The following is a 54,384-nucleotide window of genomic DNA, read 5'->3' as shown; positions in this document are numbered from 1 at the left end:
CTTTCAGATAATAAGTTAAAAACTACACCTTCCGAAGGAAAAAATAAATATAAAAAACCATTAAATAAATTTAATTAAATAAATAAAAACCAACCCAAAAACCACCATTTTACCCACTTTAAAAATCAACCAAAGACATAAAAAACATTAAAATATTAATTTTTATTACAGCATTGACCAACCAAAAAAGTCATTGTATATTTTAACCAATCTCCAACCCAAGGTGATTAAAAATAGTATAAAAGGAAAATTAACATGACATTAAAACTAAATAAAAAGAAAGTAAAAGAGCTTTCTCACGATAAAAGTCTCAACAAAAACCAAACTCATCGAATTGCTGGCGCTAGCTCAGGTGGCGAAACAGATCGTTTATATAGATGCGTACCACAATAAAATTACATAATTATCTGATAATTATAAAAGTTTAATTCAGAACTTTCTGTTAAAACCAAAAAATCAATTTACAAAAAAAGTCAACTTAAATTATAAAGTATGTATAGCCCTCTACTTAGAGTCAGTGCAGCTTATTTAAAATGAAAAACTGGAATTATAAACCAAAAAAAATCATTAAAAAAATTTAAGTAAAATAGGTTTTACAAAACAAATAGATAAAATTAATTTATTTAACAGCCGTATCTCATACTGAGTATCGGCTAAATATTTAAAAGGAAAATTAAAATGACATTAAAATTAACTAAAAGTAAAATCAAAGAACTTTCTAATAATAAAAGTCTAAGTAAAGAGCAAACTCACGCAGTTGCTGGTGCAAGCGGCACTATTGGCGAAACTCACCCTGAAACGCCTTGTAGACGCCACTAATTACTTAGTTCGTTTTTTAGTAGCTAGTTTTAAAATTAGCTACTTTTATTAATCCGAAATGGTATAAAATTAATAAAAATCAAACACCCTATTTATTGAACGTTATTTTTATCATATATATCTTAAATCTTATTTCCCCTTTAAGTTAATAAATATTATATACTAAATAATTACAGTACCGCCTTCTCGATCAATTCAACACCCACCATATTTACAATAATCTTTTTGACAGTTAATTTTTCCGTACGGCTATATGAATAAGCGTCTTGTTAATCAAATAACCCCCAGAGTTCCGTTAAAGCTCACATTGAATCAAACTTATGAACGTAGCAAATAACGAACAGCATAGTGAAGTTTGAGTATATTTCTTGCTTGCCTAAAGCAATAACGACACAAGAGTAAGGAAACAAGATGAAAATTGATGGTTCATACACTGCGTATACCCCAACGAACACCCATGTAAAGGGAAAAGCACAACACGGCAGCTCATTGCCGCAAAACACCACATCACAGTCAATCAATACAAAAGCCATCGATATGAGCAATATCGGCATGAATGAGCTCAATGCACTGATACAGGCAACAGGAGACGATAGACTGCTGTTCAGGCTCCCTCATGACATCTTTAAATTGGTTGATGGTGAACTCCAAGGTTCTAGCAGTAGTAACTTTTTAGCACAAATTGAAAACGAAATCGCCTTTGAGCAAAGCAGAGGGAGTGATACCGGTGAGCTAGAAAGTTTTTTAGCTGTCCTCAAGGAATATCAAGGTTATCCGCTGCAATCGAATGTCGCAGTGACTGCCTGAGCGTACAAAGGCTACTGAGCGTGATTATAAGTAGATTGGGATTCACTTTTCACAACGATACACCCGTGTAACAAACAAAAAACCCGACAATCGCCGGGTTTTTTCAATTCAATAAGAAGTATTAGTTACTTCTTTTTAACTGCTTTTTTGTTTGGCAGGTCAGTGATTGACCCTTCGAAGATTTCAGCAGCTAGACCGATTGACTCGTTCAGTGTTGGGTGAGCGTGGATAGTCAGTGCCACGTCTTCTGCGTCTGCACCCATCTCTACTGCTAGGCCGATCTCACCAAGCATTTCACCTGCGTTGATACCAACCATTGCGCCACCAATAACACGGCCAGACTCTTTATCAAAGATAAGCTTAGTTTGACCTTCAGTACGTGCTGAAGCAATTGCACGGCCAGATGCTGCCCACGGGAATACCGCAGTTTCAATTTTAAGACCTTGCTCTTTCGCTTCTTTCTCAGTTACACCAACCCATGCAATTTCTGGATCTGTGTAAGCGATTGAAGGGATACACTTAGGATCGAAGTAGTGCTTCTTACCAGAGATAACTTCTGCAGCAACGTGTGCTTCGTGTACCGCTTTGTGCGCAAGCATAGGCTGACCAACGATGTCACCAATCGCGAAGATGTGGTCAACGTTCGTTTTCATTTGCTTGTCTGTGTTGATGAAGCCACGCTCATCAACAGCAACGCCAGCTTTGTCAGCGTCAAGTAGCTTACCGTTTGGTGTACGACCAACAGCAACCAATACTTTGTCATAACGAACTTGGCCTTCAGGTGCTTGCTTGCCTTCGAATGAAACGTAGATACCGTCTTCTTTCGCTTCAACCGCAACTACTTTCGTAGAAAGCATCACGTTGAACTTGTTCTTAACGTACTTCTGGTAAACCTTGATGATGTCTTTGTCAGCAGCAGGTACTAGCTGATCAGCAAATTCAACAACGTCGATGTCTGAACCTAGTGCACGGTAAACCGTACCCATCTCAAGACCGATGATACCACCACCTAGTACAAGTAGTTTGCCAGGCACGTCTTTAAGCTCAAGTGCACCAGTTGAATCAATGATACGCTCATCTTGTGGGATGAACGGAAGGCTTACTGGTTGTGAACCTGCTGCAATGATTGCGTTATCAAACGTCACTGTCTTAGTGCCGTCAGCGCCTTCAACTGCGATGGTGTTAGAACCTGTGAATTTACCGTAACCGTTAACCACGTTAACTTTACGCATTTTAGACATACCAGCTAGGCCGCCAGTAAGTTGACCGATTACAGACTCTTTCCAAGTACGGATTTTATCTAAATCGATTTGTGGAGCACCGAAAGTTACACCGTGAGAAGCCATTTCAGCTGCATCGTCGATAACCTTAGCGACGTGAAGAAGTGCTTTTGAAGGAATACAACCTACGTTCAAGCAAACACCACCTAGGGTATCGCGAGATTCAATCAATGTAACATCTAAACCTAGGTCTGCTGCACGGAATGCTGCAGAGTAACCACCAGGACCACCGCCTAGTACAACAACTTGAGTTTTGATTTCGTTGCTCATGTTATTACCTTAACTATTATTCGAACGGGACTCTACTCAACTGAGTATCCGCACCCAATTTGCCTGCCAGCCGCCAAATTAGGACAAAACCAACAGAGAGAGTTTTTTGTGCGCGAAAGTGTATCATTCGCACTCACTAATGTCCCGTCCAATTATCAGACAGGACACTAAAAATACAACAAAACCGCACAACTTAGGCTGGGCGGTTTTGATTCACCTTACATCACTAGCTGACGAATATCGCTCAGGTAGTTTGCAAGTGTCACAGTAAAGCGTGCTGCAAGCGCCCCGTCAATTACACGGTGGTCGTATGAACAGCTTAGCGGCACCATTAAGCGCGGCTCAAACTCTTTACCATTCCATTTCGGCTTCATCTCAGACTTAGATACACCTAAGATTGCCACTTCTGGCGCATTCACGATTGGCGTGAATGACGTACCACCGATACCGCCAAGGCTCGAGATTGTGAAACACCCGCCTTGCATGTCAGCAGCAGTCAGCTTACCGTCACGTGCTTTCTTAGACACTTCCATCAGTTCACGAGAAAGTTCGATGATGCCTTTTTTGTTCACGTCTTTGAATACCGGAACAACCAAGCCATTTGGCGTATCAACCGCGACACCGATGTTCACGTATTTCTTCAGAATTAAGCTCTCACCGTCTTCTGATAGTGAAGAGTTAAACGTTGGGAACTCTTCAAGTGCTTTTGCAGCTGCTTTCATTACGAAGACCAATGGCGTGATTTTCACACCCATTTTCTTCTTCTCAGCCAGCACATTTTGCTCTTTACGGAACGCTTCTAGTGTCGTGATATCTGCTTCGTCAAACTGTGTAACATGAGGAATTTGTACCCAGTTACGGTGTAGGTTTGCACCAGAGATCTTTTGAATACGAGATAGCTTCTTCTCTTCAACTTCACCAAACTTGCTGAAGTCTACTTTCGGCCAAGGAATTAGACCAAGCTCGCCACCACCAGTGTTGCCACCTTTAGATAGCTGACCTGATTCAACTTGCTTCACTAGCTCTTTCACATAGTTCTGAACGTCTTCTTTAACAACACGGTTCTTACGACCAGTTGCTTTAACGCGCGCAAGGTTTACACCAAACTCACGTGCTAGACGACGTACAACTGGTGATGCGTGTGCGTACTGATCGTTGGCAACAAATTCATCTTTTTGTGCAGATGCAGGGGCTGCTGCCGGAGCAGGTTTTGCCGCAGGAGCCGCTACTGGTGCTGCGGTTGGTGCTGGCGCAGCTACAGGTGCTGCTGCCGCTGGTGCACTGCCTGCTGTTTCAAATACGAAGATTAAAGAGCCTGTCGATACTTTATCGCCAGCATTTACTTTGATTTCTTTCACAGTACCTGCAAATGGTGCTGGTACTTCCATAGAAGCCTTATCGCCTTCTACAGTGATTAGAGACTGCTCTTCTTCGATTGAATCACCGACTGATACCATGATTTCAGTCACTTCAACTTCATCACCGCCGATATCTGGTACGTGTACTTCTTTCGCTTCTGCTACCGCAGCTGGTGCCGCCGCAGGTGCAGGTGCTGCTTCAACAGGTGCCGCAGCTGGCGCACTGCCTGCAACTTCAAATACGAATACCAAAGAGCCTGTTGACACTTTACCGCCAACTTCCACTTTGATTTCTTTCACAGTACCTGCAAATGGTGCTGGTACTTCCATAGAAGCCTTATCGCCTTCTACGTTTAAGATTGACTGGTCAGCTTCAACTGCGTCGCCCACAGCAACCATGATCTCAGTCACTTCAACTTCGTCGCCACCGATATCTGGTACATGTACTTCTTTAAGCTCTGCCGCAGCGGGTGCCGCAGGTGCTGGCGCTGCAGCAGGAGCCGCTGGCGCTTCTGCCGCAGCAGGTGCTTCTGCACCGGCTGCGTCAAAAATCATAATCAAAGAGCCTGTTGAAACTTTATCACCTTCAACAACTTTGATTTCTTTAACAGTACCCGCAGCGGCTGCTGGTACTTCCATTGAAGCCTTATCGCCTTCAACTGTGATCAATGACTGATCCACTTCAACCGTGTCACCTACGCTTACTAGGAGCTCGGTTACTTCAACCTCATCGGCACCAATATCTGGAACATGAATTTCAATTGACATGTTTTTGCCTCTTATGCGTAAAGTGGGTTAGCTTTTGTTGTGTCGATATCAAATTTCTTGATAGCGTCAGCAACAACTGATTTTTCAACCTTGCCCTGTTGAGCAAGTTCGTTAAGTGCAGCAACAACCACATAACCTGCGTTCACTTCGAAGTGACGACGTAGGTTTTCACGGCTGTCTGAACGACCGTAACCGTCAGTACCTAGCACCTTGTATGAGCTGCTTGGCATGAATGCGCGTACTTGATCTGCATAGTTCTTCATGTAGTCAGTCGCGGCAATCGCTGGAGACTCACCAAGTACAGTTGAGATATAAGGTACTTTTGCATCCGCTTCTGGGTTAAGCATATTGAAACGTTCAGCGTCTTGACCGTCACGAGCAAGCTCGTTGAATGACGTCACAGAGAATACATCTGAACCAATGCCGTACTCTTCGCTTAGGATTGCACCTGCTTTACGTACTTCGTTCAAGATTGTGCCTGAACCCATAAGTTGTACGTGTGCTTTCTCACCTGCATTTGACTCAAGCTTGTAGATACCTTTACGGATACCTTCTTCAGCGCCTTCAGGCATTGCTGGCTGGTGATAGTTTTCGTTCATCAGCGTTAGGTAGTAGAACACGTTTTCTTGCTCTGGACCGTACATACGACGGATACCATCTTGCAAGATAACCGCCACTTCAAATACGAACGTTGGGTCGTAAGAAATACAGTTAGGGATCGTACCCGCTTGAATGTGCGAGTGACCATCTTCGTGCTGTAGACCTTCACCGTTTAGCGTTGTACGACCTGCTGTAGCACCTAATAGGAAACCACGAGCTTGTTGGTCACCTGCCATCCACGCCATGTCGCCAACACGTTGGAAACCGAACATAGAGTAGTAGATGTAGAATGGGATCATCGGTAGATCATTTGTGCTGTATGATGTTGCAGCAGCAACCCATGAAGACATTGCACCTAGCTCATTGATACCTTCTTGAAGTACCTGACCAGATGTTGCTTCTTTGTAGTAAGAAACGATGTCGCGGTCTTGAGGCGTATAGTTCTGACCGTGTGGGTTATAGATACCGATTTGACGGAATAGACCTTCCATACCGAAAGTACGCGCTTCATCCGCAATGATTGGTACGATGTTTTTGCCAACACCCTTGTCTTTTAACAAGATGTTTAGTGCACGTACATAACCCATTGTGGTTGAGATATCACGCTTTTGCTCTTCAAGTAGCGGCTTGAACTGCTCCAATTTTGGTAGCTCAAGTGCTTGTGTGAAGTTAGGTAGACGCTGTGGCGTGTAACCGTGTAGCGCTTTACGGCGTGCGTGTAAGTATTCGTACTCTGCAGAGCCTTCTTTAAGCGTTAGGTACGGTAAGTTTGCAATTTCTTCGTCAGAAACCAGATCTTCTAGACCTAGACGTGAACGCAAGTGCTCAACGCTAGACATGTCCATTTTCTTAACTTGGTGCGCAATGTTTTTACCTTCCGCAGCTTCACCCATGCCGTAACCTTTTACAGTCTTAGCTAGGATAACTGTTGGACGACCTTTCTCATCTTGCGCCGCTTTATAAGCTGCGTATAGTTTAGATGTATCATGACCACCACGCTTAAGTGCGAAGATTTCATCATCCGTCATATCAGCGACAAGTGCAGCTGTCTCTGGGTAACGACCAAAGAAGTGCTCACGTACATACGCGCCATCTTTCGCTTTGTATGTCTGGTAATCACCATCGATTGTTTCGTTCATTAGCTGAAGAAGCTTACCAGTTGTGTCTTTCGCTAGTAGCGTATCCCAACCTGAACCCCAAACAACTTTGATTACGTTCCAACCAGCACCTTTAAATAGGCCTTCAAGTTCTTGAATGATCTTACCGTTACCCATTACTGGGCCGTCAAGACGCTGTAGGTTACAGTTGATCAGGTAACATAGGTTATCTAGCTTCTCACGCGCTGCAAATGAGATTGCACCACGTGATTCTGGCTCATCCATCTCACCATCACCTAGGAACGCGTATACGCGCTGTTCGTTAGTCTCTTTAAGACCACGACCTTCTAGGTACTTAAGGAAACGTGCTTGATAGATTGATGCGATTGGACCAAGACCCATAGATACTGTTGGGAATTGCCAGAATTCAGGCATCAATTTAGGGTGAGGATATGAAGAAATCCCTTTACCGTCGACTTCTTGACGGAAGTTATCTAACTGCTCTTCAGTTAAACGACCCTCAAGGAAAGCACGTGCGTAGATACCTGGTGAAATATGACCTTGGTAATAGACTAAATCACCACCGTCCTTCTCGTTTGGCGCACGGAAGAAGTGGTTGAAACACATTTCATAAAATGCTGCTGAAGACTGGTAAGACGCCATGTGGCCGCCTAACTCTAGGTCTTTTTTAGACGCACGAAGTACGATCATGATCGCATTCCAACGTACGATAGAGCGGATACGGCGTTCAATCGTGGTATCACCAGGGTATGCTGGTTCTTGGCCTGCCGGAATGGTATTTACATAGTTTGTAGTAATACCTGTAGGCATGTCCACGCCATCTAGGCGGGCTTGCTCTAGCACTTGCTCAAGTAAGAATTGCGCGCGTTCTACGCCTTCTTCTTTCACAACTGACTCAAGCGCTTGTAACCACTCTTGGGTTTCTAACGCGTCAACGTCAAACTTATTGACTTCAGACATATGGAGTGTTCCTTATGTTTTAAATGCAAATTTATTCAATGCGTCAATGACGCAATCAAGCATAATTGCTCGATTTTGCTTAAAAGACCGAATTTACCTAACTTATTGCTGCTTAGTGCGACGTAAACTCCGCTCAATACGAGAGCGTTCTCTACCCGCTTCAAGTAATGCTTCTTCGATGAAGGCTAGGTGTGCGTTACTCGCAAGCCTCGCCTTTTCCGGATCTCCCTGGATCACGGCATCCATCAATACCGCTCGGTGCTGTGCAAGCTGTTCGCTCACATCTGACTTTTGCACCAACACGGTTAAATTCTGCAATACATTTTGCTCAAGTAACGTTTGCATTCCTCTCACTAGGTGCAGTAACACCACATTATGTGACGCTTCTGCTACAGTGAAATGAAACGCATTGATTGCTTTGGCTTTTAGGGCTAAATCATCCCCCACCTCAGCGATATTGTCATAGCTTTGCTTTACTTTATCCATGTCATTGTCTGTGCCTCGAAGCGCAGCATAATAAGCAGCGATACCTTCTAAGGCATGACGGAATTCAAGTAAGTCAAACTGAGACTCAGGGTGTTTACTGATCAAGTCAAAAAGTGGATCAGTTAATCCTTCTTCTAGCTGATTTTTAACGTACGTACCGCCACCTTGGCGACGCGTCACTAACCCTTTGGCTTCGAGTTTTTGAATCGCCTCTCTTAACGACGGGCGGGATACTTCAAACTGCTTAGCAAGTTCTCGTTCGGGAGGAAGCTTTTCACCAGGAAGCAATGATCCTTCTAAAATCATGTTTTCCAATTGCTCTAAAATCACATCCGAGAGTTTCGCAGCTTTAATCTTCAAAGACATTGATAACACGCCAGTTTGGGTTATATCCACCAGCTAAGTAAGAAGTCCCTACGTTACATCGTAAGTCTTTAAAACTTAGCAATATTTACTTAATCATTTAGTATATTGTGACCAGATAGGTAAATTGGTCATACCAAATTTGGACAATAAGTTATCAAAATCAAGCTCGGCTGTCAAAATTACACCTTTTCATCGCTTTTAATATCCTTTTTTTGACATCCATTCAGATTAAACTTTATACAATTAAAAATGATTGCAAAGAAAAATAAAAATGGTCAGACCAGAGAGGAGGGAGAAGTATAAATTAAAACCGGTTGGCACATTTAAATAGTATGGAAATAGACAGTGCTGTATAAAATGGATAACACAAAAGGGGAGGAGAAGCTGTCCTAAAATCAACGTCAGGGTGGACAACTTCTCGCAAGATTAACTCGTGCTCATCTCTCTTTCCTCTTCTTCGCTTGTGATCATTATGTATTCTTGGCCAAGTGCACCTTTTAGGTACAGCTTAACCCGTCAGATTATCAACTAAGAAGTTAAGGTAATGGAACTGTCAAAAAATACAGTAATTGTAATAAAGAGCCTTCACAAATTGCAGCATCAGCTTGCTCAACTACTTTGGGCTTACCATGAATAGCGACACCTAAGTCAGCAGCGGCCATCATGACAAGGTCGTTCGCTCCGTCACCAATCGCAAGTGTCTGCCCTGCACTTACTTCATAGCGTTCACGTAAGGCATTTAACACCTCAGCCTTTCTCTCAGCATCCACAATGTCTCCGACAACACGGCCAGTAAGACGTTGTCCATCGATTTCTAGCGTGTTGGCATATACATGGTCTAAATCCAATCTAGATTGCAGCGCCTCTGCAAACCAAGTAAATCCACCCGATGCAATTGCTAATCGCCATTGATGTGCTTTTAACACCTCACACAGGGGTTTAATACCCGACATTAAAGGTAAATCATCTTTAAGTGGTGAGATCAAACTCAACTCAATCCCTTGTAACTTTGCCACTCGCTTGTGCAGGCTTTCACTGAATGCTAATTTTCCGGCCATGGCCTCTGCGGTGACTGAAGCGACTTCATCATATACATCGGCTAAACGCGCAATCTCATCAATGCATTCTATTTCAATGGCTGTTGAGTCCATATCCATAACCAGTAGACCTGGAACATCCAATTTAGGGAAACAAGGCAGTACGGCGCCTTGGCAGCCAAGCCTGCCAGCAGCTTGACGAACATCTGATTTAGGCAACTCACCAGGTGGAAAGCATGCCATGATGGCGACACCCGCGGATAAATCCGCATGTGCTTGATACACACACACTTGCATAGGCACGATGTTTATCAATGCCAGAGCGTTTAAAAACTCGCTTAAAAGTGTTCCTGTAATAGCCTTACCAAATAACGAGATACAGTGTGCTGACTCCTCTGCTAATCCCCCCTCTTTCACAAATTGGGCATTTTCAAATTCATACCACTTTGATAAGGTAAGTTGATTTTCAACTGGGCGGACATCAAGTTGGTCGAGATCTAGCATATTTTGCATTGGCATTGAGCGCTCCTAATAACGATATAGGCTCTTTTTAACATCTAATGAAAATAATGTCAGCCAACAAGCTGTAACTATGAAAAATACACAAGCAAACACCTTTTTACAGTCATCAAAAAGTAAACGATTACTGAGACTTATTATCGCAGCGGGTTGTTTGATTGCGCTGTTATGGATTGCAACCAATACCAGTTTTCGCTCTCACCAGCTACTTCATACAAATGCCAACCATACAGGACAAAGCTTAATCAATCAGTTTGCATTAAATGCGATTGAACCCCTGACGAAGATGGATACGCCCAGACTCAGAACGCTCAGTAATCATCTCGCAAGTGATGAGTTCGTCTTGTCTGTGGCGGTTTATAATCACAAGGGAGAATTTGTCATTGGCAATGATGGCATTACTCAAGCACCCATGATTGCGGGCTTGCCTGATGGACTTGCTGGGATCAACCCGAGTAAAGATGCCATTGTCAGTACCATTGTCGATAACGAACGTACAATTGGCTTTGTCAGCATTGAATACCTGACTGATGCCGCAATGAATGAAAGCCACAAGCACTTTCACCAGCTTGGCCGTATCGTGCTCCTCATGCTCATTATTGTCGGGGTGTTTACTTGGCAAATCGGCAGAGCATTGACGCGACGTGATGTCAAAAAGCACATTAACAACAGCGCACAAGAGGATAAGACCGAAAAAGATATTAACGAATGATGGCGCGCTAGCAGACGTCACTTAATACGATGACGACATCAACACACTTGAATTCGTTAAAGCGAGAAAAGCTCCCGGGACGAAATATACAAAGCTTGCGCAATAACTTCTGGTGCTTCAGTTCGCAACTGACATACCTGTTCAAAAATATCCACCAAACGTATGGGCACATTTATCTGCCCTTGAAACCCACAAACCGGCATTGATGGCGCATCGGTTTCTAATACGAAATTAGATAATGGCAAGCTGCTAACGACATCACGGGTCTTTCTCGCACGTGCATAAGTTATCGTGCCACCAATACCCAGTTTAAATCCTAGCTTTATATAATACTCAGCTTGCTGCTGTGAACCAGAAAATGCATGGATCACACCACCAAATTGAGGGGCGACTTGCTTAAAAGCTTGTGCAATTAAGTGATGACTTTGACGATGATGAACAATGAGTGGTAAACCTAATTGATTAGCCAGCTTAATATGCTCTTTAAATAAGACTTGTTGCAGTGCTAAATCATCGCAATGACTATCGATACCACACTCCCCAATGGCGACCAGCTTTGCTTTATGTTGCTCTGCCAGCGCAATCAGCTGTGGCATGTCTTCTAGACTTCGTGCAGTCAAAAAGTACGGATGTAAGCCAAATGCAATATGACAACTTGGGTGCTGCTGTTGAAACACCAATAAACTTTCACTTTGTACAAGTGATATACCTGGCACCACAAACCGCTCAATGCCAGACGCTTTCGCATCTGACATATATTCAGTTAAGTTATTGGCAAGCTCGTCAAAGTCCAGGTGGCAATGACTGTCTATAAAACGCATTTACGGATTTAAACGCTCAATAGACCAACTGCCATCGGCTTGCTTCACATACATAAAGCGGTCATGAAGGCGGTGCTCACCACCTTGCCAAAACTCTATTTTATGTGGCACAACACAGTATCCGCCCCAAAAATCAGGTAAGGGAATATCGCCTTTAGCAAACTTACTTTTCATCCCTTCAAATGTTTGCATCAATGCCTGTCTCGATGACACTGGACGCGACTGCTGAGAAGCCCAAGCAGCTAGCTGGCTCTCTTTTGGGCGAGATAAAAAGTACTTTGCCACAGCCGCTGTGCTCAAAGGCTTGGCTTCACCATAAACAATCACTTGTCGCTCAATTGCATGCCAAGGGAAATGTAGAGAGATTTTATTATTCTCAGACAAATCTTGTGATTTTTTTGAGCCCGTATTAGTAAAAAATACGAAGCCATTTTTATCTAGATTTTTGAGTAATACGATACGCTGTGAAGGCTGACCATCTTTATCAACAGTAGCAACCACCATGGCTGTTGGATCGGCACTGAACTTGGCATCAACCGCTTGCTTCAACCAAGTCTCAAATTGCTCAATAGGATCATCTTGCAAAGTCTCTCGGCGCAGCCCACCTTGCACATATTCTCTGCGGATATCATCTAATTTCATCTTGGCGATTCCTTAGCATATTTCAACGACTTCTCTTTGCGCTCAAAGGAAGTATTACATAAACAAAAAGCCGCCTAGAGTGGCGGCTTTTTCAACATCACACATAGATAAAGCTTACATTTGCTCCATCACTTCAATGCCTAACAAATCTAGGCCTGTGTGTAGTGTCTTAGCCACTAAATTACATAGCATCAAGCGACTTTCTCTCGCTTGCTCTGTGACATCGTCTTTCAAAATAGGACACGCCTCGTAGAAAGACATATATAAACTCGCAAGCTCGTATAGGTAACCACATAATACGTGTGGCGTCGCTTCATTGATCATTAGATCAAGCACTTCTTCCAACTGCAACAGCTTAAGCGCAAGCGCTTTTTCTTGCGGCTCTGTGATAGCGATATTACCAGCCAAGGTTGCACTATCCACATTTGCTTTACGGAAGATACTCTTAACACGTGTATATGCATATTGAAGATATGGTGCTGTTGCGCCTTCAAAGCTCAACATCGTATCCCAGTTAAAGATATAATCACTGGTGCGATGCTTTGATAAATCGGCATATTTAACCGCGCCAATACCTACTTTACGGGCGATCTCCGCACGTGCTTCTTCTGACAGCTCAGAAGCACGCTCAGCCAGTTTATCTGACGCTCGGCCGACCGCTTCATCCAACAAATCTGCAAGCTTAATCGTACCACCTGTACGAGTTTTAAATGGCTTACCATCATCACCCATCATGGTACCAAACAAGCTTGGCTCATAACTGGTTTTTTCTTTTAGTAAACCTGCTTTACGCGCAGTGATCTCAACTTGATTGAAGTGAAGACCCTGACGTGCATCCACAAAAATCAAGATACGGTCAACATCAAGCTCATTTGAACGGTAATCACACGCCGCTAAATCTGTTGTCGAGTACAAGAAGCCGCCGCCTGATTTTTGTACGATAAATACTGATGGTTCACCATCTTTATTCGCTAATTCATCAAGAAAGACCACTTGTGCACCTTGGTCTTCTACCGCAATGCCTTTTTCTTTAAGCAGTTCGATCACACCATTAAGGCGCGCGTTATATGCACTTTCTGCTTTGATGTCTTCACGGCCAAGGGTTACATTCAGCTTTTGGTAGACTTCTTCAGAGTGTTTTACTGATGTATCGATGAATAATTGCCATAACTTTTCACAGTGCGCATCGCCACCTTGTAATTTCACAACATAGTCACGGGCTTTATCCGCAAAACCTTCTTCATCATCAAAGCGTTTTTTCGCATCACGGTAAAAGCTTTCTAAATCAGCCAGTGCCACCGCTTCTAGATCAATGCCTTGCTCAAGTAAATCTTCAAGGTGTGCGATCAGCATACCAAACTGAGTACCCCAGTCACCCATGTGGTTTTGACGGATAACATTATCACCACGGAATTCAAGGGCACGTACAACGGCATCACCAATGATGGTCGAACGCAAATGACCAACGTGCATTTCTTTTGCAAGGTTTGGCGATGAATAATCCACAACAACTTTATGTGGCGTAGTGTGTTCTGCTACACCAAGTTTTGCATCTTGGTTAGCTGATTCTAAGCTTAATGCTAAAAACTCAGGTTTTAGATGAATATTGATAAAGCCAGGGCCTGCAATTTCAGTTTTTGCAGCAACATCGTCGATATCTAAGTTATCAATGATCTTCTGTGCAACTTCACGCGGATTCGTTTTTAGTGCTTTTGCGGCGCCCATTGCGCCATTGATTTGGTAATCACCAAATTGCGGGCGAGTAGATTGTGTAACCGCTGGGTTTGTGCCTTCTGGAATGCCCGCAGCTTGCATTGCTGCATTGGCTTTTTCAATTAATAGAGTTTTGATATTCATTGTTTATCCTGTGTTCCTTGCCAGCCATCAAACCAGCAAGGTTAAATTCAATTTAAGCGCTTATTAGTGTTCACGTGTATGATGGAACTTAACATCAGGATAGCGTTCCATTGATAAGTTTAAATTGACACGGCTAGGTGCAATGTAAGTTAAGTTATCACCACCATCAAGGGCCAAGTTTGCTTCGCACTTGCGTTTGAACTCAGCCATCTTCTTATCGTCGTCACACGTCACCCAACGGGCTGTTTGTACCGCTACACTTTCGTAAATTGCATCTACGTTATATTCAGCTTTTAGGCGCGCTACAACCACATCAAACTGAAGCACACCGACCGCACCAACGATTAAGCTATTATTTTGTAGTGGTCTAAATACCTGTACCGCACCTTCTTCTGACAGCTGCACTAAGCCTTTTAACAACTGCTTTTGCTTAAGCGGATCTTTTAAACGAATGCTACGGAATAGTTCTGGCGCGAAATTTGGAATACCACTGAATTTCAGCTTCTCACCTTGCGTGAAGGTATCACCGATTTGGATTGTACCGTGATTATGTAAGCCAATGATGTCGCCAGCATATGCCTCTTGAGCACGCTCACGGTCACCTGCCATAAAGGTTACCGCGTCGGAGATACTGACCTTTTTGCCAATACGTACATGGTCCATCTTCATACCTTGCGTATATTTACCCGATACAATACGCATAAAGGCAATACGGTCACGGTGTTTGGGGTCCATATTCGCTTGAATTTTGAATACAAAGCCTGAGAACTTTTCTTCTTCAGCTTTTACTTCACGCTCTTCAGTTTGACGCGGCATTGGCGTAGGCGCCCACTCTGTTAAACCGTCAAGCATATGGTCAACACCAAAGTTACCCAATGCTGTACCAAAGTAAACGGGTGTTAGCTCACCCGATAAAAATAACTCATGGTCAAACTCATTGGATGCACCGATCACCAACTCTAGCTCTTCGCGAAGCTGCTCGGCTAACTCATCACCGATTTCAGCATCTAGATCTGGATTGTCTAAACCCTTAATGATGCGTTTCTCTTGGATGGTGTGGCCTTGACCCGTTGCGTATAAAATCGTTTCATCACGATGAATGTGGTACACGCCTTTAAATTCTTTACCGCAGCCGATTGGCCAGGTGATAGGTGCACACATGATATTCAATTCTGTTTCAACTTCGTCCATCACTTCCATTGGGTCACGGATATCACGGTCAAGTTTGTTCATGAAAGTCACGATAGGCGTGTCACGTAAGCGAGTAACTTCCATTAATTTACGTGTTCTATCCTCAACACCTTTTGCCGCATCGATCACCATTAGACATGAGTCAACAGCAGTCAGCGTACGATAAGTATCTTCAGAGAAATCTTCGTGTCCCGGAGTATCGAGTAGGTTTACCAATGCATCATTATACGGGAACTGCATCACCGAGGTTGTTACCGAGATACCACGCTCTTTTTCCATTTCCATCCAGTCAGATTTTGCGTGCTGGTTTGAACCACGACCTTTTACCGTACCGGCTTTTTGTAACGCCTTTCCGAATAAAAGTACTTTCTCTGTGATGGTGGTTTTACCCGCATCCGGGTGAGAAATAATGGCAAAAGTACGGCGAAGCGATACTTCTTGCTGGATACTGTTGTTTGACATTGAAAACTCTACTTTTGGCTTATCTGAGTGTGACTATTCGCTGATAACACTCGGCTGTGAACACATATCCGCGTATTGTCTCTGATCCTGACTATTTTAACAACTTATCAGCGTATAAATTGCCGATAATCTGCGTTACTTTTACACTAACAAAATCGATATGCTCGATATTAAGTGAAATACGGCTATTTTTGACAGCAGAATATCAGCTAACAGCCAGTGTCATATTTAAATTATCAATTCATCACAAGCGCCCCACTATACAAATGTGCTCAAATTGCTAGGATAAGCGCCATCAACACATAATAAAAAACGACCAATGACAAAACTCTTTTTAATTCCTAAGCCTAAGCCGTATGCAACCCTAAGACTATTTTGTTTTCCATATGCTGGCGGGGCGCCCAATATCTTTATGCCGTGGCTTAATAAATTGCCTGATAATGTTGAGCTTATATTAGTACAACTACCAGGGCGCGGAGCACGGTTAATGGAAACGCCCCACAATAAAATGAGTTCAATTATTGATGAGTTAATGCAGCATCATAGTTTTATCACTCAAAAGCCCTATGCCTTCTTCGGCCATAGTTTGGGCAGTAGAGTTGCCTATGAACTCGCGCTAACATTACATAAAAATAACCAAACACTGCCTTTAAAAATAATCGCTTCAGGCAGTCGCGCACCGCATTTAGAAAGTCACAAAACCCCCATCTATCATTTATCTGAGCCTGACTTTATCGCTGAGCTGCGCGAACTCAACGGCACGCCAAAGGAAGTCCTAGATAATGTGGAGCTCATGGAATTATTTTTGCCTCTACTGCGTGCTGATTTCGAAATTGCCGATTGTTACCGAGCCGAAGAGCAGCCACTACCAGTACCTATAAGTGTCTTTTTCGGCCATGAAGATGTCGATGTTACACCACCTATGATTGATGCATGGCAGGCACTATCAGCGCTACCAATAACCAAACATGCCTTCAATGGTGGACATTTCTTCATCAATTCACACAGTGATCTAGTCGCTAAATCTGTTTCGCAGTTAATAAACACACTCTAATCAAAATTGTTTAACCGTCTTTACCTGGCCCGCTAGCGCAAGTTTCAATCGAAATGAGCGCTCACAGTGAGCATCAGTAATAGACATGGGTACAAATTAACATTTACTATATAATAGTAAGTTAACATTCAACCTATAATTGTAATCGTAATTAGACCGAAATTAAGACTGATTACTAAATAGGGAAACTTATTTAAGTATGTAACAGTTTAAGCCATCTCATTGATAAAAAAGGAAGGCAAAAGTGAGAAACGCATTTGTTTTATCTGTGCTGATATTAACACTAAGTGGTTGTAAGAGTTTAGTTGAGAAAGGAAACAATCTCTTTCAAGCTGGTATGTATACACAATCGGCAGAATACTATGAGCAAGCGCTGCAAGAGGATCCACATGATATTGAGGCACAAAAAGGCCTGCGCCAAGCACGTCACAAAATTTTAGATAAAGGCTTAATTGATGTGCGAATGTTACGCTTAGGGAGCAACCCAACAGGCGCAGCAATGAAGTTAGAGTCTCTATTACGCAACCAAATAGCATGGCACATCGAGCCATTTGGCCCTATTGCCAACACGCAAAATGAAGAAATAGGTTATGCCACACTTTGGTTAAAGCAGCGTGCGGCACAACTAGGTCAATCTAGATTCCCCGACCAATTTCGCTTTTTTGAACACAGTTATGCTTTTCTGATAAGTAATGCTCAGTTACAAAGCCAATTTTCAACTTACAGGGCCGCACTACAAAATAAAGCACACGCTCAGTGCACTCGCATGTCAACTAAAACAACGAATGAACGCTTTTACTTACGCCAGTTTACTGAAAAATATTGTATGGCATGGGACTTACCGCAAGAGCTAACCACCATTACACAAGATCCTACGCGTTATTCAAGTATTCAGCTGACACCTCGCTTCAAAGTGAATTTGCACCGTACCAGCAGACAGGCAAATGCGCTCAAAACCGCCTCGTCAGAGTTAAAGCAAATATTTCGAGAAAGCCTATGGTATAACCCTGTGGGGCAAAACACATTCAAACTCAAGTTTGACGCAAATCTAGAACACACAAGAAAAGCAAAGCTTGTAAATAGACATACTCACTTCACACTCGTTGAAGAAAAGCAAAGCAAAACTAACCCTTCTGATACATTAGACGTTGAAGTAAAAAAAGCATTTCGCTATCCCGTTACCGAATTCACAGAGCAGTTTAGTGTCAATGCAAAATATGAAGGTGTCATTGCTCAACAACATATAGAGTTTAGTGTCGATGACAGTCAAACACACTATACACAGAGTCATCAGGCTGATTTTCCTCAACTCAATATCAAGCCAATGAAAGCAACCTTTTTAGATGTAGACAGTAAACTTGATAAGCAACTAAGCACACTACAACAAGATTTTAAATCTCAGTTAGAGCGAGTGTGGATTGACACCCATTGTAATGGCTTAATTGGTGCACAATACGGTGAATATATCTTACGTTGCGGCAAAAGCTCACCCGACAATGAATTTGTAAACAGCTGGTTTAAAAAACAATTTGGTTTGACTTACCAAGAAATGGCGACCCTATACGCGCTATAACTTTAGTCTTTTTTATCGACAAGGCAATACGGCTTCACCAATGGCTCACCTTGTCGATAAAAAGGCGATGGCGTGTTTTTTCTCAACAGTCGCCAAAGCACCAATTTCAATACCAAATTAGCCACCACCCGCTTATGTGACCAAGGTCCTTTGATTTCTGTCGGGATCGCTGCACTTGCAAATTTACAAAATACGCTGCCTGAGGGCGGACCCACAACATCATCTAAATTTTCTTCAATGCAACTGTGTAATAACCCAACCAGTGGCCAACGTGCGTTCATCGTATTTCCAAGTGGACTATTACAACAGTTTGCAAACCATCGATGCACGCCTTTTCGCGTGACGGTAAGACAGGCAATTTCTTCTTGCCCATGCGTAAATGTAAGCTGTGATGCGCTCACTTGAAACACATCTGAACCGCCATATTCATTGAGGACATTTTGCTGTGCTAAGTGTTTCGCAAAAGCTTGGCAATCATCACAATAACAAACCACACGATTATGAAAAAGCCGATTGCCACATGACACAACACCGCGCACTTTGCCACATTGGCACTTCACATTCACATACTTATCCATCGTATTCTCCATCAGGATTAGGTTTGTTCATATTGCTGTTTTGCATGTACCATAACAGTGCTTTACAACACAATAAAATGCAAGTGGCGCTTGGCCTAGAGCCGGCTTCATGCTAGTTTGCTGCAAAACAAAATAAATTTGGAAATTACTATGCCAAAGGCCAGTGAAATAAAAAAACATGCGGCAATTGAATACAATGGTCGCGTCATGATTGTACGTGATATTGAGCGCTCTGTACCACAGGGTCGCGCAGGTGGTAGCCTGTACCGTATGCGCATGTACGATGTTGTCAACAATGGTAAAGTGGACGAGACGTTTAAAGCAGAAGAAATGCTTAAACTAGCAGATTTAACGCGTCGCCCTGCGATGTTTTCATATATCGATGGTGAAGAGTATGTCTTTATGGATGAGGAAGACTACACCCCTTACCACCTCAATAAAGAAGCGATTTCAGAGCAGGTTTTATTTATCAATGAAGATACTAAAGGTCTATCTGTTGTGGTTGTTGAAGGCAGCCCAGTATCGGTTGACTTACCTTCCAGCGTAGAGCTTGTGATTGAAGAAACGGCACCATCAATTAAAGGTGCATCTGCCAGTGCGCGTACAAAGCCGGCAACACTTACGACAGGCTTAATTGTCCAAGTGCCTGAGCACATTTCAACAGGCGATAAAATCAAGATCAACACGACTGAAGTTAAATTCATGAGTCGTGCAGATAGCTAATTTCATCTATCAAAATAAACAAGCCGGTTATTCCGGCTTTTTTATTGTCTTTGCAACTTAACCCCATCCTTTTTTCTGCTTTATTTCTATTTTAGTGCAATTAATACTTTGAATTGTTGTTATTTTGTGCCAATAATAAATGGAACGTTCCAAACAATAACAATCAAGAGAATGGGAGTTAATCATGAAAAGGTTTGCACTTTGTGCTTTAGCACTTGCTATCCAATCTGTCTCTATACACGCGCATACAGGCCATACACATTCGCCGTCACACACAAATGAAATCAACGAATGGCAAGATAAAAACAACTACAAAAAAGGCCAGCGAGTCACGCATCAAGGTGCAATTTATCAAGCAAAATGGTGGTCTGAAGGCGACTCACCTGCCATTAATACTTCAGGGGCATGGCAGTTTGTACAATTCATCAATCATGAAAATAATACCCCAACCCCTTGGTTGCATGCTCAGGTATATACCAAAGGTCAAATCGTTGCTTATAAGGGAGAGTTGTTTGAAGCTAAGTGGTGGACATTGAATGAAACCCCAGATGCAAGCCAAGTCTGGACTAAAGTTGCCCATGATAAAAAGAACGATCCAATTTCACAAATGAGCCTAATTAGCAATGACGTTGTGCTCAGTGAACAAAAAGCGGAGTCACCTGCAGGTGAGGCTATAGATAATGCCTTTGATGGCGATCCCCGCACTAAATATGTCACACTCAAACCACAGGGGTGGTTGCAAGTCTCTTTAGCACAGCCACAGAGTCTGGCGAAATATCAACTCACATCAGCAAACGACGCACCGGGTAGGGATCCACACACATGGACGCTGCAAGGATCTAACGATGGCGAAAACTGGCATGTCATCGATACACAGTCCGAGCAAATTTTCACTAAGCGTTTCGAGCAAAAAACCTATCATTTAAATGCGGTCAAGCCTTATCAACATTATCGCTTTGAGATGACTCACAAAGGCACGGATGATTGGGGTTATGATTTACTACAAATTGCTGAAATTGATTTATTTACTAACACGCAACTACCTATTGCCGGTATTGCCAGCGATGCAAGCACCGTATTTATTGGTGATGCATTAACGCTGAAAGACACCAGCCTCAATCAACCAAATAGCTTTGAATGGCGATTTGAACAAGGCACACCAGCGACTAGTTTGGCCAAGGATCCACAAGTCACCTTTAATACACCCGGTGTAAAAACAGTAGAATTGGTCACACATAATTGGCATGGCCAAAGTGACACGGCTAGTCACAAAGTAAAAGTGGTTGACCCTGCAAACCCTTGGCACGGATTTGCTTACCCTGAAATCAAATTTGCCCACGAAGATACGCAAAGCGAAGGCTATAAGCGCATTCACAGGCTATTTCCTAATTTAGAAAAAACCATCAATGACGTTACATTACAAGTAAACCAATATTTATATAAGCACTATGGTGAATCACCTGAGTTTGACTCTGTCACATTTAGTCTTAAGTGGATGGATACCCTAGCCTATCGAGCTGGCTCTGGCCGAAATATGGAAATTGCGTTCAGTACCAAATATATTACGGAATCTTTAGCCAACGCTAGCGATGAAGAAGTTATTTACGAATTGCTCGGTGTATTTTGGCATGAGCTTGTTCACGGTTATCAACACTTTCCAACCGGCGCAATGGCCGATGGTAATGAAACTCACGCCATTGTTGAAGGCATTGCCGACCTTGTTCGGATCCGAGCTGGTTTCCACGCCACACGCAGCCCCTCACCATCTAAAAACTGGCTAGGTGGTTACACCAATACCGGGTTCTTTTTATCATGGATCCAAGACAATTATGATGATGATTTTACCTATAAGATCAATCAGATGGTGCTAACGAGTCAACGTGAAGCTTGGGAGTGGACATTAGAAGAAGCACTTAAACGCATCTTAAATCAAGATATCAATACCCTATGGCAGAAGTACCAAGTAACACTCGGCGCTGCACCTGAAGCCCCCGCAATCCCTGAAGATCAAATTAGCTTGGTGAGTTTAGGCACAGATATAAGTGCCTCAGTACAGCCTGCAGATCCTATCTATGACATTGCAAAAGCAATCGATGGCGACCGTTATACTAAATACCTGACGATAAATAGTCAGTCTGAGGTAACCTTTTCTACCCATGGCGCAGGAAAACTTAAATCCTATAGACTCACTGTCGGCGATAACCAACCAAGCAGAGATCCAAGTGCATGGACCTTATTAGGGTCTCAAGATGGTGTCACATGGCATGAGGTGGATAGTCAATCTAGTCAAGTATTTAGCCAACGGTTAGAAACGCGAGAATTCCTAGTCGACCAAGTACCTAGTTATCAATACTTTCAATTCAACTTCACTAATAGCGGACAGCAAAGCAATGGTGAGTCAGTATTTCAAATCGCCGAAATCGACTTATTAGCTGATAAAGCCACAGTAACTTTACCCGTCGTATTAGAAAACTTTGTTTTGCTTGGCGGTGAGCTCAGCGCTGAGCATGAAGGGTTTAGCCAGTGGGGCGAGGGCTATCAAAGTGCATTTGATGGCAATTATGAAAACAAGTATGTTGCGCTCACGGACAAGGGCTGGCTGCAATTTAATGCCAGTCAACCTCGTATCCTCAGTGCATACAGCATAACAAGTGGTAACGATGCGCCAGAACGAGACCCGTCAAGCTGGACGTTACATGGTTCAAATGACGGCGTGCATTGGCATATTATGGATACACGTCAATCTGAACAATTTACTGAACGCAATCAAACACGTACTTTTCGTATTGAAAACACCACTGCGTTTACCCATTACCGTATTGACTTAACGCATACTGCGACTGACAGTAATGGCAATAACTTACTTCAGCTATCAGAAATAGGCTTTTTTAGCGCTAAATAGGCAATTAGTGAAGGCAGGGTTTTTACCTTGCCTTTACTCTTGGTAAAACCTTACACAGTGACAGTGCCTTTTATTTAATCCCAAACATCATCCGACACAGCGCAAAAACTTGAGAAATCAGGCAAGCCATCATATGATCCAATATTGCACAGTGAATGGATCGTTTGACGGATTTTTAAAGCTAATATGGATATCGGGAAAGATGAAAACCAGTAAGCTCAGTATCAGGTTACTTTGGTATATAACACCACTGGTGATTTTGCCTTTGTTGTTTTTAGGTGGCTTTACGCTCACCAATGTTACGAGCTCTACTCAAAAACAAGCAAAACTGATAGTTGGCCGTTTTGTTGAACAGCAGCAACAAAAAATGTTCAACTACATGGAAATATATCAATCGACCACAAAACTGCTTTCCACATCCCCTGTGCTCAGTGATTATCTACTCTCTCCACCTGATAAAGAGCCACTGCAAAAAAAGCATTTAGGCGCACTGCTTACATCATCTGATGAACAGAAACTTAAAACAAAGCGTTTGGGTGCGCTTATGGATGTCTTTGCAAGTTACAGTGAAGCCTATCCAGATATTCTCAGTATCAATTTGGTCGATGCAGATGGTAAAAGCCATGCTTTCTATTCGAGTAATTTAAGTTTTGCACCCGATGATTACCCGTTTTTTGACCAAGTGCTCAAAAGCAACTTAAGACAGCAACAGTATATGCTGCCCGCTAAAGAAGGCGGAACGCAACTCTATTTTGTGCAACAAATTTATAGCGTTAACTTTCATCTGAAAAGGCCGCAACGCCAAGGCTATATTATTGTCCGTGTCGCTCCTTCAATTATCAGCAGCAGTATACTAGAGGCACCTTACGACAATACCTTAAACCTGCTAGTTTCTACTCAAGGAGAGGTACTGTTCTCCTCTGATGGGCAGTTCACATCGACTTATCTGTCTGACGAGGAAATGGCCCAGATAAGCTCCTTGGCAGATAGAGGCAAATTAGACTCCGTTGTACTGCCCTCGGTAGATGGATTAAAGCGCATGACCTACAGCGCGCAACTCAGCGGCGGCTATTATTACATTTCCACGATTCCCAAGAGTATTCTCTACCAATCTGGGAAAGCCATCAGCTTAATCACCGCTTTAATCGTCATTCTCTCTGTAGTGACCTTGCCAGTGCTCATCTTTATTGTGGTTCGGAACCTGCTGCTTACACCGATTGAATTACTTGGCGAGGCAAGCCATCGTGTCGGTGACGGGGACTTGTCTGTCTCGCTACCAGCCCATGACGACGACGAAGTAGGCATCTTGTTTGATGATTTCAACCACATGGTAAAGCAGATCCGTGATTTCCAAGGAGAGTTAGAAGATTATAAACTCCATCTGGAAGAAAAGGTGGAAAGCCGAACCCGAGCGCTGGAAGAAATGAATAGTCAGCTTGAAGTCGCCATCACCGAAGCTGAGCAAGCCAACCAGCTTAAAAGCCGCTTTTTAGCCAATATGAGTCACGAGATCCGCACCCCTTTAACTGCAATCATGGGCTTTACTGAACAGCTGCTGCACAACCCTGGCGCTAAAAATTCAGATTTACACTTAGACACCATTTTACGAAATTCAAAGCATTTATTAGAACTTATCAACAATATTCTAGATTTGTCTAAGATCGAAGCTGAAAAGCTCGCGGTTGAAAAAAATCGTATTGAGTTCCTGCCTTTATTAAAAGACATTGAATCCATTATTCTGCCACTCGCAGAAGAAAAACAGCTTGAGTTCAATCTCAATTACGCCTTCCCACTGCCAAAAGTGCTCCACAGTGATGAGACACGCTTAAAACAGATCTTACTTAACATTGCCAGTAACGCCGTCAAATTTACTGAACAAGGGTTTATATCAATTAACATTGATTTTAATACTCAACATGACCAGTTTATCTTTGTTATCAAGGACACAGGTATTGGCATGTCAAAAAGTGAGATGGAACGTGTATTTAAACCTTTTGAGCAGGCGGATACCACCACCACAAGACGGTTTGGCGGCACAGGGCTTGGTTTGTGTATCTCCAAAAACCTTGCCCAATTACTTGGTGGCGATGTACAGGTCAGCAGTGAGCAAGGCAATGGCAGTACATTTACTATTAGCATCTCGGCGAATCATGCAAACCAAGACATTGAGTGGATTGAATGTGACACCCACACTCACAGCCAAACCAGCAGCTCGCAAAAACTCGCAGAGACTCAGCTCGAAGCAACAATACTTTTAGCAGAAGATAACAAAGATAACCAAGAGCTGATCTCCTTATTATTAAGCTCTTGGGGGCTCAAACCCGATATTGCCAATAACGGCGCAGAAGCAGTAGAGATGTCTCTCATCAATGATTATGATTTAATCCTGATGGATATGCAGATGCCAGTGATGGGGGGCTTAGAAGCGACTGAGATGCTTAGGCATGCCGCTTATGATGGTCCGATTGTCGCCCTGACAGCGAACATCATGAAGCACGATATTGATACCTACTTAGCAGCAGGGTGCAATGCCACACTGGGTAAGCCCATTGATAGGGAAAAGTTAGGCGCGGTATTACTCGAGTTTTTAGAGCTCGCCAGCGAAAATGCCTCTAAGTGGAATAACCTGCTTAAAAGTGAAAAGTTCCTGCAGATAAGCCAAAATTATCTAGAGAAGCTACCTGAGCAACTAGACCTTGTAGAAGCACTTTATGAAAACCAAGAATGGGAATCGCTGCGCGCCCTGGCGCACAGCTTGAAAGGCAGTGCTGGCTGCTTTGGTTTTAGCAACATTCACAGTGCTGCCGGAGATTTAGAAAATAGCTTGCAAGGTAATAACAAAGCACAGTGGCAATACACCACACTGCAGCTTACTCAAGCTATTCAATACACGTTAGACAATGAGAATGTGCAGCTGCAGGCTGTTCGCTAAGCGCTTTATTCACTCTGTGAACTGTAGCCCCATTAAAATAGCATCTTCTTTACCAGTTTGTGTCGGGTAGTAGTTTTTTCTTCTACCCATCACATTCAGACCCACCTTTTCATACAAAGCAATCGCTGGTGCATTCGATGCTCTAACTTCAAGGAATAGATTTTCCGCCTGCTCATCTCGACACCAAGTGATTAAGGCCTGCATTAACTCCGTTGCAATCCCTTGGCCTTGGCTATTTGGATGCACACAGATATTCATCAAAGTATAATCAGGTCCCGCTCGCTCAGCGATAAAGTACCCGACCAGTCCCAGCTCACTATCGCGACACATATTAAAGTAACGTCCACCAATACATGAGACGAGTGTTTTTTCGCTCCAAGGATGACTGTGGCACGCGTTTTCAATCTCCATGACTTCGTCTATCGGAAATTGCCCGAGCGCGTCTTTATGTAGATATTGCATGAGATATCACCTGCCATAAGTGTTGCTTTTGCTGGGTATTTAATGTGTCACTAGGCAGTGTCAGTATACTGCCGTTTAAGGCGATTGAATCCCCTGACACCACCACTAAGTCAGTACAATTTAAAGCAAGGGAAATATCTGCTGTCAATTGCGCTGGCAGCTGCAAATGGATTGGGGCATTTTCCCCATCTTCCGAAGTCGCTTGTGTGTCATAGCGCGCTTTGAGTTTGAGTGGTGTTAAGCCAAGTAATTGAGCATGTATCGGATGCATGATAAAAACACTTTTTATACTGAGTCTAAATGGTAGTAGTAAAAGATTCAATTACGTGGGAAAAGTAAGAAGTGGCAGGGGCGGCAGGACTCGAACCCGCAACCATCGGTTTTGGAGACCGCTGTTCTACCAATTGGAACTACGCCCCTGCAATGTCGACGCATTATAAAGAGCTTTTAGAAAAGGTAAAGAGGAAAAGTGCATTTTTTTGTTTGTTTGCGCTTTTTATAAACAAAAAGGCGAATATTTATTATATTCGCCTTTATTTCATTCAATTAGCTTGTGCTAATTATCATTATTCCCACTCGATAGTCGCAGGCGGTTTACCTGAGATATCGTAAACGACGCGAGAAATACCATCGATTTCATTAATGATACGGTTTGATACCAGACCTAAGAAGTCATATGGTAAATGTGACCAACGCGCCGTCATGAAATCAATTGTTTCTACACAGCGTAATGACACAACCCAGTCGTACTTACGCGCATCACCCATTACGCCTACCGATTTAACCGGAAGGAATACAGTGAATGCTTGAGATACTTTGTGGTAAATGTCTGCTTTATGAAGCTCTTCGATGAAGATAGCATCTGCACGACGAAGTAAATCACAGTATTCTTTCTTAATTTCACCAAGTACACGTACACCTAGACCTGGACCTGGGAATGGGTGACGGTAAAGCATGTCGTAAGGTAAACCTAACTCAAGGCCAATCTTACGTACTTCATCTTTAAACAACTCGCGAAGTGGTTCTACTAGACCCATTTCCATATCGTCAGGCAGACCACCTACGTTATGGTGAGACTTAATCACGTGCGCCTTACCTGTTTTAGATGCCGCTGACTCAATGACGTCTGGGTAAATCGTACCTTGCGCTAACCATTTAGCATTTTTCAACTTTTTAGATTCAGCATCGAATACGTCAATGAACGTATGACCAATTGCTTTACGCTTATCTTCAGGATCAGAAAGACCAGCTAGGTCATTTAGGAACTGCTCTTCAGCATCTACTTTGATGATATTCAGGCCGAACTTATCACCAAACATCTCCATCACTTGCTGACCTTCGTTTAAACGAAGTAAACCGTTATCAACAAATACACACGTTAGCTTCTTACCAATCGCACGGTGGATAAGCATAGCCACAACCGATGAATCAACACCGCCTGAAAGACCTAAGATAACTTCGTCATCACCGACTTTCTCTTTGATACGCTCAACCGCATCTTCAATGATCTGCGATGGTGTCCAAAGCTTCTCACAGCCACAGATATCAATCGCAAAACGCTCTAACAAACGAGTACCTTGCTGCGTGTGTGTCACTTCTGGGTGGAATTGCACACCATAGAAACGTTTTTCTTCCCAAGACATTGCCGCGTGTGGACACGTATCCGTTTTCGCACTTGTTACAAATGTGTCAGGGATTTCAACTACTTTATCGCCGTGGCTCATCCATACGTCAAGTTGACCAATGCCATCTTCAATGTGATCTTCAATCGCTTCGAATAAGGCACAGTTTCCAACTTTTTCAACTTTTGCGTAACCAAACTCTTTCTTATCAGAGCTATGTACTTTACCACCTAGCTGCATCGCCATTGTTTGCATGCCGTAACATACACCAAGTACAGGTACACCTGCTTCAAACACATACTCTGGTGCTCTTGGGCTATTTTCTTCTGTGGTTGACTCTGGACCACCAGACAGGATGATACCCTGAGGGTTGAATTCACGGATCTGCTCTTCCGTTACATCCCACGCCCAAAGTTCACAGTAAACGCCAATCTCACGTACACGACGTGCAATTAACTGCGTGTATTGAGAACCGAAGTCTAAGATCAAAATACGGGAATCATGGATGTCTTTGCTCATTGATAATCTCGTTAGTTAGGAAACGATAAAATTAGTAAAGCACAGCTAACCTGCTTTACCAGAATTAAAAAGGGCTAGCAGCTGCTAGCCCTGACAATTTTGCGGGCTCAACGCACGTTGGCCGGCTTAACCTAAGCGATAGTTAGGCGCTTCTTTGGTGATTTGTACGTCGTGTACGTGAGACTCACCCATACCTGCTGATGTAACACGTACAAACTCAGGCTTGATGTTCAGTTCAGCGATCGTAGCACAACCTGTTAAGCCCATTGCACTGCGAATACCACCAATTTGCTGGTGAATGATCGCAGCAATTGGGCCCTTGTATGCAACGCGGCCTTCAATGCCTTCTGGCACAAGCTTGTCTGCTTGGTTGCTCTTCTGGAAGTAACGGTCTGAAGAACCTTCTTTTTGGTTCATCGCACCTAGAGAACCCATACCACGGTAAGACTTGTAGTAACGGCCTTGATACAGTTCAACTTCACCCGGTGACTCTTCAGTACCAGCAAGCATTGAACCAACCATGACGCACGCTGCACCAGCAACAAGCGCTTTAACAATGTCACCTGAATAGCGAATACCGCCATCAGCAATGACTGGAATATCACGATCTTTTAGCGCTTCAACAGCATCTGAAATAGCTGTGATTTGTGGTACACCGCACCCTGTAACAATACGTGTTGTACAAATTGAGCCAGGGCCAATACCTACTTTAACGGCATCTGCACCAGCATCGGCAAGGGCAAGGGCACCTGCGCCTGTTGCAACGTTACCCGCAACAATTTGTAGCTCAGGGTACGCTGCACGCGTTGCTTTAACGCGGTCAATTACACCTTGAGAGTGACCATGAGAGGTGTCAATCAATAAAATGTCCACACCTGCTTCAACCAATGCAGCGATACGCTCGTCAGTACCAGCACCAACACCTACAGCAGCACCAACACGTAAACGACCTTGTGCGTCTTTACATGCGTTCGGCTTTTCTTGTGCTTTTTGGTAATCTTTAACAGTGATCATGCCTTTCAGTGCGAAAGCATCGTCAACCACTAAGATTTTCTCAATGCGGTGCTCGTGCATAAGACCAAGGATCTCTTCACGACCTGCGCCTTCTTTCACAGTTACCAAGTCTGCTTGTTTTGTCATCACTGACGACACAGGCTTGTCTAGCTGAGTTTCAAAACGCATATCACGGCTTGTCACAATACCTTCTAACTGGTTATCAGCACCCACTACAGGGAAGCCTGAAAACCCTTTTTCTTCAGCAAGGGCAATTGTTTCAGCAATGGTTTTGTCAGCTGTCACAGTGACCGGGAAAGTAACAATACCCGCTTCGTAAGTTTTCACTTTACGAACATTGTCGGCTTGCTCTTCGATGGTCATGTTTTTGTGAATAAAGCCAATGCCGCCTTCTTGCGCTAAGGCAATCGCTAAGCGTGCTTCAGTTACTGTGTCCATTGACGCAGAAACAAGTGGCAGATTAAGCTCGATATCGCGTGTCAGACGAGTTTTAAGACTCGCTGTGTGCGGTAGAACAGTTGAATGAGCGGGTACTAATAGTACGTCGTCAAAAGTAAGGGCTTCTTTTGCAATTCTTAGCATGTGTGCGGCTTCTCTCAAGTGAATTCTGAGTATAAGGAATTGCGTGCGCATTTTATCAGCGTTCCTTATGTGAGTAAACAAAATTTAGCAAAAAATGTGCTAAAGTGTCTGTGAATTTTTTATGGAGCTCGGTATGTCGTTGCCACAAAACAACAAAGTTTATACAGTTTCGCGTCTAAATCGCGAAATTCGCGGTTTATTAGAACAAGGTTTCGCTTCTCTTGAGTTGACGGGTGAAATTTCAAACTTTGTCGCCCCCGCTTCTGGCCATTGGTACTTTTCACTTAAAGATGAAAAAGCGCAAATTAAAGCGGCAATGTGGCGAGGCAATAACCGATATTGTAAATATCGCCCAGAAAATGGTGCACAAGTACAAGTCAAAGCCCGAGTCTCTGTGTATGAACCCCGTGGAGATTATCAGCTTATCGTCGAGCAGATGGCACCTGCCGGAGAAGGCTTACTGAAGCAACAGTTTGAAGCGCTACAGATGCAGCTCGCCGCTGAAGGGCTCTTTAATAGTTTCCATAAAAAACCTCTTCCGCAACAAATCAATCGCGTTGGTGTTGTCACCTCCGCAACCGGCGCTGCCATCAAAGATATTTTGTCTGTGCTAAAACGCCGAGCGCCTCAACTAGAAGTCACCATCTACCCCACCCTAGTACAGGGAAAAGGTGCAGGTGCGCAAATCGCAGAAAAGATTGCACTAGCAGACAAGCGCAGTGAAGTCGATATATTGATAGTAGGTCGTGGAGGTGGCTCGCTGGAGGACCTGTGGTGCTTTAACGAAGAAATCGTCGCCCGAGCTATTTTTGCCTGTAGTCTCCCTGTGATAAGTGCTGTAGGCCACGAAATAGACACCACCATCAGTGATTATGTCGCTGATTTACGTGCCCCTACTCCCTCAGCAGCCGCAGAGTTAGTGAGCCCCGATAGTAGTGAGCTGATAAGTTATGTAAAGGATAGAAAGCAGCGCCTAACAACTGCATTAAAACGCAAGCTATATGATGAGCAACAACATATTGCACGGCTGCAACAGCGATTAAGCCTGCAGCATCCTCAGAACCAATTGATGCAACAAGTGCAGCGCGTCGATGAATTGCAGCAACGTTTGATCCGAGCATGGCAATATCTGCAACAAAAACACCATCACAAAGTGAATGTACTTGACCATACGCTACTAAAATTCCACCCTGAAAAGCGCTTGAATGAAGCCAAAGCAAAGCTACAGAGATTGGAATCAGCCTTGCACAATACCATGAAACAACAGCAAAGCCGCCAGCAAAACCAGTTGGCGCTACTTGCTGCCAGATTAGACAGCGTTAGCCCTCTGACTGTGTTATCTCGCGGTTATAGTATTACTCAAAAAGGCAAACATGTGCTTAGTTCGGTATCAGAGGTCAAAGTCGGCGATGCGCTTATTACACAGCTCGCTGATGGGCAATTACATACTAAAGTCACTGCAATTAAAGAGAAAGGCGAGTAAGTTAGTATTCGCTTTTTAATTGCTCACTGGTTTTTAGACTCAGGTGTATTTGCATAACGCCTTGGTTTTGTACGGCTGTCACCGTTTTAAACTGCTTCATCCAAGGCATGTTAAGTAAAGCATTGTGGAGCTGCTGCCACCTTGATGAAGTAGTATGTGATTGCGCGGCAAAGTTGAGCTGACAAATATGCAGCTTACATTCTACAGATAGCATCTCTACATCATCATGCAGACTTGCCTCATATAAAAAATCTTCTGCAAATAGCTCCACTTCCGAGGCCCACACGTCATCGCGCCGCTGGTGTGCGAATATATTTTTCAATTGATTTGTGACGTTATAACTTGAAGGTGAGGACTCTCTGGAGTGCGATAACTGCGCTTCCAAACGCATATTTTCTTGCTCTAACTGTTGATTGCGTTGAACCAGCTGTTCAAGTTCTGTGGTGTGAGTTAAAACAGGCAGCGCATTACTGTGCGTTTCTCTTTTTGGAACAGAAGGAATAGCTTGTTTCAGTAGAGGTTCTGTAGCCACTTCTCGTGTGGCTTCATTCAAATGAAGTACTTTCTCTGACGGAGCATCTCGAACGCCCAGCTCAGTATGGTGTATTTCATAAAACCCACAGGTTAGTAAAACACCCGTGGCAAACGCATACACCAAAGAGCTCTTCGAGCGCATCAGACAAAGCGCAACTTAAAGCATGGCGCTGGTATGAGAGTCGTTAATTCGACTAATCGCATCATCTAAGAAGTTTTGATCCATGCTCTCTGCAGGGCATGGACAATTTGGTTTGCCGACCACTTTGGCAGGGACCCCCACTACCGTGGTATGCGGTGCAACGGCTTTTAATACTACCGAGCCTGCGCCAATGCGCGCCCCTTCACCGACTTCAATGTTACCAAGTACTTTTACGCCAGCACCAATCAAAACACCGGCACGGATCTTAGGGTGACGATCACCTTGCTCATTACCCGTACCACCGAGCGTGACCGACTGCAATATCGATACATTGTCTTCAATTACCGCGGTTTCACCAATGACTATACCAGTCGCATGGTCAAGCATAATACCATGGCCGACTTTACAAGCAGGATGGATGTCAACGCCAAAAACTTCAGAGGTGCGACTTTGAATAAAGCGGGCGAGCTCTTTGCGTTGTTGTCGCCACAGACAGTATGCGAGACGGTGTGCTTGTAATGCATGGAAACCCTTCAAGTTTAATATCACGTTAAGATAACTATCGGCAGCGGGGTCTCGATCTTTAACAGCTTTTATATCATGAGCCACATGAGTCAGCATTCGGTCGCAATCAACAAACGCTTGATCAAACAATTCTCGAATCGTAAATGCAGACACAACGGCGTCTGAGAGCTTATTTGCCACAATAAAACTCAACGCTGCTCCCAAACATTCGTGATTGAGCACACTAGAATAAACGTGACTGGCGAGTAGGGGCTCTCTTTGTACAAGCTCCTGGGCTTCTTCTCTCAATTGTTGCCAAATTTCGTGTCTCATAATTTCCACATGTCTGTCATTTACTGTCGTTTCTTATCTTAGCGTGCATCACCCTTTGATAGCACTAGCCAGCCTCGAATTTCTAGTTATTAATTATAACTTAAGGTTCCTATAATGGTGCTTTTTTTACGCGTATGCAACTTAATGCCAATCAATAAAAACGCCCCGCATAAGCGAGGCGTTTGCACTGTCATACAGCTTAAAGGTTTATTTAAATAAATCCTGTGCTTGTATGACTTCAATGTTGCTTGCAGGCACAGACAGCTTATAACTCTCTACTATCTTGTCTTCATCAAGCAAAGCCTGCGGCTTGCTGACATTGTACTTCAGCGGTGACACCTGCTCGCTAGCAAGACGCTGCTTCATGTCTTTACCGTCACCTGTCACAAACACATAGTGCATATTGTCAGTTTGTAGATTTTCACGGATCACACGGTTGACGTCATCTAAGCTCAAGCTCGCAAGCTGTGAACGCACTAGGTTTACAAACTCATCGGTATTATAGAATTGGCTATCCAATGCATAACCAAGTTGTCTGTCCTGACTCGCCACCAGCTGAGGCACATAGTTGTTTAAGAAATTACGCGTTGCTTCAAAGTCTTTTTCACTCATCCCTTGCTTAATCATCTTATCAAGCTCATACACCGCGACACGAGTGGCAAAATGCGCGTCGTTATTTGAACGCAGTGGACGTAACCAAACTTGGAAGATCTGCTCAGAGCGACCTAAGTTCGCATCAGGCATAGTTTGGTACATACCGCGTGGGAAGTATTCTATGTAAGCATAATCGCCATAGTTCATACCACGAGTTTGACGAATTCGGTCAAATAGGAAAGCGCCTGAATTACGATGCTCACCAAAGTATGAACGTACTAACCATAACGCAGTCCAATCTTTGCTACTACGTACAGTATCAATTGGGAAACCAAATGATACCGCCGTTGATTTAGCGCTTTTCTCGACTACGGTCGCATGGATCCCTTCTAGTGCAGGCGCATCAGCAACATTTAAACGCTTTTCTTCACCTTTTGGTAAACGCGTTAAGTCTTGTATCAATTGCGCCTTCAAATCGTCATTTAACGCACCTGTTAACCCTAGATTTAACTTCGCCTGAGTGAACTGACTGTGATAGAAATCCTTCACATCTTGCAATGTTAGGGCTTCTAAATCTGACAAGTCACCTAAATTGAGACTTTCATAGGCATGACCTTGATATAACTTATGATAAAGCACCTCTTTACCCAGCTCTTCATCATTGGACGACTTTAAGTCTGAATTAATGTTATCAATCAGCTCTTTTTTCAGGCGGCTAAAGTCATCTTCTCTAAAGCCTGGATTGAGCAGTTGCTCACCAACTAATGCATACCACTGCTGTGCATTATCTTTATGCACACGACCACGCAATGCAATCATCTCTTTATCTACTTGATGAGCAAAGCTACCCGCTAGCGGGTACATGGCTTTTTGAATTTCTTTATATGACTTAGTTGCACTGCCACCTTTGGCCAGCATTGCTGCGGTCAAAGCAGCAACCCCTTTTTTCCCTACCGGATCGGCCGCCGCGCCCGTGTAAAATAACCAATTCACATCAACTAATGGTGAATTTGACGTTTTATCTAGTACAGTAAAGTGTTGCTCTGTAGGCTGATTTAGCTCAGTCGTCAGTGCGTCAAGCGCTACCTCTTTATCAAAACCAGTGATGTCCGCTTTTGCTGACATGGTGACGGTATTACGTCCAGAATCAACAAAGTATTTGTTTGCGATGCGGCGAATATCTTCTGGGGTGACTGTGTCTGCAGTTGCATACATTTGGTTGATCACTTCGGGATCACGCTCAAAGTGCACATAGCTTGCTAACATCGATGCAATTGCTTTTGATGAGTCTAAATCATTGGCAAAGCTATAACGCTTATTTGATTTAAGTGCCGCCAGCTTACCTTCATCTACCAATTCCGTACGTGCCGTCGCATAAGTACGGTTAATTGCATCTCGCACGGTCACAAGGTCTTTTTCGTCTTCAACTTTAACGAACACATGTAAAAGGCCAGGATCTTTTGTTTCTGCATTATAGGTAATCAATTGTGTCGCAATTTGCTTATCCACGACCAACTCTTGATATAACTTAGAGTTTTCAGAGAAATATAACTCGGAAATTAAGTCTACTGCCGCGCGATCTTTTTCCGTTGGCTGCCAAGCAGGTCCTTTGTACGATACTAACAACCAGTGACCCGGTTGGCCCTCATTGACGACATGCTGGTATTTTGCTGCTTGCTGCTTTGGCTCGACTGGGATCTCTGCTTGATATTCACCACGCTGCCACTCACCCCAGTGCTTTTTCACCATATTTACCGTGGCTTGTGGCTCTACATCACCTACGATGATGATGGTCGCATATTCAGGCTTATAAAAGCGCTCGAAGAATAAATCCGCATAGGCCATTTGATCTGGCATTGCCTCTATATCTTCAAAAAAGCCCATCGTAGTATGTTTATAGGTGTGCTCATCAAACGCTTTTTCACGTACAGCACCTAATAATTTACGAAGCGGATTGGCATTATTTTTAAGGTATTCACCTTTTACGGTCAACGCCTCTGTACGGAATTGCTCTTCGCTAAAATGTAGGTTTTGGAAAATATCAGACTGGATCTCTAATACTTTTTCTAAATGTTCTTTAGAGAAGCTTAAATAATAATTAGTGTAGTCGTTGGTTGTATAGGCGCGGTTATCAACCCCTGAATTTTTGATGATGTCTTTGTAGATTGCTTCAGGATATTTTTTAGATCCTTTAAACATCATATGTTCAAAGAAGTGTGCAAACCCTGTTTTACCATCTTCGATTTCATTGCGCGAACCAACTGATACCGGGATCTGTAAAGATACGACATCAGGATAATCAGTCTTAACCACCATCACACGTAGCCCATTATCGAGCTCTTCCAAGACATAATCTTGAGAAAACACTTTGTTTTCAGCATTGTTAACCGCAGCTACGGCATTGTTTTGTAGACTATTGGTCTTGTTTGCGTTATTTGCAGCGCAGCCACTCAGTGCCAAGGTAACAGCAAGGCTGGTTGCCAAAAGCTTAAATTTCATATGCGTCCCTAAATTTATCATTTTGTCTCTGTATGCCAGTGCAAAGCACAGGTTTATTTCCTGATTATGCCTTAAAGAAAGCAAAAATCTCATATATCTCGATAAATGGTGAAAAAACTTACCTCGGATTGCATTAAAAATTTGCATCATAATGTTCTTTAATTTCAGTCCTTATGAAAAAAAATCATATTTAATGAAGTAAATTCAATAAAAAAATCTATCTAGACGTCTAAATGGCTGCTATATTTACCCTGTAATGATGAATGAGCGGGAATGAGGACATGGCTTTAACGCTGCAAGAGAAAATATTAGACCCTAATCAAGGCGTCTATTTAATTGGTACAACTCCACCTAAGCTAGGCACAGACAACGAACAGCTTCAAACAATTGCCACTAAGCTGTTAAATCGATTGCATGAAATCGAGTATGATGGGGTGGTTATTTACGACATACAAGATGAAAGCAGTCGTACACAGGTACCAAGGCCTTTTCCTTTTAAGCAAACGGTCGACCCTTGTGAATACAGTAAATTAGTCCGTGATTTATCTAATCTAGACGTGATCACCTATAAAAGTGTTGCACAACGAGACAAAGAAGAGTTCACCCAATGGTTGCAGAAAACAAAACAAGATTTTGGCTTGAACAACCTTGTGTTAGTGGGCAGTCCATCTTCAAAAGGCGACATAAAATTAGGTTTGCCTGAGGCTTATCAAACTTTACGTGAGCATACACAAGACTTTTTCTTGGGTGGTGTCACTATTGCTGAGCGCCATGCAAACAAACGCAATGAACATGAGAGACTCATCGACAAAACCACCAAAGGCTGCGAGTATTTCATATCTCAAGCCGTTTATGATGCGCAAGCAACGATTGATTTATTAACCAGTTATGCACGTACTTGTCGTCAGCAAGGCAATGAACCAAAGCGCATTATTTTGACCTTCACCCCTTGTGGTGGGCAAAAGACACTCGAGTTTATGCAGTGGTTGGGTATCTCAGTGCCAGAAGCAACTAAATGGCGCATGTTAGATGCCGACAATACACTCAATGAATCAATAAAAATTTGCCGTGAGAATTTAGATTTAATTTTACGAAGTTGCGCGCACTTAGATATTCCACTTGGCCTAAACATTGAGAGCTTAACCAACCGCAAAGAAGAAATTGATGCCTCTATCAATTTGTATCGCCTACTCAAAGCCACCATGGAATTACAACTGGCAGAGAAACAAATCGCTTAATCATTTCAGTACACCATTCATCTCGTAAAAAGCCCCAAAATGGGGCTTTTTTTCATGGCGATTCAGCGCTTAAATCGGAGACCCAGGTGGCATGGCCAAAGGCGCATAGTTTGCAGGCCACTTACCTTCTTTTAAGAAATACTGAATATGCTCGCCTAAATAGAGCGAAAACGCATCGGCTTTGCTTGGGCTTGAAAACAACGACTGTTCTGTCGTGTTCTGCGCGACTTGTCGCAAATAATAGCGAAGCTGTGCTTGCACCTCTGGTGCAACCTTATCGCTCAGACTTAGATCCGCCATGCGATAAGCCGTTAAATACTGCACGCGTTGGTTTAACTTTTTCGCCATAGTCGATTTTGCATTGGCTTCAAATACATGTGCATGGACCTTTGCCAATACTTCATCACTGCCTAAATAGCGGTCATTGCGCGCATACTGCTGAGCAACGCGATTTAAACGCTCGGTATTCAGTAATAACTTGAGTGTGTGTTGGGTTGCCATTTCTGGTAATGCCATAGCATCTAACGTCAAACCAGTTCTGCCGTGAACACTTTCGCGATTTCTCGACTCACCGTAAGCCTTGGGTGGGATCACCGCCAGTACAGACTCAGGAATACTCAGTGACTCAGAAGATAATGTCTCCAATAGTGCCTGCAATGCATCCACTTGCTGTGCTTTTGCCACAACATGTGCACCTTTTACTTTGTCTTCACCGCGTACTTCATAGTCGTAATCAACACCGCCTATCAACTTCACAGCAGACTCAACTTGATACCTATGGAATAAATACAGTGGCACCAACTTTTCTTCTAACTGTGATAAAGCCACGCCTTTTTTGATGTTATTAGGACCAAATTGAGCCAGAGCTTGTTGGCGAATGCCCATCACACGGCGCAGTTCAGCTGTTGGGTCTTCACCGTTATCCCACAAGTGCGCCGCAGGATGAGCACCACCTTGCGGTCTTGCGTCTGCATCAGAGATATACGCCAACCCCATGTCGTTGGTCTGCTTAATCACCTGTGCCAGCGCTTGCGCTTCATCTGTTGCGCGATAGTCACCATAACCATATTTTACAGCTTGAATATCCCATGCGCCCATGCCAGAGGCATAACCTTTGCTCACATCAAGCTGTCCATCATTGGTAAATTGCACCAGAGGGTGCGGATAATCCATAACGGATGCGCGGCCATCTGCTGATGCAGCAAAGTTATGAGCAATACCTAAAGTATGGCCAATTTCATGTGCACTGAGTTGGCGAATGCGATCCAGCGCCATATCATGTAGTTTTTTGGTCACTTCATCGCCTTTGATAAAAGGCGCAGCAAGCGCTTCTGCAATGAGAATATCTTGACGCACTCTCAATGATCCCAGTGTCACATGTCCTTTGATGATTTCACCGCTTAACGGGTTGATAATAGATGCGCCATACGACCAGCCACGCGTCGCTCTGTGAACCCATTGGATCACGTTATAGCGCACATCCATCGGATCTGCATGCTCGGGTAACATTTTCACTTCAAATGCGCCTTTGTAACCTGCGGCTTCAAATGCATCATCCCACCAGCGAGCACCATCAAGCAATGCGGTTTTTACCGGCTCTGGCACACCGGGATCTAAATAGTAAACAATCGGTTTCACTGGCTCAGATACTTTTGCCGTAGGATCTTTTTTCTCTAGGCGATGACGCGGAATATAGCGCACATACATCGAGCTTCCTAAAGGTGCCGAGTAATCTTTGTGCTCAATGCTCCAAAACCCTGACTGAGGGTGGAACTGACGTGGTTGATAGTTTTCATCAGGCAACTCAATAAGTGAATGGCGTTGATGTACCGTGATGGCATAAGGATCTGCCACAGCTTGGCGCACATATTTACCGGGGTTGCCGCCTTTAAACGTCAGCACAGCCTCTAACTCGGTGTTTTTTACAAAAGCCTTTGAGCGCTCAGAATAAACCGCACTGCGACTTGCATCTAGACTGTAACTACCTTGCTCAGTGGCTTTTAAGCGACGCGATACACCATGTACATCAGATAGCAGGTAAGGCGTGTAATCAATTAAAACACTGTCACTGTCCTCGGCAACGACTTTAAAACCATGCAAAATACTTGATGCAAATGCCTCTTTAACACTTTGCTGCTCGGCATGATTATCTGCACTGGCTCGATAATACGTATTGTTAGCACGCAACATGACTTTATTGCCAAAGCGCTCAAACTGTACCAAATGTGTACCACCCAGCTGGCCTCTATCCAGCCCGATATCATTGGACCCAACACCATAAGGCAAACTATGCTGTAGTAAAAAAGGCTGTGCAAACTTATCTACATCTAGGTAAATTTTACCGCTGCTTTGATCTGCATAAAATGAGTAAAACCCAGGGAAATGGTTAAACTTATCAGTAAATTCGTCAATAGACTTAATTGCTGCCTGCGCATGCGTTATCATAGGCAGCAACAAAGCCGAAACGAGATAAGGGGTAAAACGTCTCTTAATCATAATTTTGTCTTTGTTATTTTCATGTTTTGTGATTGTTTTTTGGCTAGTATATAAAATTGTATACAAAAAACAGTGATTCAAGACGAAATTCAGCGCAGTTCGCAGTGCCTCTCTCACATTAAAACCACTGCGACCCGACAAACGTTATCAGGATTTAAAATATGCGTAGATTACCGCCGGTGTTATTTGAAGATGGATGTTCTAGAGAGTTAGTTTCTCTTATCCGTACTCTTTTGGCCGCTTGTAAAGAGATCTCCTTCCGTGTAGGACAAGGTGCACTATCAGGTGTATTAGGTTCTACCCTAGATGAAAACATCCAAGGTGAGACCCAGAAAAAATTAGATGTTTTATCAAATCAGCTAATTAAAGACATCTTGTTAGAATCTGGCTACGTAAAAGCAATTGCGTCTGAGGAAGAAGACTATACTGTTGCAGGCGATCCAAACGCCAAATACATAGTGTCTTTTGACCCACTAGATGGCTCTTCAAACACAGATATCAACTCATTAGTTGGCACCATTTTCTCGATTATGGAAGCACCAGAAGGCTCAGATGCAGCTGATCCGGCTATTTTTATGCAACCAGGTAAAAACCAAGTTGCGGCTGGCTATGTACTTTATGGTCCTTCAACAACACTCGCTTTGACTACAGGTAAAGGCACACGTATCTTCACGCTAGACAAAACACACGGCAGCTTCTTATTAACCGAAGACTTTGCAAAAATCCCTGAAGATACGCAAGAGTTTGCAATTAACGCCTCTAATCAGCGCCATTGGCAACCTGCGATGAAAAATTACATGGCCGATTTATTAGCTGGCACAGAAGGCCCTAGAGGCAAGAACTTTAACATGCGTTGGATAGCTGCCATGGTTGGCGATGTGCATCGTGTATTGTGTCGCGGTGGCCTATTTACTTACCCTGCGGATACTAAAAACCCTGAAAAACCTTACAAGCTAAGATTACTATACGAAGCAAACCCAATGGCAATGCTTGTAGAACAAGCTGGCGGCCTAGCACACACAGGTGAGCAACGCATTCTAGACATTGAACCAAACGCAATCCACCAGCGAGTGGCGGTTATTCTAGGTTCAAAAAATGAAGTTGAAACTTGCTTAAACTATCACAAGTAACTTCATCGTATGAGGTCATTCTAACAGTGTTAATAAACGTGTGAGTTTGGCCTCGTCTATTCCGCCCATGACATCTGGATCTGACAGAGCATAAAGACTCCCTTCCAGTTCACCAACTACATACTCCTCACGCTGCAATAAAACACTCGCCCATAGCTCTAAATCTGCAATACAGATCTCTCCATCAATAGTGTGCTGCAGCACTTGTTTAAATGTGGCTACCGACAAACTGTACATACCCACTTGCTGTTTGGCACCCAACATAATGGAGATTGCATCGTCACGATGCTCGCCAAATTCTGCAAAACAGCTAACCGCCTCTGAATAATTCACTCTGTCCTCATTGATTAACTCGCTTGAGCTATGTCTAGTTCAATACCATTCATATAACCCAGTAATTGTGCCTGACTGACCTCATCTATCGCAACATCAGCAACACTTTGCCCTTGAAATAAAATAACGGCACGGTCACACAAGGTATCAACTTGTTGTAAATTATGACTGATCAGAATTATGGCTATCCCCTGTGAGCTAAGCAAGCGGATCAATGTCACCAAGCGCGCACATTGCTCTGCCCCCAAAGCCGCCGTTGGCTCGTCCATGACAATGATTTCAGCACCAGCATACACGGCCCTTATAATCGCAACCGCCTGTTTTTGACCACCAGATAGCGTATTTAACGGCGCGTTGATATTGTTCAGCGGCATACCAAGTCGCTGCAATAATTTTTTTGCTTTTCTTGCCATGGCTTTTTTATCTAACCAACCTAGCAGCCTTAACACGCTATGTTGATGCAATATTTCGCGATTTAAAAATAAATTTTCAACCACACTGAGCCCTTGTACCAGCGCCAAATCTTGATGGACGACGGCTATTCCTGCCTGATAAGACGCACTTGGTGTGCATAAAGTACGCTCAATTTGACCAACTTGGATCTTGCCCTGATCAGGCTGAGTTAACCCAGCCAAACACTGCACAAGGGTCGATTTACCCGCCCCATTGTCTCCAAGCAAGGCAACCACTTCACCACGATTAACCGTAAAGTTAACCCCGCTAAGCACATTAATACCTTCAAAGCTCTTATATAACCCACTGACTTTTAGGGCCATTTGGTCTAACGCAGTACGCTTCATGATTTTTGTGCCCTTGATGTGATAGCTACAGCCATAATTAAAATACCACCTTTTACCATCATCTGCTCATTACTAGAAAAGCCGCTGAATATAAGCGCATTATTAATAGACCCAAGCAGCCAGACCCCCAGTACAACAGCGAAGATATTAACCTTGCCACCAAGCAAACTGCAGCCACCAATGATCACAGCGGCGATAGCGACCATCAAATCAGACTCGCCAATTGTGTATTTGGCACTTTGCATTCTTGCCGCATATAACAAACCAGAAAACGCACAAAACCCACCACACAGTGACATGGCAATAATACGGACTCGAGATACATTTAATCCCATCCGGTGTGCTATCGATGCGTCTACTCCAACGGCAAATAAATGACGCCCAAAACGAGTTTGAGTCAAAATTAACGCAGCAATCATCACTAGCCCTGCAAGCCACAATAAAAAACTAGGCATACCCAATACTCTGCCATGGCTAAATAGAATAATAAACTGGGTATCAATAATTGGAATAGACTGAAGATCTGAAAGCTGCCTTGCAAACCCAGTCAAAACCCCCAGCGTGCCCAAAGTGACTATTAACGGTGGCAAAGCGAAACGTTCACACAAATAGCCGTTTATTGCCCCAACACATACGCCCAAAGACAAGGCAAATACAACGGCCACCGGTAGGCCATAAAGCGGTAACAACAAAGCAGCAGCCATACCACAAAGGGCTACAATTGCACCTATTGATAAATCAATATAGCCAACAGATAAAGCGAAGCTTAAGCCGATTGCCATAACCGCAATCGGCGCGGTTTGGAGTAAAATGTTCAATAGGTTTGTCGTGGTAAAAAAAGCAGAACCGGACAGCGACAACATGAAAACCAGCATCGCGCTCGTAAACGCATAATATATGAATGTCTGTCTATTGAGCTTACTGAGCATCGCTCCCCCTATCTTGCGTCAGAGTATCCGTTTGAGATTGCTTTAATACTGTTTGTAATATTTGTGGTAGTGGAGTCTGAAAAGCAAGTTGCCAAGAAGCAGCAATATTATTGGCAGTCACCGCATGATAACTCACTTGTGTGTATAAGGGTGTCGTAACGCCAGTAGCAGCGCCTGCCCCAATTCTTGCCATTAAGGTTCCGATCTCGAACGGACGATCAGAGACTGTGCCATACATGTTGCCATGCAAGGCCATATCAATAAGGTTGTTCGTGCCCAAATCATGGGTGATCACTTTAATGTCTTTACGATTTGCAATCCTAAGTGCCTCAATCACCCCTTCAGCAGCAGCATCCCACGATACATAGATGGCGGAAATATTTGGGTTCTGGATGAGCATGGCTGAAGTGAGCTGCGCTGTTTGATTCTTTCTCACAAATCCTTTTTGTACGCTCAGTTCGATATCATCGTATTGCGCAAGTGCATTTACAAAAGCAGCATCGCGTTGGTTGGTAATATAATAGTCGGCCTCGTGATAGATCATCCCTACTCGACCATGATGTGAGATAGCTTCTGCAACTAACTTAGCTGAGGCTTGTCCCATTCCCTCAACATTATCACCCACTAACCCAGCATAATCTTCACCATGCATAAAACCAGCTATTGGATTACTGAGCAACACCAATTGCGTACCGCTTCTACTTAATCGCAAATAACTGGGTTTAGAACTAAAACTATCAATACTCAGCGATAACAAAATATCCGGCTCTAAAACAGCCAATGTCTCCAAGTCCGTTATTTGCTTTGCAGGATCATAGTGTGCCTCTGTCACAGCCAATACCTCGATCCCCAAGCGCTCAAACTCTTGTTGGGCACCCAATGTCACCGCATTTACCCATGGACTAGAACCATGCCAAGCCATCGCTGCAGTCAGTTTTGCAGTTTTAACATCGGCTTCTTGCTTAGTTGATAGGACGTAACTAGTATTGCTATGTGCATACTGAGCTGACATCACAAGAAACAAACAAGCCCATGCGCTTATTCGCAGTTTTGCGCAGTAATGAAGATAATATTTATACTTGGAAAAACAGCGCTTCACTCAATAGTTCCTTTAATGAAAACCTGAATAGTACATTTGATCAGCACTCCTATGTTTGTCAAATGATTTTACTTAACCCTGAATGGACTATCTGAGGAGCTAAAGCATTTAAAGTATTCGAAAATAGTGCCATGTGTAATAAGATAGAGTGTCTTGAATATGATTTAGATACGTGTCGACGAAAAAGGATACAAAGTGAAAGGGTCAAATGCTAAACAGAATAAAGCCGTTAATTTACGTTTAGTATTGACGCAAATTGTCACGCTAGGTCCAATCTCTCGCGCTGATATTGCACGAAATACCCTACTGACTAAGCAAACCATCACGAATATGGTTGAAGCCTTATTGGCAGTCAGTCTCGTTGAGGAAATCGGCGTCAAGAGAACTGAGAGCGCAGGTAAACCCTCTAAAATGCTGTGTTTAAATAAACATGCGGCATTTACCTGCGCAATTAGAGTGAGTCCCAATTTATTAGAGTTAGGCTTGTATTACCTCAATGGTGAGTGTCATAGCAAAACAGCCAAAGACCTAGTAACTCAACCTAACGCACAAGACATCAAACAAGAGTTAGAAAAGTTCATAGCGACAAGTGGTATTAGCTTTGAAGCGATATTCGCTGGCGGCTTATCTATTCAGACAGACCAAACTGACGCAGTATCTCAGCATCAAGTTAATCAACATCTGCAATCACAATTAAGTGAATTACTTAATCTACCTATCGCATTAGAAAATACCGCTTCAGCATGCGCAGCTTACCAAATGCTATTTGGCGAAGCCAAAACATTACATAATTTTGTGTATCTGCATTTGGGCAATAAAGTAGAAGCTGCGGTCGTATATGATAGGCTGATCATGCTTGGACAAAACGGGCTGACTGGGGCTATCGGCGATATATTTGTCACCCCCGATCAAGATGAAGGCACCGCGGAGCTTGGGACCTTAAATAAGTACGCGTCGATTAACGCACTAAAAACCTTTCTCGACGGCTGTGATGAGGACACGATCCCCATTGAGCAATTAGATCCATTAAGTCACCCAATGTGTAAAAAGTGGATAACGCAAGCCGCTGAGCCGCTGCGAATTGCGATTCACACTTTAGAGTCATTGCTGAATACTCAGACTATCATCATCGGCAGTGATATCAGTGAAGCATGCCTTGATGCACTTATTTCTTCACTTAGGCCTTTTATTCCGTCTATCGCTCAACTTGGTAAACGGGACATAGTCAGACTCATCAAAGTGCCAAATATCGATAGCATCGCACTGACAGGTATTGCAACATTGCCTCTACATGCCGCGCTTAATAATAAAAACATGCAAACACTTTATATCCCCCCTTTTTGGTCAGGTAATACATTGCAAAGCACGGTTTTTTCACAGTGATATTTGCACAACAAACTTAATTATGAAGGGCCTATCTCAATCGGTGCGCCTTCTAACTTACTCCATTCACTCCACGAACCATCATATACCTGTAAGCGGGTATAACCGCATTCTGTCGCAACTAATGCCAAAATACATGCTGTGACTCCCGAACCACAGCTAAATTGGAGCATTGTCTTGTTTGACTCTGCGCCCAGAGAAGCTAAGCACTCAGCTATTTCAGAGATGGGTTTTAACAACCCCTCTTCAGTCAACAAACTACTATAGGGCAAATTAACACTATTGGGGATATGACCTTGACGCCCTTGACGAGGTTCACTTCCTGAACCCTCAAACCGTTTTGCACCTCTGGCGTCAAACAGTAAAGTATCTTGACAGTTTATTCCGGTTAGGACCGTTTTATGGTTGATAAAAAAGTGCGGCTTTGGCCTTGCTGTAAAATTACCAAGACTTTGAGCACTAGCATAGCCAGAGGCCGTATCAAAGCCACACGCTTGCCATTGCTTTAACCCTCCATCTAACACATACACATGCTCAAACCCCATTGATTTAAACATCCACCACGCACGTGCAGCACTAAACAATCCTTTATCGTCATATACAACAAGCGTATCCGAGTTATTTATCCCCAGTTGCCTGGCCTCAGCTTGAAAAACTCTGCTTGAACACATCATGTTAGGCAATGCAGATGCATGGTCGCTAAAGGTATGACTTATATCGAATCGAAGTGCACCAGGAATAATCGCTGCTGGCTGATAGTCTCCTGACTCGCCGGGCTTCACAATGCCTGAGTCAAGAATAGTCACATCTTCTCTATTTTCGTACAACCACTGACTACTTTTTAAGTTTTTTACCATTTCGAACACTTATTTAATTAGTTTCAGTTAAATTCCAGCACCGCAAGCGCTATACTAGGGGGCTTTAATGCATATCTCAAATAATGTTTATGGGTAATCAGATCATTGATTCAAATCAAGTAGATGGCGCTATCTTAGTTGTATTGCCAAAGTTCATCGGCGATGCGATCAATACCCTACCAGCTTTAGAGCTTTTGAAAAAACTATATCCCACGCAACGTGTGTACGTACTGGGCAGGCCATTTATGTCACACTTATTCACTCGCGCAGCGCACTACGGTGCCGAGTTTATTAGTGATAAACGATACTGTGAAGAAGAGAAGCATAGTCTATTCAAAATGGCCAAAGAGCTAAAGCAGCTTGATATTTCCATCGCGGTATTATTGCGCGGCTCACTTCGAGAAGCGCTACTACTCAAGCTTGCTGGTGTTAAAAACATTATCGGCTATGCACAAAATGCAAGAAGCCCACTACTGAGCCACGCATTAAAACTTAATCAATCTGAACACTATATTTACCGTTATTGCCAGCTTATCAATATTCCTCATGGCCGACCATTCCAGCAATTTAGCGCCCCAAAGTTAATACCTAAAAAAACAACATGCGCTTTAAGTAAAAAACGCAACGTCGCACTCTATCTTGGTGGTTCTGTTAAAGGGGACCGTCATTATCCCCATGACTTGTCGCTAGAGTTACTCAACAATTTAACCATGCGTGATGATATACACTTATATTTATTAGGTGATAAAGCGGAACGAGAGGAAATGGAAACACTCCGATTCAAGGCGGGTGAAAATGGCGAAAAAATCACAAACCTTGCAGGCTCAATGTCACTGGATATATTAGTTGATACCATCGGCGCTATGGACGCGATGATTTCTATTGACTCTGGCCCAATGCACATTGCCTCAGCCTGCGGGACGCCGTGTGTCGCCGTTATTGGTCAAGGCACGTCTCCTTGGTCTAATGTCGCACCAAAGAGAAGTAATTTAATCGCACTGCACCATAATTCAATGTCTTTATCTAAATCACTAATGATCAGAGACATTACCCCCAAAGCGATTACTGACGCGCTCACAACAGTAATCTGAGCATACTTAAACAGCCTTGTGATGTTGCCCTAACCACAGAGTAAAATCATCTGCCTTTAATGGGCGGCTTAAGTAATAACCTTGCGCATAGTCACACTTCATGTCTTCTAGGAGTTTTAACGACTCTACATCCTCAACACCTTCTGCAACCACAGAAAAACCAAGTTGATGTCCTAAGCTAATAGTAGAGCGGACAATGCATTGATCCTGATGCGATCCAGCTAGCTTTAAAATAAATACTTTATCGAGTTTCAACTCGTCAATTGGTAACATTTTGAGACGGCCTAAAGATGTTTGCCCAACACCATAATCATCTAGAGAAATGTGTACACCAATCTCTTTAAGCGCGATCAAAGCAGCAATCCCTTTTTCTTCATTTTCGATCATATCACGCTCAGTTAGCTCAATAGTGATAAGGTTGGCAGGCACTGAATATGTTTTTAACATAGCGACGAGGTGAGGAATAAACTCAGCATCCGCAATATCTTGCGCTGATACATTAATAGCGGCTTTCATTGTGAGACCTTGCGCTGACCACGCAGAAATTTGTGATATAACGGTCCGTAACACCCATTGTGTTAAATCAACGATTAAACCTGATTGCTCCGCAAGATCGATAAACAATTCAGGTGAAACCCAATCTCCATTGCTACGCTTCCAGCGTATCAAAGACTCTACTTTATCAACTACGCCTGTACGCATATTCAACTTTGGCTGAAATGTCATAAAAAGCTGCCCATCATCAGCGACCAGAGCTTGCTTAAGCTCATCGACAATTTCTAACCTTTCTAAATATGCCTCATCTTCTCCTGTTTGATAAAAATAGACATCCTCCACGCCATGAGAAGCATTGTCGGCAGCGATTAAAGCGCGCCGGATACTATCATCCGCGTTATCGGCTTGCTCTGGGATATGCACCACACCAACGCTAAAGCGTAAATTTATATCAAAGTTATGCACTGTATAACTGGGGTTGAGTTTATTCAAAAAGCTGTCAACGCATTGCTCCATCGTTGAGTTAGCTTTGGCTAAAAGTACCGTTAAAAACTCATCTCCTCCGAGCCTTACATTAAGCCCCTCAAAGTCAGCGGTGACCTGCTCGATTCGCTCTGCGACAGCTTGAATACAACTATCTCCAATACGTGGGCCTAATTTATCGTTAATATGCCTAAGTCCTTTGATATCAATTACCAATAGATAGTAAACCTGCTCAGTTGAGAATAAAGCATCTAATATCGGCAATGCCGAAGTCCGATTATAAAAGCCCGTCAAAGCATCATGACTTGCTTGATAGCGGATTTTCTTTTCCCGTGCTTGAATATCATCGCCCATCTCATGAAAAGCATTGACCAGCTGACATATCTCTTTGGTAGGGCGCGTTTCGTGAATTTGCGCGTGATAATCACCTTTTGCAAAGCGCCTCGCCATAACAGTAAGCTGCTGAAGCGGAGTCGCCAAATTACGCGCTAAAAACCCACTGGCGACAAAGCCAAATAACATCGTAATACAAGAAAGAAACACAATCGTCAGAACAAGTTGGTCAAACTCTTCATATTCATCCCGCAAATCAGCGCTGAGTACCAAACTAACAGGCACAGCAGTTAAGGAGGGCAAAGCGACTTCTGCATTGACATAAATAGGATACTCACCAAACCACCGGCTAATTTTTTGATCGTGCAAATAAGTAAACAAATCTCTATCTTCAGGCAATTGAATAGAGCTTGCTTTCATCCGCTCGCCTTGGCTAATGAAACTCATCTCCATCCCCGTTAGCCCCTTTAACTGCTCTGCAATGGGTTCATCAACGACAAAACCAACAATCGTAAATGCAATGGTTCTGGGCGCTTTAACTGGTAAAATGATAGCCTGATACAATTTTTTATCTAACACCACAAATGCAGAACGTTTCTCATATGCGAGAAGCTCTTTCACTAAGGGTCGCATATCTTGCGGTAACTCAAGCTGATTTTGATTGGTAGAAATAAGCTTACCGCGTACATCCAATAGCAGCATCAGCTCTGCATTAATTCGCTGACTGTGGTTATACAGCACGCTACTTATCGTAGAGGCATCTCTAGTTGCGACGGCTTGTTTGAAGCCAAAGTCCTGAGTCAAAACAGATGCAGCCGTCACCAATAATCGTTCTCTGGCAACTAAATACTGTTGATAGACGCTCTGCGCTTTTTGAATATCCTGTTGCACTTGGCGCTCTTTGAACTCACTAGTCGACCACCAGAAGCCCGCAAGGCTGGCTATCGCGGTTATTAATACGAGGCCAACGCACAAAATAATTATTCGGTTTTTAAAACTTGTGCCCATAATGTTCCTTTCAGATATCAACGAGTAGAGATTGCAGACGGTGATATACAGACCCAATTATTGGACCTATATTATGCCTTCATTGATACACAGTTATGGCTAATCCAATTTATAGACCGTTATTTTTAGTAATATATTTCATTTATTTCAACACTCGTCACGTTGCTACTATTACTTGCCAAAAATAAATCGATGCTTGCCTTTAAAAATATAGCTGAAAGCCATCAAATCGTGTGCTCTAGTTGATAAAAAACGAATATTTAATACTTCAAAACGCTCTTGGAACAGTAAGGAACTTTCTACCCGGTTATGTTGTATTGCTCAGTACAGTTGATTGGCAATGAAAATCTAAGAAGGGAGCACAGGTACCTAGCAATCATTTAAGTCATTGACTGCTAGGCATCTTAAAACACTAGTCTATAAGAGCATATTGCTCATCAAGAATAGCGATGACCTCTGCACGAGGGTCTTGAGGAATGACAAGATCTTTGCCAACAATTTTACTCGCAATGCCAACATATGTGTCTGATACAGACATCATCACATCTTGTGGTAATTTATAAGACTGAGCCAAAGATTCTCTTTCAAGCATACGGTCTTTATTTAGCAATACGTCACTGTCTGGTACATTGTTAATTAATAACTGGCGGAAGCCTTCTTTCGAGTTTTCCACAATCTTGCCATCGCGATAAGCTGGGCCATCCCAAATTCGAGAAGAGTCTGGCGTACCAACTTCGTCGATGTAAATTAAGCGAGTTTTACCATCTGAGTCTTCAACATAGCCAAACTCAAACTTGGTATCAACGAAGATTTGATCAAGTTTATTTAACTCTTTAGAAATCAGATTAAAGCCTTCACTGAGTAACTGCTCATAACGTGTAACATCATCAGCTGATTTAAAATTGAATGCATCTAGGTTGTCAGTGATATTAGCACGCGTAATATTTACATCATCAACTTCTGGCACACCTTCAACACCCGAAATAATGCCTTTAGTCGAAGGTGTAATAAGTACTTCTTCTAATTTCTGGTGAGCTTGTAGGCCTTCTGGCAGTTGAATACCGCAGAAATCTCGAATGCCTTTGCTGTAGTCACGCCACATGCTGCCTGTAATGTATTGTCTGGCAATTGCCTCAACGCGAACGGTACTCGCTTTGCGAACAATCCACACGTATGGGTGAGGAACATCAACAATATGATTACCGGCAAGACCTGCTTCATCAAATAGTTTAAACCAGTGGGCTGCAACGCTGTTTAGTGCAATACCTTTACCTGGTACACCATTTAAGCCATTTTCACCTTGCCAGATGCAATCGAACGCAGAAATACGATCTGAAATAACCATGATCGCAAGCTCAGTACCTTTAGGAACATCATAGCCTTTTTCTTCGATTAATCTGGCGCTGTCTTGATCGGTTAACCAATAAACCGAGCGAACTTTACCACTGTGAACTGCACCTTTAGTGCGAATTGGTAGATCGTCATTGACGTCTAGAACTTTGTAGCTACTCATTGTATCTCCATAGAGAACGGTTGCATCTTGCTAAAGGACGCATAATACAGAGGGGGTTAGAGGGGGGTATGATAATCGAGCACAACCAAAATCACAATTGTTTAACGCAATACTAGACCAACCTAGCGAAACTTAGTTTAGTCCTGCGTTGTTCTACGCTAACATGAACAAAACTCGGTACTAAGAGATGGTTACATGATCCAAATATCAGATCTCACGTTCAGTTGGCCGGGGCAATCCAACCCGACACTACAAATCAAAGACCTACAAATAAAAACCGGCGAGCGACTGTTTTTGCATGGCCCCAGTGGCAGTGGCAAATCGACATTACTCAGCTTGCTTGCAGGCATTCAGTGCGCCCAGCAAGGCAATATAAAAATATTGAATGAAGATCTTAGCGCACTCAATGACGCTAAAAGAGACAAGTTTAGAGCCGATCACATTGGCACTATTTTTCAAAACTTTAACTTGCTGCCTTATTTAAGCCCCATAGATAACGTTGTCTTAGGCTGTAATTTTTCTAAGCGTAGGCAAGCAAACTTAAAAACTGAGGGCGCCACTGCAACATCGCAAGCAACACGATTACTCGATGAATTAGGGTTAGATGAGAATACTCAGCACCGGGCTGTAAATGAACTGAGTATTGGTCAACAACAGCGCGTTGCTGCAGCGCGTGCCTTCATAGGACGACCTGAGCTCATTATCGCCGATGAGCCCACTTCTGCATTAGACGCAGATAACAGAGATATTTTTATTAGACAGCTTTTTGAACAAGCACAACAGTATCAGGCGACGATATTGTTCGTCAGCCATGACGCAAGTCTTGCACCTTTATTTGATCGAAAAGTCAGCCTAGCAGACATAAATGGAGCGAGCCTGTGACATTAATCAACCTCGCATTTAAAAGCATCATAAATCGAAAAGCCAGTGTGCTTCTTACCCTCTTTACCATTGCAATTAGTGTCATGCTACTGCTGTCAATCGAAAGAGTAAGACAAGAAGCCAAGCAAAGCTTTAGCAATACAATTTCAGGTACCGATTTGATTGTGGGTGCACGCACAGGAGATATTCAACTCCTGCTATCCAGTGTTTTTCGCATTGGTCATGCAAATAATGGTCTGTCTTGGCAAAGCTATGAATATATCAAAGCACAAAAAGGCGTGGCATGGACAATTCCAATCAGCTTGGGAGACAGCCATAAAGGCTTCTCAGTACTTGGCAGTGACGATAACTACTTCAAACACTATCGTTATGGCAGTAAACAAACGCTGCAATTCGAGCATGGTAGGCCTTATCACAACGCACAAGAAGTGGTTATCGGCAGTGAGGTTGCAAAGCAGCTCCACTACTACCTAGGGCAAGAGATTGTGGTTGCGCATGGCATGGGTAATACTAGCTTTCATCATCATAATGACAACCCTTTGGTGATTGTTGGTATTTTAGAACCGACAGGGACACCGGTAGATAAAACACTGCACGTCCCACTCAAAGCCATTGAGTTAATGCATGGTCCAAAGCACAGTACTGAACACACCACCGGGCGCAAAGATAGCTCTGAGGGTCACGACCACGACCACGACCACGACCACGACCACGACCACGACCACGACCACGACCACGACCACGACCACCAAAGTCATAATTATGAGAACCTGAACAGTCAACCAGGAGATTTAATCGGTCAACCTAAGCAAATTACCGCTTTCTTGATGGGGTTTGACTCTCCTTTCTACACATTACAAATACGCCGAAATATCAATATATACAAACCTGAGGCACTTTCTGCCATTATGCCTGGCGTTACTCTAAGAGAGCTTTGGAGCATGCTAGATATCGTGGAAAAAATCTTACTCCTTTTTTCCGGTGTGGTTGTATTGATAAGCTTACTCGGTATGCTAACAACTTTATTATCGTCACTTAACCAACGCCGCAGAGAGCTCGCAATACTCAGATCTGTAGGAGCCAGACCTAGACATATATTTGCTTTAATGACCAGTGAAGCAGTCCTCATCACCGCACTTGGATGTATGTTAGGCGTTGCACTGTTCTACTTTCTCATAGTAGTCGGCAAAGGTGTATTACAAGCACAATTCGGTATTTCTATCACAATATCCATGCTCAGCAGCTATGAACTACTCTTGCTAGGCGTTATTATGGTCTCAGGTACAATTATCGGTGCAATTCCTGCTATTCGTGCGTATTTTTACTCACTCAATGATGGCATGAGTATCAAAGTTTAAGAGGATTTTTATGTATTCAACTCGATTAGCATCTTGGTTTGTCTCACTCACTGTGATGCTTATGTCTTTATCCGTAATAGCGGCACCACCTAAAGAGATCTTTTGGGACGATTTAATTCCTGAGGGCCACGAGCAGATCAGCAATCAGGAAGCCGCTAGCCATGATGGCGATGATAAAAACTGGGTGCAACCTGATTTAGACGCGCCTGTAGTAAAAGCACTCGATGGTAAAAGCGTTAGCTTACCAGGCTTCGTGGTGCCTCTTGAAGGTAATAGTGAAGTCATTACTGAGTTTTTACTCGTGCCATATTTTGGAGCCTGTATCCATGTGCCACCGCCACCGCCCAACCAAATCGTGCATGTAAAAATCAAAAATGGTGTCCCAATTGACAGCTTGTATGATGCGATAACCGTGACAGGTACCATCAAGGTAGAAAGTCATAAAAGCGACCTAGCGCAAACAGGCTATACAATGAAAGCTGTTGGTGTTGCACCTTTCGAACTTTAATCTTTATCGAGGAAGTAGTTATACTTCCTCGTTCCCCTCCTCCGCAATCATTCTCATCCAATCTCTCCTTCACAAAATAAACTTATTTCTCACTCAACACCTTTAATATGCCGCATCTTGTAAGTTAGATACGCGAAGCTTACCCATCTTGATGCAGCAAACAACCTTTATGGGTGAGAAACCATAGTGCAAAAGGTTAATGACAACGAACGCAGTGAGTACATTTCTTTTGCGCAAGGTGAATATCGTGCGAAAGGTTAATGACACAGCGCGAAGCGCTGGCATTCTTTTCGCGCAAGGTGAAATGAGCCGTTTTGACCTCTGA

At 43.3% G+C, this 54,384-nt stretch carries 43 protein-coding genes and 1 tRNA gene; 17 read left to right on the top strand and 27 right to left on the bottom strand.

Features of this window, described 5'->3' with window-relative positions:
• Positions 1 to 255 precede the first annotated feature (255 nt).
• The 3 genes from L1077_RS23635 to L1077_RS23625 all read left to right on the top strand — a co-directional run bounded on the left by L1077_RS23635 (position 256) and on the right by L1077_RS23625 (position 1,626).
• A complete protein-coding gene (locus L1077_RS23635; protein WP_237139283.1) occupies positions 256 to 393 on the top strand; it encodes a hypothetical protein in 138 nt (45 codons plus the stop codon).
• A 285-nt stretch (positions 394 to 678) separates the two neighbouring features.
• Entirely contained in the window at positions 679 to 819 is a 141-nt protein-coding gene (locus L1077_RS23630) for a hypothetical protein (protein WP_237139282.1), read from the top strand.
• 411 nt (positions 820 to 1,230) lie between these two features.
• A complete protein-coding gene (locus L1077_RS23625) occupies positions 1,231 to 1,626 on the top strand; it encodes a hypothetical protein (protein WP_237139281.1) in 396 nt (131 codons plus the stop codon).
• A 125-nt stretch (positions 1,627 to 1,751) separates the two neighbouring features.
• On the opposite strand, the gene lpdA is transcribed toward L1077_RS23625, so the two are convergent.
• From lpdA to serB, 5 genes are all read right to left on the bottom strand, one after another.
• Positions 1,752 to 3,176, bottom strand: coding sequence for a dihydrolipoyl dehydrogenase (lpdA, locus tag L1077_RS23620; RefSeq protein ID WP_023400801.1), 1,425 nt, complete (start codon positions 3,174 to 3,176; stop codon positions 1,752 to 1,754).
• A gap of 218 nt (positions 3,177 to 3,394) precedes the next feature.
• A complete protein-coding gene (gene aceF / locus L1077_RS23615; RefSeq protein ID WP_237139280.1) occupies positions 3,395 to 5,302 on the bottom strand; it encodes a pyruvate dehydrogenase complex dihydrolipoyllysine-residue acetyltransferase in 1,908 nt (635 codons plus the stop codon).
• Positions 5,303 to 5,313: 11 nt separating this feature from the next.
• On the bottom strand, positions 5,314 to 7,980 hold the full coding sequence (gene aceE, locus L1077_RS23610) for a pyruvate dehydrogenase (acetyl-transferring), homodimeric type (RefSeq protein ID WP_063362497.1): 2,667 nt from the start codon (positions 7,978 to 7,980) through the stop codon (positions 5,314 to 5,316).
• A gap of 102 nt (positions 7,981 to 8,082) precedes the next feature.
• Positions 8,083 to 8,832 (bottom strand): pyruvate dehydrogenase complex transcriptional repressor PdhR, encoded by a 750-nt coding sequence (gene pdhR / locus L1077_RS23605; protein WP_039612079.1) that lies wholly within the window; start codon positions 8,830 to 8,832, stop codon positions 8,083 to 8,085.
• Positions 8,833 to 9,368: 536 nt separating this feature from the next.
• Positions 9,369 to 10,382: a phosphoserine phosphatase SerB gene (gene serB, locus L1077_RS23600; protein WP_440589566.1), complete on the bottom strand. Its 1,014-nt coding sequence runs from the start codon at positions 10,380 to 10,382 to the stop codon at positions 9,369 to 9,371.
• A gap of 79 nt (positions 10,383 to 10,461) precedes the next feature.
• Between serB and L1077_RS23595 the strand changes: the two genes are divergently transcribed.
• A complete protein-coding gene (locus L1077_RS23595; RefSeq protein WP_237139278.1) occupies positions 10,462 to 11,100 on the top strand; it encodes an AhpA/YtjB family protein in 639 nt (212 codons plus the stop codon).
• A 56-nt stretch (positions 11,101 to 11,156) separates the two neighbouring features.
• On the opposite strand, the gene L1077_RS23590 is transcribed toward L1077_RS23595, so the two are convergent.
• The 4 genes from L1077_RS23590 to prfC form a co-directional block, all read right to left on the bottom strand.
• Entirely contained in the window at positions 11,157 to 11,921 is a 765-nt protein-coding gene (locus L1077_RS23590) for a TatD family hydrolase (protein WP_237139277.1), read from the bottom strand.
• Positions 11,922 to 12,563, bottom strand: a complete 642-nt coding sequence (pdxH, locus tag L1077_RS23585) for a pyridoxamine 5'-phosphate oxidase (protein WP_237139276.1) — start codon at positions 12,561 to 12,563, stop codon at positions 11,922 to 11,924. It abuts the gene before it with no gap.
• 114 nt (positions 12,564 to 12,677) lie between these two features.
• A complete protein-coding gene (gene argS, locus L1077_RS23580) occupies positions 12,678 to 14,420 on the bottom strand; it encodes an arginine--tRNA ligase (protein WP_237139275.1) in 1,743 nt (580 codons plus the stop codon).
• A 63-nt stretch (positions 14,421 to 14,483) separates the two neighbouring features.
• Positions 14,484 to 16,073, bottom strand: a complete 1,590-nt coding sequence (gene prfC, locus L1077_RS23575; protein ID WP_063362491.1) for a peptide chain release factor 3 — start codon at positions 16,071 to 16,073, stop codon at positions 14,484 to 14,486.
• A 319-nt stretch (positions 16,074 to 16,392) separates the two neighbouring features.
• On the opposite strand from prfC, the gene L1077_RS23570 reads away from it, so the two are divergent.
• Both L1077_RS23570 and L1077_RS23565 read left to right on the top strand, forming a co-directional pair.
• Positions 16,393 to 17,127, top strand: a complete 735-nt coding sequence (locus L1077_RS23570) for a thioesterase II family protein (protein WP_237139274.1) — start codon at positions 16,393 to 16,395, stop codon at positions 17,125 to 17,127.
• A 244-nt stretch (positions 17,128 to 17,371) separates the two neighbouring features.
• Positions 17,372 to 18,700: a tetratricopeptide repeat protein gene (locus L1077_RS23565; protein ID WP_237139273.1), complete on the top strand. Its 1,329-nt coding sequence runs from the start codon at positions 17,372 to 17,374 to the stop codon at positions 18,698 to 18,700.
• 2 nt (positions 18,701 to 18,702) lie between these two features.
• Here the strand turns inward: L1077_RS23565 and L1077_RS23560 are convergent, their stop codons facing one another.
• Positions 18,703 to 19,278 (bottom strand): DUF6151 family protein, encoded by a 576-nt coding sequence (locus L1077_RS23560; protein ID WP_237139272.1) that lies wholly within the window; start codon positions 19,276 to 19,278, stop codon positions 18,703 to 18,705.
• 150 nt (positions 19,279 to 19,428) lie between these two features.
• Here L1077_RS23560 and efpL point away from each other — a divergent pair, with 150 nt between their 5' ends.
• From efpL to L1077_RS23545, 3 genes are all read left to right on the top strand, one after another.
• Positions 19,429 to 20,001, top strand: a complete 573-nt coding sequence (efpL, locus tag L1077_RS23555) for an elongation factor P-like protein EfpL (protein ID WP_039612087.1) — start codon at positions 19,429 to 19,431, stop codon at positions 19,999 to 20,001.
• Between the two features lie 184 nt (positions 20,002 to 20,185).
• Positions 20,186 to 22,903, top strand: a complete 2,718-nt coding sequence (locus L1077_RS23550) for a basic secretory protein-like protein (RefSeq protein ID WP_237139271.1) — start codon at positions 20,186 to 20,188, stop codon at positions 22,901 to 22,903.
• Between the two features lie 202 nt (positions 22,904 to 23,105).
• Entirely contained in the window at positions 23,106 to 25,835 is a 2,730-nt protein-coding gene (locus L1077_RS23545) for an ATP-binding protein (RefSeq protein ID WP_237139270.1), read from the top strand.
• Between the two features lie 9 nt (positions 25,836 to 25,844).
• Here L1077_RS23545 and rimI read toward each other — a convergent pair whose 3' ends face one another.
• The 5 genes from rimI to guaB form a co-directional block, all read right to left on the bottom strand.
• Complete coding sequence (rimI, locus tag L1077_RS23540) at positions 25,845 to 26,297, bottom strand: ribosomal protein S18-alanine N-acetyltransferase (protein ID WP_237139269.1); 453 nt, start codon at positions 26,295 to 26,297, stop codon at positions 25,845 to 25,847.
• Positions 26,281 to 26,568, bottom strand: coding sequence for a hypothetical protein (locus L1077_RS23535; protein ID WP_237139268.1), 288 nt, complete (start codon positions 26,566 to 26,568; stop codon positions 26,281 to 26,283). Before L1077_RS23535 ends, rimI begins: the two co-directional genes overlap by 17 nt.
• A 72-nt stretch (positions 26,569 to 26,640) precedes the next feature.
• A tRNA-Trp gene (locus L1077_RS23530) sits at positions 26,641 to 26,717 on the bottom strand.
• A gap of 146 nt (positions 26,718 to 26,863) precedes the next feature.
• Positions 26,864 to 28,438 (bottom strand): glutamine-hydrolyzing GMP synthase, encoded by a 1,575-nt coding sequence (guaA, locus tag L1077_RS23525; RefSeq protein WP_063355733.1) that lies wholly within the window; start codon positions 28,436 to 28,438, stop codon positions 26,864 to 26,866.
• A 126-nt stretch (positions 28,439 to 28,564) separates the two neighbouring features.
• Positions 28,565 to 30,034, bottom strand: a complete 1,470-nt coding sequence (gene guaB, locus L1077_RS23520; protein ID WP_237139284.1) for an IMP dehydrogenase — start codon at positions 30,032 to 30,034, stop codon at positions 28,565 to 28,567.
• A 133-nt stretch (positions 30,035 to 30,167) separates the two neighbouring features.
• On the opposite strand from guaB, the gene xseA reads away from it, so the two are divergent.
• A complete protein-coding gene (gene xseA, locus L1077_RS23515; protein ID WP_237139267.1) occupies positions 30,168 to 31,517 on the top strand; it encodes an exodeoxyribonuclease VII large subunit in 1,350 nt (449 codons plus the stop codon).
• Position 31,518: 1 nt separating this feature from the next.
• Here the strand turns inward: xseA and L1077_RS23510 are convergent, their stop codons facing one another.
• The 3 genes from L1077_RS23510 to L1077_RS23500 all read right to left on the bottom strand — a co-directional run bounded on the left by L1077_RS23510 (position 31,519) and on the right by L1077_RS23500 (position 36,123).
• Positions 31,519 to 32,193 (bottom strand): hypothetical protein, encoded by a 675-nt coding sequence (locus L1077_RS23510; protein WP_237139266.1) that lies wholly within the window; start codon positions 32,191 to 32,193, stop codon positions 31,519 to 31,521.
• A gap of 15 nt (positions 32,194 to 32,208) precedes the next feature.
• Positions 32,209 to 33,030 carry a serine O-acetyltransferase gene (gene cysE / locus L1077_RS23505; RefSeq protein ID WP_237139265.1) on the bottom strand — a complete coding sequence of 274 codons (822 nt, stop codon included), beginning with the start codon at positions 33,028 to 33,030 and terminating at the stop codon, positions 32,209 to 32,211.
• Positions 33,031 to 33,237: 207 nt separating this feature from the next.
• Positions 33,238 to 36,123 carry a M16 family metallopeptidase gene (locus tag L1077_RS23500; protein WP_237139264.1) on the bottom strand — a complete coding sequence of 962 codons (2,886 nt, stop codon included), beginning with the start codon at positions 36,121 to 36,123 and terminating at the stop codon, positions 33,238 to 33,240.
• A 281-nt stretch (positions 36,124 to 36,404) separates the two neighbouring features.
• On the opposite strand from L1077_RS23500, the gene L1077_RS23495 reads away from it, so the two are divergent.
• Positions 36,405 to 37,361 (top strand): methylenetetrahydrofolate reductase, encoded by a 957-nt coding sequence (locus L1077_RS23495; RefSeq protein ID WP_237139263.1) that lies wholly within the window; start codon positions 36,405 to 36,407, stop codon positions 37,359 to 37,361.
• A 69-nt stretch (positions 37,362 to 37,430) separates the two neighbouring features.
• Here L1077_RS23495 and L1077_RS23490 read toward each other — a convergent pair whose 3' ends face one another.
• A complete protein-coding gene (locus L1077_RS23490; RefSeq protein WP_237139262.1) occupies positions 37,431 to 39,857 on the bottom strand; it encodes a zinc-dependent metalloprotease in 2,427 nt (808 codons plus the stop codon).
• A 161-nt stretch (positions 39,858 to 40,018) separates the two neighbouring features.
• On the opposite strand from L1077_RS23490, the gene L1077_RS23485 reads away from it, so the two are divergent.
• Positions 40,019 to 40,987, top strand: coding sequence for a class 1 fructose-bisphosphatase (locus tag L1077_RS23485; protein WP_063362479.1), 969 nt, complete (start codon positions 40,019 to 40,021; stop codon positions 40,985 to 40,987).
• Positions 40,988 to 41,002: 15 nt separating this feature from the next.
• Here L1077_RS23485 and L1077_RS23480 read toward each other — a convergent pair whose 3' ends face one another.
• The 4 genes from L1077_RS23480 to L1077_RS23465 are packed head-to-tail and all read right to left on the bottom strand — an operon-like array spanning position 41,003 to position 44,061.
• Complete coding sequence (locus L1077_RS23480) at positions 41,003 to 41,320, bottom strand: hypothetical protein (protein WP_237139261.1); 318 nt, start codon at positions 41,318 to 41,320, stop codon at positions 41,003 to 41,005.
• Between the two features lie 14 nt (positions 41,321 to 41,334).
• The gene (locus L1077_RS23475; protein ID WP_237139260.1) at positions 41,335 to 42,120 is read right to left on the bottom strand and encodes an ATP-binding cassette domain-containing protein; all 786 of its coding nucleotides are present in this window, start codon (positions 42,118 to 42,120) and stop codon (positions 41,335 to 41,337) included.
• Positions 42,117 to 43,049: an ABC transporter permease gene (locus L1077_RS23470; RefSeq protein WP_237139259.1), complete on the bottom strand. Its 933-nt coding sequence runs from the start codon at positions 43,047 to 43,049 to the stop codon at positions 42,117 to 42,119. The genes L1077_RS23475 and L1077_RS23470 overlap by 4 nt, the downstream gene beginning before the upstream one ends.
• Positions 43,039 to 44,061: a substrate-binding domain-containing protein gene (locus L1077_RS23465; RefSeq protein WP_237139258.1), complete on the bottom strand. Its 1,023-nt coding sequence runs from the start codon at positions 44,059 to 44,061 to the stop codon at positions 43,039 to 43,041. Before L1077_RS23465 ends, L1077_RS23470 begins: the two co-directional genes overlap by 11 nt.
• Positions 44,062 to 44,343: 282 nt before the next feature.
• Between L1077_RS23465 and L1077_RS23460 the strand changes: the two genes are divergently transcribed.
• Positions 44,344 to 45,531 carry an ROK family transcriptional regulator gene (locus tag L1077_RS23460; RefSeq protein WP_237139257.1) on the top strand — a complete coding sequence of 396 codons (1,188 nt, stop codon included), beginning with the start codon at positions 44,344 to 44,346 and terminating at the stop codon, positions 45,529 to 45,531.
• A 20-nt stretch (positions 45,532 to 45,551) separates the two neighbouring features.
• Here L1077_RS23460 and L1077_RS23455 read toward each other — a convergent pair whose 3' ends face one another.
• The gene (locus L1077_RS23455) at positions 45,552 to 46,388 is read right to left on the bottom strand and encodes a sulfurtransferase (protein ID WP_237139256.1); all 837 of its coding nucleotides are present in this window, start codon (positions 46,386 to 46,388) and stop codon (positions 45,552 to 45,554) included.
• Positions 46,389 to 46,477: 89 nt separating this feature from the next.
• On the opposite strand from L1077_RS23455, the gene L1077_RS23450 reads away from it, so the two are divergent.
• Positions 46,478 to 47,479, top strand: coding sequence for a glycosyltransferase family 9 protein (locus L1077_RS23450; RefSeq protein ID WP_237139255.1), 1,002 nt, complete (start codon positions 46,478 to 46,480; stop codon positions 47,477 to 47,479).
• A gap of 6 nt (positions 47,480 to 47,485) precedes the next feature.
• On the opposite strand, the gene L1077_RS23445 is transcribed toward L1077_RS23450, so the two are convergent.
• Positions 47,486 to 49,798 carry a bifunctional diguanylate cyclase/phosphodiesterase gene (locus L1077_RS23445; RefSeq protein ID WP_237139254.1) on the bottom strand — a complete coding sequence of 771 codons (2,313 nt, stop codon included), beginning with the start codon at positions 49,796 to 49,798 and terminating at the stop codon, positions 47,486 to 47,488.
• A 412-nt stretch (positions 49,799 to 50,210) separates the two neighbouring features.
• Positions 50,211 to 51,311, bottom strand: a complete 1,101-nt coding sequence (locus L1077_RS23440; RefSeq protein ID WP_237139253.1) for a phosphoribosylaminoimidazolesuccinocarboxamide synthase — start codon at positions 51,309 to 51,311, stop codon at positions 50,211 to 50,213.
• Between the two features lie 195 nt (positions 51,312 to 51,506).
• Between L1077_RS23440 and L1077_RS23435 the strand changes: the two genes are divergently transcribed.
• Genes L1077_RS23435 through L1077_RS23425 form a run of 3 tightly spaced genes read left to right on the top strand, consistent with a single transcriptional unit; the run spans position 51,507 to position 54,059 of the window.
• On the top strand, positions 51,507 to 52,193 hold the full coding sequence (locus L1077_RS23435; RefSeq protein ID WP_237139252.1) for an ABC transporter ATP-binding protein: 687 nt from the start codon (positions 51,507 to 51,509) through the stop codon (positions 52,191 to 52,193).
• A complete protein-coding gene (locus L1077_RS23430; RefSeq protein ID WP_237139251.1) occupies positions 52,190 to 53,551 on the top strand; it encodes an ABC transporter permease in 1,362 nt (453 codons plus the stop codon). Before L1077_RS23435 ends, L1077_RS23430 begins: the two co-directional genes overlap by 4 nt.
• Before the next feature lie 55 nt (positions 53,552 to 53,606).
• Positions 53,607 to 54,059, top strand: a complete 453-nt coding sequence (locus L1077_RS23425; RefSeq protein ID WP_440589565.1) for a DUF3299 domain-containing protein — start codon at positions 53,607 to 53,609, stop codon at positions 54,057 to 54,059.
• Between the two features lie 102 nt (positions 54,060 to 54,161).
• On the opposite strand, the gene L1077_RS23420 is transcribed toward L1077_RS23425, so the two are convergent.
• Positions 54,162 to 54,384, bottom strand: a 223-nt coding sequence (locus L1077_RS23420; protein ID WP_237139249.1) for a hypothetical protein, incomplete at its 5' end; no start/stop codon positions are given.

Source organism: Pseudoalteromonas luteoviolacea, assembly GCF_021654285.1.
Taxonomy (GTDB): domain Bacteria; phylum Pseudomonadota; class Gammaproteobacteria; order Enterobacterales; family Alteromonadaceae; genus Pseudoalteromonas; species Pseudoalteromonas luteoviolacea_J.
Note: the sequence above shows the minus strand (reverse complement) of the source record. Positions and strands in the feature narration are given on the sequence as shown.

Excerpts from the sequence above, each read along its gene's own strand:
- L1077_RS23635 (WP_237139283.1), top strand. The coding sequence starts at position 256 with ATGACATTAAAACTAAATAAAAAGAAAGTAAAAGAGCTTTCTCACGAT.
- L1077_RS23630 (WP_237139282.1), top strand. The coding sequence starts at position 679 with ATGACATTAAAATTAACTAAAAGTAAAATCAAAGAACTTTCTAATAAT.
- L1077_RS23625 (WP_237139281.1), top strand. The coding sequence starts at position 1,231 with ATGAAAATTGATGGTTCATACACTGCGTATACCCCAACGAACACCCAT.
- lpdA (WP_023400801.1), bottom strand. The coding sequence starts at position 3,176 with ATGAGCAACGAAATCAAAACTCAAGTTGTTGTACTAGGCGGTGGTCCT.
- aceF (WP_237139280.1), bottom strand. The coding sequence starts at position 5,302 with ATGTCAATTGAAATTCATGTTCCAGATATTGGTGCCGATGAGGTTGAA.
- aceE (WP_063362497.1), bottom strand. The coding sequence starts at position 7,980 with ATGTCTGAAGTCAATAAGTTTGACGTTGACGCGTTAGAAACCCAAGAG.
- pdhR (WP_039612079.1), bottom strand. The coding sequence starts at position 8,832 with ATGTCTTTGAAGATTAAAGCTGCGAAACTCTCGGATGTGATTTTAGAG.
- serB (WP_440589566.1), bottom strand. The coding sequence starts at position 10,382 with ATGCAAAATATGCTAGATCTCGACCAACTTGATGTCCGCCCAGTTGAA.
- L1077_RS23595 (WP_237139278.1), top strand. The coding sequence starts at position 10,462 with ATGAAAAATACACAAGCAAACACCTTTTTACAGTCATCAAAAAGTAAA.
- L1077_RS23590 (WP_237139277.1), bottom strand. The coding sequence starts at position 11,921 with ATGCGTTTTATAGACAGTCATTGCCACCTGGACTTTGACGAGCTTGCC.
- pdxH (WP_237139276.1), bottom strand. The coding sequence starts at position 12,563 with ATGAAATTAGATGATATCCGCAGAGAATATGTGCAAGGTGGGCTGCGC.
- argS (WP_237139275.1), bottom strand. The coding sequence starts at position 14,420 with ATGAATATCAAAACTCTATTAATTGAAAAAGCCAATGCAGCAATGCAA.
- prfC (WP_063362491.1), bottom strand. The coding sequence starts at position 16,073 with ATGTCAAACAACAGTATCCAGCAAGAAGTATCGCTTCGCCGTACTTTT.
- L1077_RS23570 (WP_237139274.1), top strand. The coding sequence starts at position 16,393 with ATGACAAAACTCTTTTTAATTCCTAAGCCTAAGCCGTATGCAACCCTA.
- L1077_RS23560 (WP_237139272.1), bottom strand. The coding sequence starts at position 19,278 with ATGGATAAGTATGTGAATGTGAAGTGCCAATGTGGCAAAGTGCGCGGT.
- efpL (WP_039612087.1), top strand. The coding sequence starts at position 19,429 with ATGCCAAAGGCCAGTGAAATAAAAAAACATGCGGCAATTGAATACAAT.
- L1077_RS23550 (WP_237139271.1), top strand. The coding sequence starts at position 20,186 with ATGAAAAGGTTTGCACTTTGTGCTTTAGCACTTGCTATCCAATCTGTC.
- L1077_RS23545 (WP_237139270.1), top strand. The coding sequence starts at position 23,106 with ATGAAAACCAGTAAGCTCAGTATCAGGTTACTTTGGTATATAACACCA.
- rimI (WP_237139269.1), bottom strand. The coding sequence starts at position 26,297 with ATGCAATATCTACATAAAGACGCGCTCGGGCAATTTCCGATAGACGAA.
- L1077_RS23535 (WP_237139268.1), bottom strand. The coding sequence starts at position 26,568 with ATGCATCCGATACATGCTCAATTACTTGGCTTAACACCACTCAAACTC.
- guaA (WP_063355733.1), bottom strand. The coding sequence starts at position 28,438 with ATGAGCAAAGACATCCATGATTCCCGTATTTTGATCTTAGACTTCGGT.
- guaB (WP_237139284.1), bottom strand. The coding sequence starts at position 30,034 with ATGCTAAGAATTGCAAAAGAAGCCCTTACTTTTGACGACGTACTATTA.
- xseA (WP_237139267.1), top strand. The coding sequence starts at position 30,168 with ATGTCGTTGCCACAAAACAACAAAGTTTATACAGTTTCGCGTCTAAAT.
- L1077_RS23510 (WP_237139266.1), bottom strand. The coding sequence starts at position 32,193 with ATGCGCTCGAAGAGCTCTTTGGTGTATGCGTTTGCCACGGGTGTTTTA.
- cysE (WP_237139265.1), bottom strand. The coding sequence starts at position 33,030 with ATGAGACACGAAATTTGGCAACAATTGAGAGAAGAAGCCCAGGAGCTT.
- L1077_RS23500 (WP_237139264.1), bottom strand. The coding sequence starts at position 36,123 with ATGAAATTTAAGCTTTTGGCAACCAGCCTTGCTGTTACCTTGGCACTG.
- L1077_RS23495 (WP_237139263.1), top strand. The coding sequence starts at position 36,405 with ATGGCTTTAACGCTGCAAGAGAAAATATTAGACCCTAATCAAGGCGTC.
- L1077_RS23490 (WP_237139262.1), bottom strand. The coding sequence starts at position 39,857 with ATGATTAAGAGACGTTTTACCCCTTATCTCGTTTCGGCTTTGTTGCTG.
- L1077_RS23485 (WP_063362479.1), top strand. The coding sequence starts at position 40,019 with ATGCGTAGATTACCGCCGGTGTTATTTGAAGATGGATGTTCTAGAGAG.
- L1077_RS23475 (WP_237139260.1), bottom strand. The coding sequence starts at position 42,120 with ATGAAGCGTACTGCGTTAGACCAAATGGCCCTAAAAGTCAGTGGGTTA.
- L1077_RS23470 (WP_237139259.1), bottom strand. The coding sequence starts at position 43,049 with ATGCTCAGTAAGCTCAATAGACAGACATTCATATATTATGCGTTTACG.
- L1077_RS23465 (WP_237139258.1), bottom strand. The coding sequence starts at position 44,061 with ATGTCAGCTCAGTATGCACATAGCAATACTAGTTACGTCCTATCAACT.
- L1077_RS23455 (WP_237139256.1), bottom strand. The coding sequence starts at position 46,388 with ATGGTAAAAAACTTAAAAAGTAGTCAGTGGTTGTACGAAAATAGAGAA.
- L1077_RS23450 (WP_237139255.1), top strand. The coding sequence starts at position 46,478 with ATGGGTAATCAGATCATTGATTCAAATCAAGTAGATGGCGCTATCTTA.
- L1077_RS23445 (WP_237139254.1), bottom strand. The coding sequence starts at position 49,798 with ATGGGCACAAGTTTTAAAAACCGAATAATTATTTTGTGCGTTGGCCTC.
- L1077_RS23440 (WP_237139253.1), bottom strand. The coding sequence starts at position 51,311 with ATGAGTAGCTACAAAGTTCTAGACGTCAATGACGATCTACCAATTCGC.
- L1077_RS23435 (WP_237139252.1), top strand. The coding sequence starts at position 51,507 with ATGATCCAAATATCAGATCTCACGTTCAGTTGGCCGGGGCAATCCAAC.
- L1077_RS23425 (WP_440589565.1), top strand. The coding sequence starts at position 53,607 with ATGCTTATGTCTTTATCCGTAATAGCGGCACCACCTAAAGAGATCTTT.